Source organism: Mesorhizobium sp. GW821-FHT04C10 (genome assembly GCF_059420305.1).
Map to the genome: position 1 here is coordinate 1,910,110 of NZ_JBWKTL010000001.1, position 56,856 is coordinate 1,966,965.

At 63.8% G+C, this 56,856-nt stretch carries 54 protein-coding genes and 1 tRNA gene (3 of these 55 running past the window's edge); 29 read left to right on the top strand and 26 right to left on the bottom strand.

Annotated elements, in window-relative coordinates:
* The 3 genes from AC07UC_RS09260 to AC07UC_RS09270 all read right to left on the bottom strand — a co-directional run.
* On the bottom strand, nt 1-717 hold the 5' portion of the coding sequence (locus tag AC07UC_RS09260) for an iron ABC transporter substrate-binding protein (protein ID WP_494905294.1). Its footprint begins 291 nt before the window's first position; only the first 717 of its 1,008 coding nucleotides appear in the window; its start codon is at nt 715-717; the stop codon falls past the left edge of the window.
* A gap of 120 nt (nt 718-837) precedes the next feature.
* Nucleotides 838-2,190, bottom strand: coding sequence for a hypothetical protein (locus AC07UC_RS09265; protein WP_494905296.1), 1,353 nt, complete (start codon nt 2,188-2,190; stop codon nt 838-840).
* Between the two features lie 9 nt (nt 2,191-2,199).
* Nucleotides 2,200-3,246, bottom strand: a complete 1,047-nt coding sequence (locus AC07UC_RS09270; protein ID WP_494905298.1) for a hypothetical protein — start codon at nt 3,244-3,246, stop codon at nt 2,200-2,202.
* A 445-nt stretch (nt 3,247-3,691) separates the two neighbouring features.
* Here AC07UC_RS09270 and AC07UC_RS09275 point away from each other — a divergent pair, with 445 nt between their 5' ends.
* The 3 genes from AC07UC_RS09275 to AC07UC_RS09285 all read left to right on the top strand — a co-directional run bounded on the left by AC07UC_RS09275 (nt 3,692) and on the right by AC07UC_RS09285 (nt 7,025).
* Nucleotides 3,692-4,243, top strand: coding sequence for a sigma-70 family RNA polymerase sigma factor (locus AC07UC_RS09275; RefSeq protein WP_140772311.1), 552 nt, complete (start codon nt 3,692-3,694; stop codon nt 4,241-4,243).
* Nucleotide 4,244: 1 nt separating this feature from the next.
* Nucleotides 4,245-4,883 carry an NrsF family protein gene (locus AC07UC_RS09280; RefSeq protein ID WP_140772309.1) on the top strand — a complete coding sequence of 213 codons (639 nt, stop codon included), beginning with the start codon at nt 4,245-4,247 and terminating at the stop codon, nt 4,881-4,883.
* Nucleotides 4,884-5,045: 162 nt separating this feature from the next.
* Nucleotides 5,046-7,025 (top strand): PAS domain S-box protein, encoded by a 1,980-nt coding sequence (locus tag AC07UC_RS09285; protein WP_494905301.1) that lies wholly within the window; start codon nt 5,046-5,048, stop codon nt 7,023-7,025.
* A 143-nt stretch (nt 7,026-7,168) separates the two neighbouring features.
* On the opposite strand, the gene AC07UC_RS09290 is transcribed toward AC07UC_RS09285, so the two are convergent.
* The 7 genes from AC07UC_RS09290 to AC07UC_RS09320 form a co-directional block, all read right to left on the bottom strand.
* Nucleotides 7,169-8,047: a 3-hydroxybutyryl-CoA dehydrogenase gene (locus AC07UC_RS09290; protein ID WP_013892834.1), complete on the bottom strand. Its 879-nt coding sequence runs from the start codon at nt 8,045-8,047 to the stop codon at nt 7,169-7,171.
* 116 nt (nt 8,048-8,163) lie between these two features.
* Complete coding sequence (locus AC07UC_RS09295) at nt 8,164-9,093, bottom strand: electron transfer flavoprotein subunit alpha/FixB family protein (protein ID WP_494905303.1); 930 nt, start codon at nt 9,091-9,093, stop codon at nt 8,164-8,166.
* Between the two features lie 20 nt (nt 9,094-9,113).
* Entirely contained in the window at nt 9,114-9,863 is a 750-nt protein-coding gene (locus tag AC07UC_RS09300) for an electron transfer flavoprotein subunit beta/FixA family protein (protein ID WP_056576157.1), read from the bottom strand.
* Between the two features lie 234 nt (nt 9,864-10,097).
* Nucleotides 10,098-10,898 (bottom strand): rhomboid family intramembrane serine protease, encoded by an 801-nt coding sequence (locus AC07UC_RS09305; RefSeq protein ID WP_140772304.1) that lies wholly within the window; start codon nt 10,896-10,898, stop codon nt 10,098-10,100.
* 31 nt (nt 10,899-10,929) lie between these two features.
* Nucleotides 10,930-11,511, bottom strand: coding sequence for a cob(I)yrinic acid a,c-diamide adenosyltransferase (locus AC07UC_RS09310; protein WP_494905306.1), 582 nt, complete (start codon nt 11,509-11,511; stop codon nt 10,930-10,932).
* A gap of 19 nt (nt 11,512-11,530) precedes the next feature.
* On the bottom strand, nt 11,531-11,722 hold the full coding sequence (locus AC07UC_RS09315; RefSeq protein ID WP_027031242.1) for a twin transmembrane helix small protein: 192 nt from the start codon (nt 11,720-11,722) through the stop codon (nt 11,531-11,533).
* Nucleotides 11,723-11,748: 26 nt separating this feature from the next.
* Nucleotides 11,749-12,615 (bottom strand): SDR family oxidoreductase, encoded by an 867-nt coding sequence (locus AC07UC_RS09320; RefSeq protein ID WP_494905309.1) that lies wholly within the window; start codon nt 12,613-12,615, stop codon nt 11,749-11,751.
* A 59-nt stretch (nt 12,616-12,674) separates the two neighbouring features.
* Between AC07UC_RS09320 and AC07UC_RS09325 the strand changes: the two genes are divergently transcribed.
* Nucleotides 12,675-13,526, top strand: coding sequence for a YihY/virulence factor BrkB family protein (locus tag AC07UC_RS09325; protein ID WP_140772298.1), 852 nt, complete (start codon nt 12,675-12,677; stop codon nt 13,524-13,526).
* A 232-nt stretch (nt 13,527-13,758) separates the two neighbouring features.
* Here the strand turns inward: AC07UC_RS09325 and AC07UC_RS09330 are convergent, their stop codons facing one another.
* Nucleotides 13,759-14,673: a DMT family transporter gene (locus AC07UC_RS09330; protein ID WP_494905311.1), complete on the bottom strand. Its 915-nt coding sequence runs from the start codon at nt 14,671-14,673 to the stop codon at nt 13,759-13,761.
* 150 nt (nt 14,674-14,823) lie between these two features.
* Complete coding sequence (gene gluQRS / locus AC07UC_RS09335; RefSeq protein WP_494905313.1) at nt 14,824-15,699, bottom strand: tRNA glutamyl-Q(34) synthetase GluQRS; 876 nt, start codon at nt 15,697-15,699, stop codon at nt 14,824-14,826.
* A 76-nt stretch (nt 15,700-15,775) separates the two neighbouring features.
* On the opposite strand from gluQRS, the gene AC07UC_RS09340 reads away from it, so the two are divergent.
* Both AC07UC_RS09340 and AC07UC_RS09345 read left to right on the top strand, forming a co-directional pair.
* Nucleotides 15,776-16,417 (top strand): DNA-3-methyladenine glycosylase family protein, encoded by a 642-nt coding sequence (locus AC07UC_RS09340; protein WP_140772292.1) that lies wholly within the window; start codon nt 15,776-15,778, stop codon nt 16,415-16,417.
* 128 nt (nt 16,418-16,545) lie between these two features.
* Nucleotides 16,546-17,103, top strand: coding sequence for an HNH endonuclease (locus AC07UC_RS09345; RefSeq protein WP_008874122.1), 558 nt, complete (start codon nt 16,546-16,548; stop codon nt 17,101-17,103).
* A 373-nt stretch (nt 17,104-17,476) separates the two neighbouring features.
* Here the strand turns inward: AC07UC_RS09345 and AC07UC_RS09350 are convergent, their stop codons facing one another.
* The 3 genes from AC07UC_RS09350 to AC07UC_RS09360 all read right to left on the bottom strand — a co-directional run bounded on the left by AC07UC_RS09350 (nt 17,477) and on the right by AC07UC_RS09360 (nt 18,918).
* On the bottom strand, nt 17,477-17,995 hold the full coding sequence (locus tag AC07UC_RS09350) for a disulfide bond formation protein B (protein WP_202325817.1): 519 nt from the start codon (nt 17,993-17,995) through the stop codon (nt 17,477-17,479).
* 80 nt (nt 17,996-18,075) lie between these two features.
* On the bottom strand, nt 18,076-18,663 hold the full coding sequence (locus tag AC07UC_RS09355) for a YqaA family protein (protein ID WP_494905317.1): 588 nt from the start codon (nt 18,661-18,663) through the stop codon (nt 18,076-18,078).
* 93 nt (nt 18,664-18,756) lie between these two features.
* Nucleotides 18,757-18,918 (bottom strand): hypothetical protein, encoded by a 162-nt coding sequence (locus AC07UC_RS09360; protein WP_181179819.1) that lies wholly within the window; start codon nt 18,916-18,918, stop codon nt 18,757-18,759.
* Between the two features lie 18 nt (nt 18,919-18,936).
* On the opposite strand from AC07UC_RS09360, the gene AC07UC_RS09365 reads away from it, so the two are divergent.
* Nucleotides 18,937-19,021 (top strand) — tRNA-Leu (locus AC07UC_RS09365).
* A gap of 119 nt (nt 19,022-19,140) precedes the next feature.
* Nucleotides 19,141-19,272 carry a hypothetical protein gene (locus AC07UC_RS09370; protein WP_494905319.1) on the top strand — a complete coding sequence of 44 codons (132 nt, stop codon included), beginning with the start codon at nt 19,141-19,143 and terminating at the stop codon, nt 19,270-19,272.
* Nucleotides 19,273-19,724: 452 nt separating this feature from the next.
* Here AC07UC_RS09370 and AC07UC_RS09375 read toward each other — a convergent pair whose 3' ends face one another.
* The 4 genes from AC07UC_RS09375 to secA form a co-directional block, all read right to left on the bottom strand.
* A complete protein-coding gene (locus AC07UC_RS09375; RefSeq protein WP_494905321.1) occupies nt 19,725-20,399 on the bottom strand; it encodes a hypothetical protein in 675 nt (224 codons plus the stop codon).
* 345 nt (nt 20,400-20,744) lie between these two features.
* Nucleotides 20,745-22,025, bottom strand: a complete 1,281-nt coding sequence (locus AC07UC_RS09380) for a GNAT family N-acetyltransferase (protein ID WP_140772286.1) — start codon at nt 22,023-22,025, stop codon at nt 20,745-20,747.
* Entirely contained in the window at nt 22,025-23,425 is a 1,401-nt protein-coding gene (locus tag AC07UC_RS09385) for an oligosaccharide flippase family protein (protein WP_494905323.1), read from the bottom strand. Before AC07UC_RS09385 ends, AC07UC_RS09380 begins: the two co-directional genes overlap by 1 nt.
* Before the next feature lie 403 nt (nt 23,426-23,828).
* Nucleotides 23,829-26,561 (bottom strand): preprotein translocase subunit SecA, encoded by a 2,733-nt coding sequence (secA, locus tag AC07UC_RS09390; protein WP_140772280.1) that lies wholly within the window; start codon nt 26,559-26,561, stop codon nt 23,829-23,831.
* A 262-nt stretch (nt 26,562-26,823) separates the two neighbouring features.
* Here secA and AC07UC_RS09395 point away from each other — a divergent pair, with 262 nt between their 5' ends.
* Nucleotides 26,824-27,744, top strand: a complete 921-nt coding sequence (locus AC07UC_RS09395; RefSeq protein WP_140772278.1) for a peptidylprolyl isomerase — start codon at nt 26,824-26,826, stop codon at nt 27,742-27,744.
* A 75-nt stretch (nt 27,745-27,819) separates the two neighbouring features.
* On the opposite strand, the gene AC07UC_RS09400 is transcribed toward AC07UC_RS09395, so the two are convergent.
* A complete protein-coding gene (locus tag AC07UC_RS09400; RefSeq protein WP_494905326.1) occupies nt 27,820-28,419 on the bottom strand; it encodes a TetR/AcrR family transcriptional regulator in 600 nt (199 codons plus the stop codon).
* Nucleotides 28,420-28,697: 278 nt separating this feature from the next.
* Here AC07UC_RS09400 and AC07UC_RS09405 point away from each other — a divergent pair, with 278 nt between their 5' ends.
* A complete protein-coding gene (locus AC07UC_RS09405) occupies nt 28,698-29,915 on the top strand; it encodes an MFS transporter (protein WP_494905328.1) in 1,218 nt (405 codons plus the stop codon).
* Between the two features lie 19 nt (nt 29,916-29,934).
* Here AC07UC_RS09405 and AC07UC_RS09410 read toward each other — a convergent pair whose 3' ends face one another.
* Nucleotides 29,935-31,164, bottom strand: a complete 1,230-nt coding sequence (locus AC07UC_RS09410) for a caspase family protein (protein WP_494905330.1) — start codon at nt 31,162-31,164, stop codon at nt 29,935-29,937.
* 168 nt (nt 31,165-31,332) lie between these two features.
* Here AC07UC_RS09410 and argJ point away from each other — a divergent pair, with 168 nt between their 5' ends.
* The 5 genes from argJ to AC07UC_RS09435 all read left to right on the top strand — a co-directional run bounded on the left by argJ (nt 31,333) and on the right by AC07UC_RS09435 (nt 34,521).
* Nucleotides 31,333-32,574, top strand: a complete 1,242-nt coding sequence (gene argJ / locus AC07UC_RS09415) for a bifunctional glutamate N-acetyltransferase/amino-acid acetyltransferase ArgJ (protein WP_494905332.1) — start codon at nt 31,333-31,335, stop codon at nt 32,572-32,574.
* Between the two features lie 29 nt (nt 32,575-32,603).
* Complete coding sequence (locus AC07UC_RS09420; protein WP_140772268.1) at nt 32,604-33,356, top strand: GNAT family N-acetyltransferase; 753 nt, start codon at nt 32,604-32,606, stop codon at nt 33,354-33,356.
* Between the two features lie 8 nt (nt 33,357-33,364).
* Entirely contained in the window at nt 33,365-33,787 is a 423-nt protein-coding gene (locus AC07UC_RS09425; protein WP_202325824.1) for a (deoxy)nucleoside triphosphate pyrophosphohydrolase, read from the top strand.
* 126 nt (nt 33,788-33,913) lie between these two features.
* Complete coding sequence (locus AC07UC_RS09430; RefSeq protein WP_140772267.1) at nt 33,914-34,231, top strand: hypothetical protein; 318 nt, start codon at nt 33,914-33,916, stop codon at nt 34,229-34,231.
* A gap of 110 nt (nt 34,232-34,341) precedes the next feature.
* Nucleotides 34,342-34,521 carry a Flp family type IVb pilin gene (locus tag AC07UC_RS09435; RefSeq protein ID WP_140772265.1) on the top strand — a complete coding sequence of 60 codons (180 nt, stop codon included), beginning with the start codon at nt 34,342-34,344 and terminating at the stop codon, nt 34,519-34,521.
* Nucleotides 34,522-34,551: 30 nt separating this feature from the next.
* Here the strand turns inward: AC07UC_RS09435 and AC07UC_RS09440 are convergent, their stop codons facing one another.
* Nucleotides 34,552-35,424 (bottom strand): methyltransferase domain-containing protein, encoded by an 873-nt coding sequence (locus AC07UC_RS09440; RefSeq protein ID WP_494905335.1) that lies wholly within the window; start codon nt 35,422-35,424, stop codon nt 34,552-34,554.
* Between the two features lie 64 nt (nt 35,425-35,488).
* Here AC07UC_RS09440 and AC07UC_RS09445 point away from each other — a divergent pair, with 64 nt between their 5' ends.
* The 4 genes from AC07UC_RS09445 to AC07UC_RS09460 are packed head-to-tail and all read left to right on the top strand — an operon-like array spanning nt 35,489 to nt 37,884.
* Nucleotides 35,489-36,289, top strand: coding sequence for a ComF family protein (locus tag AC07UC_RS09445; RefSeq protein WP_140772261.1), 801 nt, complete (start codon nt 35,489-35,491; stop codon nt 36,287-36,289).
* A 26-nt stretch (nt 36,290-36,315) separates the two neighbouring features.
* On the top strand, nt 36,316-36,585 hold the full coding sequence (gene grxC / locus AC07UC_RS09450) for a glutaredoxin 3 (protein WP_056576221.1): 270 nt from the start codon (nt 36,316-36,318) through the stop codon (nt 36,583-36,585).
* 10 nt (nt 36,586-36,595) lie between these two features.
* Entirely contained in the window at nt 36,596-37,462 is an 867-nt protein-coding gene (locus AC07UC_RS09455) for a carbon-nitrogen hydrolase family protein (RefSeq protein ID WP_140772259.1), read from the top strand.
* The gene (locus AC07UC_RS09460; RefSeq protein WP_056576228.1) at nt 37,459-37,884 is read left to right on the top strand and encodes a DUF1178 family protein; all 426 of its coding nucleotides are present in this window, start codon (nt 37,459-37,461) and stop codon (nt 37,882-37,884) included. The genes AC07UC_RS09455 and AC07UC_RS09460 overlap by 4 nt, the downstream gene beginning before the upstream one ends.
* 4 nt (nt 37,885-37,888) lie before the next feature.
* Here AC07UC_RS09460 and AC07UC_RS09465 read toward each other — a convergent pair whose 3' ends face one another.
* Nucleotides 37,889-38,374, bottom strand: a complete 486-nt coding sequence (locus tag AC07UC_RS09465; RefSeq protein WP_494905338.1) for a MarR family winged helix-turn-helix transcriptional regulator — start codon at nt 38,372-38,374, stop codon at nt 37,889-37,891.
* Between the two features lie 114 nt (nt 38,375-38,488).
* On the opposite strand from AC07UC_RS09465, the gene AC07UC_RS09470 reads away from it, so the two are divergent.
* Nucleotides 38,489-39,379, top strand: a complete 891-nt coding sequence (locus AC07UC_RS09470; protein ID WP_494905340.1) for a DMT family transporter — start codon at nt 38,489-38,491, stop codon at nt 39,377-39,379.
* A gap of 99 nt (nt 39,380-39,478) precedes the next feature.
* Here AC07UC_RS09470 and ubiG read toward each other — a convergent pair whose 3' ends face one another.
* Entirely contained in the window at nt 39,479-40,228 is a 750-nt protein-coding gene (gene ubiG, locus AC07UC_RS09475) for a bifunctional 2-polyprenyl-6-hydroxyphenol methylase/3-demethylubiquinol 3-O-methyltransferase UbiG (RefSeq protein ID WP_140772254.1), read from the bottom strand.
* Nucleotides 40,229-40,571: 343 nt separating this feature from the next.
* On the opposite strand from ubiG, the gene AC07UC_RS09480 reads away from it, so the two are divergent.
* Entirely contained in the window at nt 40,572-42,803 is a 2,232-nt protein-coding gene (locus AC07UC_RS09480) for a diguanylate cyclase (RefSeq protein ID WP_494905343.1), read from the top strand.
* A gap of 211 nt (nt 42,804-43,014) precedes the next feature.
* Here AC07UC_RS09480 and AC07UC_RS09485 read toward each other — a convergent pair whose 3' ends face one another.
* Nucleotides 43,015-44,880, bottom strand: a complete 1,866-nt coding sequence (locus AC07UC_RS09485) for a CHASE3 domain-containing protein (protein WP_202325832.1) — start codon at nt 44,878-44,880, stop codon at nt 43,015-43,017.
* A 238-nt stretch (nt 44,881-45,118) separates the two neighbouring features.
* On the opposite strand from AC07UC_RS09485, the gene AC07UC_RS09490 reads away from it, so the two are divergent.
* The 8 genes from AC07UC_RS09490 to AC07UC_RS09525 form a co-directional block, all read left to right on the top strand.
* Nucleotides 45,119-46,372: an aspartate kinase gene (locus AC07UC_RS09490; protein WP_140772248.1), complete on the top strand. Its 1,254-nt coding sequence runs from the start codon at nt 45,119-45,121 to the stop codon at nt 46,370-46,372.
* Nucleotides 46,373-46,453: 81 nt separating this feature from the next.
* Nucleotides 46,454-48,724: a phosphoenolpyruvate--protein phosphotransferase gene (gene ptsP, locus AC07UC_RS09495; RefSeq protein WP_140772246.1), complete on the top strand. Its 2,271-nt coding sequence runs from the start codon at nt 46,454-46,456 to the stop codon at nt 48,722-48,724.
* Nucleotides 48,725-48,734: 10 nt separating this feature from the next.
* Entirely contained in the window at nt 48,735-49,814 is a 1,080-nt protein-coding gene (gene prfA, locus AC07UC_RS09500; protein ID WP_056576253.1) for a peptide chain release factor 1, read from the top strand.
* Complete coding sequence (gene prmC, locus AC07UC_RS09505) at nt 49,807-50,679, top strand: peptide chain release factor N(5)-glutamine methyltransferase (RefSeq protein WP_494905346.1); 873 nt, start codon at nt 49,807-49,809, stop codon at nt 50,677-50,679. The genes prfA and prmC overlap by 8 nt, the downstream gene beginning before the upstream one ends.
* A gap of 310 nt (nt 50,680-50,989) precedes the next feature.
* On the top strand, nt 50,990-51,964 hold the full coding sequence (locus AC07UC_RS09510) for a DUF4167 domain-containing protein (protein WP_494905348.1): 975 nt from the start codon (nt 50,990-50,992) through the stop codon (nt 51,962-51,964).
* Between the two features lie 220 nt (nt 51,965-52,184).
* Nucleotides 52,185-54,791, top strand: coding sequence for an ATP-dependent chaperone ClpB (gene clpB / locus AC07UC_RS09515; protein ID WP_494905349.1), 2,607 nt, complete (start codon nt 52,185-52,187; stop codon nt 54,789-54,791).
* 59 nt (nt 54,792-54,850) lie between these two features.
* Nucleotides 54,851-55,216, top strand: a complete 366-nt coding sequence (locus tag AC07UC_RS09520) for an MmcQ/YjbR family DNA-binding protein (protein WP_494905350.1) — start codon at nt 54,851-54,853, stop codon at nt 55,214-55,216.
* A 149-nt stretch (nt 55,217-55,365) separates the two neighbouring features.
* Nucleotides 55,366-56,856, top strand: partial view of a L,D-transpeptidase family protein gene (locus AC07UC_RS09525; RefSeq protein ID WP_494905351.1) — the 5' portion only. Its footprint extends 24 nt past the window's final position; the window shows 1,491 of its 1,515 coding nt (coding positions 1-1,491); the start codon lies at nt 55,366-55,368; the stop codon falls past the right edge of the window.
* Nucleotides 56,854-56,856, bottom strand: partial view of a TMEM175 family protein gene (locus tag AC07UC_RS09530; RefSeq protein ID WP_494905353.1) — the final stretch only. Its footprint extends 630 nt past the window's final position; only the last 3 of its 633 coding nucleotides appear in the window; the start codon falls outside the window, past its right edge; the stop codon is at nt 56,854-56,856. The two genes, AC07UC_RS09525 and AC07UC_RS09530, sit on opposite strands and share 27 nt — an antisense overlap.

Here is a 56,856-nt window from a genome sequence, read left to right on the forward strand (position 1 = left end):
CAGCGCGACGTTCTTGCTGTTCTCGCCGGTCTTGGCCTGATCGCCAAAGTAGTAATAGTGGTAGATCACGCCGCCGTCGATCTCGCCGGCGTTGACCGCCTTCATCACGGTGCTGTTACCCTTGTAGGCAGTGAAGTTCTCCTTCATCGCCTTCAGCCAGTCCGCCGTGGCGGCCTCACCCTTGAGCTGCAGCAGCGCACTGACGATGGCCTGGAAATCGGCGCCCGAGGGCGAGGCCGCCCAGCGGCCCTTCCAGCTCGGGTCGGCAAGATCGAGCAGCGACTTGGGCAACTGGTCGGCCTTGAGCTTGGTGGTGTTGTAGGCAAAGACGGTGCTGCGCGCGGCCACGCCCACCCATTTGCCGCTGCTCGCCTGATAGTCCTGCGGCACCTGGCCCAGCGTGTCGGCGTCGACCGGCGCGAACAGGCCGGCGCTCTCCACCAGCGCCATGGCTGGCGAGTTTTCGGTGAGGAACACGTCGGCGGGCGAGGCGGCACCCTCGGCGACGATCTGGTTGGAGAAGTCGCTGTCGCCGCCATTGCGCAACGTGACCTTGATGCCGGTTTCCTTGGTGAAACCTTCGGCCCATTCCTTGGCCAGGCTTTCATGCTGGGCGTTGTAGACGATGATGCCTGTATCCTCGGCCATCGCCGGACCGGCAGTCAGGCTGATTGCAAATGCGGCGACACCGGCAAGGGCAAGAAGGGGGGATTTCATAAGCTACTCCTCGGGTTGTCCGCGCTGCGGATGCGACCGAGTATCAATTCATGAATGCACTAGTCAAGATTGAATTCCGTTCATCACCGTTTTGCGCTTCGCGGCATCGATGACGACATCTCACCCGATATGTGGCCCGGGTGGCCGTGGCTCCGGGATACAGCCGTCGATCATGGGATGAATCGTCCAGCGCTGGTCCAGTCCCTGCTGTGTCCGCCTGGTCTCGGGATCGAACGCGTCATTCAGCATGGCGCACCAGGTTCTGCGCAAATTCTCACAGCGTGTCTTGAACGCCGCGCTGCCGAGTCCGTCGCGCATATCCTGAGCGGTGAGGTCCGTGGCCTCGCCCGGAGGCTTGGGCGGGACCGCGCCCGTGTCGGGAAAGTCCGGATTCCATTGAAGATAGTGCGTTGCGTCGACACCGGCCGCGGCATCGAACTTGACCACCGCCATCAGCGGATGGAATTCATGCCACCCCTTGTGGTAGCCGTCATAGACATGCTCGCCAAGGACGGCGACATGATCGCCCATCCTGATGGGCCCGAGCGCCTTGTCGCCGACATTGGCGTCCTCGACATTGCCGGGGTTCCAGTTGAACAGCCCATCCAGGACCGGTTTGACTGCACCGAAGTAGGATGCCGCTCCGCCGATGGCGCCACCAATGGCCCCTCCGAGCAATCCTCCGAGGAACGAGCCGATGGCGCATCCCAGCGCACCCAGGAAGAACGATCCTATGGCGCAACCGACAGCCGCGCCGACACTTGCGCCGGCGGCGGCCGCGGCCGCGGTCACGACCAGGGCAGCCGTCAGCAGGATAACGATGGCCGGCGCCCATTGGCGCATCTTGATCCAGAAGTCGCCCTCGGCCTCGCAGTGCAGGCCCCAGCGTGCATGGTCGTCGGCGGGCGCATAGCCCAGATCCGTCTTCAGGTCATCGCGTGGGAACAGCAATTCGTGGCCCTGGAAGCCGTCATTGAGAATATCGTTTGCTGGATGGGCAGTGACCTTGGCGGCAAATTCCGGCACGACATTGCCATTGGCATCATAGCGATTGGCGGCGGCAAGAGCCGCCTGGTTGGTTTCGGCGTTGAGGATCTCGGCCGTCGGATGCGGCATGAGGATGACGTCGAAATACTGGTCATTGTCGAAGGCGCCGAGATCGCTGCGGAACGGATTGTAGGACACGATGCCGACGGCGCATTTCGGATTGTCCTTGTCGAGGCAGACCAGGCGATGGTTGAGCCATTCCCCGGCGGCCTTGTCGATCGTTGCCGTGGCCGAAGAGAGGAACGCGATGGCTGCGGCAAGGGCCGCGCCGACCGGCCCGAGCAGCAAGCCGAAGGCGGCCGCCAGCCCGGTGATGACGATGATCTGCAGCGCCTGGCCGGCGAGGAAGGCCAGCCGGTCGTCCTCATTGTAGGGCTTGCCGCCGGCGGGATAGAGAAAGCAGCTCGTATAGTGCTTGTAGGCCATCGGAGCGCCTCAGCCTTTCGTCGCCGTCAGCGTGACGCCGCCGGTCATGGTGCGCGACCCGCTCTCGCCGATCGTGAAGACGTGGACGTTGAAGGTCTTCGTGCCGCGGAAGGCGGCGTCCTTCGGTTCGATCTCGACAGCAACCTCGGCCTCCTGGCGCGGCTGCAGAGAAAGCGCGTCCGGAACGATCCTGACCGACCAGTCGTCCGTGATTGGAAACCGGCCATAGGCCTGTTCTTCCAAGGCTCTCGCCCAGCGCGCCTTGCTCTCGGCCAGGCGTGGCAACGGCGTGTCGCCCCGGTCTTGGCCGTGTGGCGCTTCCGGGACACATGGCCGCAGTTTCGGCAGGCCGTAGCAGTCCGCCTCGATCTGGAAGCGGCGGGCGACCGAAGCTTCGTTGCGGACGGTGAAGGCGAACTTTGCCGGAGACTGGATCTGGGCGATGTTGACGTTCTTCTGGCCAAGATTGTTGTTGGGGTTGGCGTCATCGCCCCAGGAGAGCTGTGCCTGGAGGCAATAATGGCCGCCAATGGCCGGCGTGGTCCAACTGAACTCCGCATAGGCAGGGCAGTCGATCGTGCCCTTGGCGCCGAGATTGACGGCAGTGCTGGCTATCGGATGAGAAACCGTTTGTGCGCCGAAGGAGAGATAGGACAGCGCCACCCCCACTCCGACCGCCGGGGCGTCATAGGACCCGTTCCAGACACGAACGCGGACGCGATATCGATGGGCGGGCTGAAGTGGCCCGGTGACCAGTGCGGCGCCGTCGAAAATGTCGATATCGGGATTGTCCCAGGTAACGGCGAGCCCCTGCGCCATAAGGTAGTATTGGGCGTAGAGAAGCGGATCGGCGCGTTTGTAAATATCGGGCGGCAGCTGGATACAGCAATCGTTCTGTGCCGGCTTCGGCAGCGGCTGACCCTTGACCAGGCGGCAAAGCAGCACGCGTATCGTAGCAAACAGCACCTTAAGTCCGGCCGCGAGACGCTTCCAGAAATCGGCGGCGAACAACAAAAGGACTGCAATTCGAACGTGGTTGACCAGAGATCCTGCCATATCGTGCTTCCCACGCTGAGAGGACGCAAAGGCGATGCTCTTCTGGCGGAGGTATCTCCGCCAGCTGTCTAAAATGCTACTTTTTCGGGGATCTCTGTCTTCTATAGAAGTAGATCGCGGCGATAAGGACTATGACCGCAATGACAATGCTGCCTTCGAAAGTTCCCGAGCCATTGTCGGGAGAAAATCCAAAAATGCGTTCTATGAAATCCATCTTGGCCTCCCTCCGATCTTTTCACGCTATAGTAGGGCTTACGTTGCGTCAACGAAGGGTTTGACCGCGCTGTTTCTCACCCAAGGCGACCGGGAGCCTGGGAATGCCGCATGGAATTTCGCGGGTTGCCGAGCAAACTTTCGTGACTTGCCCGTAGTTTGGCTTGGACATTATTTCGCCGGCCACGTAACAAATCTGCGCCGAGGCGCGAAAATCGGGGAGTGAACTCTTGTGAGCGGCAAGGACGAGGCCGAGCTTTCCCGGCTGTTGCGGGCCGCGATCGCGGGAGATGAAAAGGCCTATGCCGACTTTCTCCACCGGATTGCCGCGCTGGTCCGCGGTTTTGTGAGGCGCAAGATCGTGCAGGGCGGGGTCGATCCCGAGGATGTCGTGCAGGAAACCTTGCTGGCCATTCATGTGAAACGGCATACCTGGCGACAGGACGCACCGGTCCTGCCCTGGGTCTATGCGATCGCCCGCTTCAAGCTGATCGACGCGTTCCGGCGGCGCGGTCGGCGCATCGAGATCGATGTCGACGATATCGCCGAGACCTTCGCCGAGCCGGAAACCGAAACCGTCAGTGAGCGCGATATCAACCGGGCCCTGGATGGGTTGCCCCCGGCACAGCGTTCCGTGGTCTCGGCCGTATCGGTGGAGGGCCGCTCGATCGGCGAGACGGCTACGAAATTCGGCATCAGCGAGACAGCGGTGCGTGTGTCGCTGCATCGCGGGCTTGCCGCCATAGCCAAGCGATTTGGGCAAGGGCGATTTGGGCGGGAATGACATGAGGACCGAGGATCTCATCAAGGCGCTCGACGCCGACGCAAGCAGCAAGGCGATGCCATTGCGCTCGGCCTGGTGGCTGGCTGCCGGTGCGGCCATTGTCATCGCGGCCGTCGTTTTCCTGCTGACGATCGGCCCGCGCCCCGACTTCATGGTGGCCGCACATACGATGCGCTTCCTGTCGAAATTCGTTTTCACCATCGTGCTGGCCGTCAGCGCTTTCGCCCTGATCCGCGCTTTGTCGACGCCGGGTGCCTCGACAGGTCGGGCGATGGCAGGGATGTTGGCCGCGCCGCTGCTGGTGGTCGTGGCGGTGGTTCTGGAGCTCTTCATGGTGCCGGAGGCGTTGTGGGGCACGCGCATGGTCGGTTCCAACATGATGATCTGCATGAGCTTCATTCCGCTGATCGGCATTGGCCCGCTGGCGATCTTCCTGTGGATGCTGCGCTACGGCGCGCCGACGCGGCCGGTGCTTGCCGGCGCTGTCGCGGGGCTGCTTGCCGGCGGACTGGCGGCGACCTTCTACGCAGCGCACTGTTTCGACGATTCGCCGCTTTTCGTCGCCACCTGGTACACGATCGCGATCGCTGTGCTGGCCTTGCTTGGCGCGCTTGGCGGGCGGTTCTTCGTGCGCTGGTAGCAGGATACCTGCGACCTCCCTCGCGCATACCGATCCTTAATCATGCCGGCAATTGTTTGCCGGTTGTCCATGTCGCCAGTGCCCCGGGGCAACCTTTCCTTAAAATCGATCCTTCAGGGTTTTAACGGAAAAAAGCGATTGCCCACGGGGGTGGTACGGATCGTGACTTTGCGAGGAATGATCGGGCCGGGACCCTACAAGTATCCAGCGCTGGCGCTGCTTGTGGCCGGTTTTGGCGTGGTGTCGGTCTCGCTTGTGCTGTCCAGGCTGGACCTTGGCGCGGAAGCGCTCAGACTTTGTCTTCAAGTATCGGTAGCTGTGACAGTCTGCGCGCTTTTCTTCGCCTACCTTTTCATCGGTCGCATCTCTGAAGATCGACGACAGATGGCGGAGGGAGAGCAGCGCTTTCGCCGGGCCATGCAGGATTCGGTGATCGGCATCGCCATTGTCGGGCTTGACGGGCGCATTCTCGAAACCAATCCGGCCTTCGCCACCATGCTTGGCTACAGCCGCGACGAGATCGAGGCGCTGACCTTCTTCCAGATCACGCATCCCGACGATCTGCAGATCGGACGCGAAACGATGGACCGTCTGAAAGCAGGGACTTCCCATGCGTTTCACTTCGAGAAGCGCTATCTGCGCAAGGACGGCACGCCGGTCTGGGCGCATCTTGCCGGCTCCGTCATTCGTGACGAGAAAAGCGGTCGCCCGCTCTATCTCGTCTCGCAGATCGAGGACATCGATGCGCGCAAGCAGGCCGAGGCGCGCATCGCCGAGGCTGAGACGCGCTGGAATTTCGCGCTCGCCGGCGCCGGTCAGGGCGTGTGGGACCTCGACATGCGCAAGGGCGGCGCAACCTATTCCTCGACCTGGGTCAAGATGCTGGGGTTCGATGAGGGTGAGCTTGATGGCGATCCCGACCGCTGGCTGACCATGATCCATCCCGACGACCGCGAGACCGTCGCCGAAGCGGATCGTGCCCACCTTGACGGCAAGACGCCATTCTTCGAAGCCGAGTTCAGGATGCGCCACAAGGACGGCCGCTGGATCTGGATACTCGACCGCGGCAAGGCCATCGAGCGCGACGAGGAAGGGCGTCTGATCAGGGCCATCGGCAGCTTGACCGACATCACCCGGCGCAAGGAGATCGAGGAGCGCCTGACCGTGTCGGCGGCAATGCTGGCCGATGAGAAAGAGCGGCTGCGGGTGACGCTGCAGTCGATCGGCGATGCCGTCATCTGCACCGATGCGGCGAACCGCGTCACCTTCATGAACCCGGTTGCCGAGAAGCTGACCGGCGTTTCCGGCGAGGCGGCTCTCGGCAAGACGCTCGGCCATGTCTATTGGGCGGTCGACGAGGAGACGGGGCACAGGATCGGCGTGACGCGGCCGGCGATCGGCGGGGAGGCTCCCTCCGACCAGAACAGCCGCGCCGTGTTGGTCCGCCGCGACAACACACGCTGCAGCATCCGCCAGGTCGTGTCGCCAATCATGAACGAGCGCAACGAATTCTGCGGGCTGGTCATCGTCTTCCAGGACTTCACCGATGCGCGCGCGCTGCAGCGTCAGCTTGCCCACGCCGCGGCGCATGACGCATTGACCGGCCTTGCCAATCGCTCGAGCTTCATCCGGACGATGGAGGAACTGGTCGAGCAGTCACGCAAGGACGGCACGACGGCTGGGGGCGGCCATCAGTTCATGTTCATCGACCTCGACCATTTCAAGCTGGTCAACGACACGGGCGGTCACGCCGCCGGAGACGCCTTGCTGAAGCGGGTCGCCGAGGCCGTGCGCGGCGTGCTTGGTCCCGAGGACATCGTCGCGCGCCTGGGCGGCGACGAATTCGCCGTCATCCTGAAATCGGGTTCGACCGCCGGTGCCAGGATCGCGGCGCGCTCCATCATCGATGCGATAGCCGGCCTGAACTTCACCTGGGATGGCCGGTCTCACGCGATCGGCGCCAGTATCGGGCTGGCGGCGATCAATCCCGATTGCGGCGAAGCCGATGAGATCATCGCAAGGGCCGACGCCGCCTGCTATGCGGCCAAGGCCGCCGGCCGCGGATGCGTCTGCGTGGCGCCGGATGGCAGTATCACCGACCACGGGTCAGAAGAGCCCAAGCCTCTCGCCGCGGCGTCGTGAGCGGTGGCGGCGGAAACGTTAGAACGCTTCACCGTTTCAAGGAAACGGCGAACCACTCCAACTCCTTGTTTTGACACAATTCCCTAGGGAAAGCGCTACGCGCCTTTCCCGGGAAAACCGCTCACACTTTTCCTGGAATTGCTCTAGCGCGTCGGAACGGGATGCTCGCCGCGATAGTCGTAGAAGCCACGCCCGGTCTTGCGGCCGAGCCAGCCCGCCTCGACATATTTGACCAGCAGCGGGCAGGGGCGGTACTTCGAATCCGACAGGCCGTCATGCAGCACCTGCATGATCGACAGGCAGGTGTCGAGGCCGATGAAATCGGCCAGCTGCAGCGGTCCCATCGGATGGTTGGCGCCGAGCCGCATTGCGGTGTCGATGGCGTCGACCGAGCCGACACCCTCATAGAGCGTGTAGATCGCCTCGTTGATCATCGGCAGCAGGATGCGGTTGACGATGAAGGCCGGGAAGTCCTCCGAGACCGTGATCGTCTTGTCGAGCTGCTTCACATAGGTCTTCGCCGCCTCGAAGGTCTGGTCCTCGGTGGCGATGCCGCGCACCAGCTCGACCAGCTTCATCAGCGGCACCGGGTTCATGAAATGTATGCCGATGAAACGCTCCGGCCGGTCGGTCTGCGCGGCAAGCCGGGTGATCGAGATCGACGAGGTGTTGGTCGCCAGTATGGCTTCGGGATTGAGCTGCGGACAGAGCTGCGCGTAGATCTTGCGCTTGACGGTCTCGTCCTCGGTTGCCGCCTCGATCACCAGATCGGCGCCGGCGAGATCCGCCATCGCCGGTGCCGAGGCAATGCGCGCCATTGCCTGGTTGCGCAGCTTCTCGTCGAGCTTGCCGGAGCCCACCTGGCGGGCCATGTTGCCGCTGATGGTGGCGATGCCCTTCTCGATGCGGTCGGGCGATATATCGTAGATCAGCACCTTGTAGCCCGAAAGCGCGGAGACATGGGCGATACCCCCACCCATCTGGCCCGCGCCGATGATGCCGATCGTCTCGATCTTGCTCATTACACCGATCCCGTCAAAAGGCCTTTGCAGCCTGCTTTTTGTGCGGTGCAAACTAAAAGGGCGGGGCGACTTCGTCTACCCCACCCCAAGCATTTAATACGCTTTGCCAGAGAGCGTCAAAGCGCCTTCTGCAACTCCGGCAGAATGACGAAGAGGTCGCCGACGAGGCCGTAGTCGGCAACCTGGAAGATCGGGGCCTCCTCGTCCTTGTTGATGGCGACGATGACCTTGGAATCCTTCATGCCGGCGAGGTGCTGGATGGCGCCGGAGATGCCGACCGCGATGTAGAGATCGGGAGCGACGACCTTGCCGGTCTGGCCGACCTGCCAGTCGTTCGGCGCATAGCCGGCATCGACGGCGGCGCGGGACGCGCCGACCGCGGCCCCGAGCTTGTCGGCGACCGGCAGGATGACCTCCTGGAACTTCTCCGACGAGCCGAGAGCACGGCCGCCCGAAATGATGATCTTGGCAGAGGTCAGTTCCGGACGATCGGTCTCCGACAGCTTGTTCTCGACGAAGGAGGACAGGCCTGGATTGGCGGCCGCCTTGACGGTCTCGACAGCGGCGGAGCCGCCCTCGGGCGCCGCCTGGAAGGAGGCGGTGCGCACGGTGATGACCTGCTTGGCGTCGGTCGACTGCACCGTCTGGATGGCGTTGCCGGCGTAGATCGGACGCTTGAAGGTGTCGGGCGAGACCACTTCGATGATCTCGGACACCTGCGCGACGTCGAGCAGCGCCGCGACGCGCGGCGCGACGTTCTTGCCCGACGAGGTCGCCGGCGCGATGATGGTGTCGTAGCCGTCAGCCAGCGACACGACGAGGGCCGCCGTCGGTTCGGCGAGGCGCTCGGCGAGTTCGTCGGCTTCGGCGAGCAGCACCTTGCTCACGCCCTTCAATTTGGCGGCAGCGTCGGCAGCGCCCTTGGCGCCCTTGCCGGCCACCAGCACATGCACGTCCGAACCGATCTGCAGGGCCGCCGACAGCGCCTTGGCGGTCTGGTCGGAAAGGGTGGCGTTGTCGTGTTCCGCGATGAGGAGAATTGCCATTTTATCTGTTCCTTCCGATCTCAGAGCACGCCGGCTTCGTTCTTCAGCTTGTCGACCAGTTCGGCGACGCTCTTGACCTTGACGCCTGCCTTGCGGCCGCCCGGCTCCTCGGTTTTGATGACCTTGAGGCGCGGCTTGACGTCGGCGCCGTAGTCGGCCGGCGATTTCTCGTCGAGCTGCTTCTTCTTGGCCTTCATGATGTTGGGCAGCGAGGCGTAGCGCGGCTGGTTGAGGCGAAGGTCGGCGGTGACGATCGCCGGCATCTTCAGTTCCACCGTCTGCAGGCCGCCATCGACTTCGCGCGTCACCTTGGCCTTGTCGCCGTCGAGCACGAGCTTGGAGGCGAAGGTGCCTTGCGCCCAGCCGAGCAGTGCCGCCAGCATCTGGCCGGTCTGGTTGGAATCGTCGTCGATCGCCTGCTTGCCGAGGATGACGAGGCCGGGCTGTTCGGCCTCGACGACGCCCTTCAGCACCTTGGCGACGCCGAGCGGCTCGGTCTGCTCGTCGGTCTTGACCAGGATGGCGCGGTCGGCGCCCATGGCGAGCGCGGTGCGGAGCGTTTCCTGCGCCTGCTGCGGGCCGATCGAGACGACGATGATCTCCTCGGCCTTGCCGGCTTCCTTCAGCCGGATCGCCTCTTCCACCGCGATCTCGTCGAACGGGTTCATCGCCATCTTGACGTTGGCGAGTTCAACCGCCGAACCATCAGCCTTCACGCGAACCTTGACGTTCGCATCCACAACCCGCTTCACGGGCACAAGGATCTTCATTTGCCTGTCACCTCTTCACGCTAGTTGGGCGCGCTATAACAGCCTGCGCCCTTTCTGAGTTGTCGAAAGCCGACATTCCTGACTGAATTCCGGCCAGACGGAATTCCGGCCGGATGGAAATTCTGGTCTTTGCCCGTCTTTGACTGCTCCTTAACAGCCTTGGGCTCGGACGGAGACGTTTCCGTAGTTGGGGCAACCCTTGACGTCAATACGCTGAAAGCGGCTCAAATCGGTTCAGTTCGGGCCAGAAGGGTTTCCCCGGCCCCAGCGTGCCGTGGTGGCGGGCGGTTCGGGCGCCGCTGGCTGAGCCGCGACCGGCGGCTGGTCGGGAGTGGGAGCCACGGTGTCCTCGTCCGCGCCGGCAAAAAGCGGCACGCCGCGGCTGCGCAGGACAAGCACCAGCACCGCGCCTGCAATGATGCCGCCGATGTGGCAGGCCCAGGAAATCTGATCCTCGCCACCAGCGGCGAACATGAAGACCTGGAACAGCACCCACAGGATCAGCGGGATGAAGGCCGGAATGCGCAGCGGTATGCGGGCAAAGGCAAGCACCCAGACCTTCACCCGGGGATAGAGGATCAGGTAGGCGACGACCACGCCGGCGATGGCGCCGGAGGCGCCGATCAGCGGCACCTGCGAGTCCCAGGCGACGAAGCTCTGGAAGGCGGCGCCGGCGACGGCGCACAGGAGATAGAAGATGAGGTAGCGGATGTGGCCGAGGGCATCCTCGACATTGTCGCCGAACACCCACAGGAACAGCATGTTGCCGCCAAGGTGGAAGATGTCGGCATGCAGGAAGGAATAGGTGAGGTAGCTCAGGCTTTCGGGGATGATCACAAAGCGAGGGTCGAGTTCGGCCGTGTCATGGACGACCGAGGGGATGAAGCCGAGGCCAAGCACGGCGGCGTTGGTGAAGTTCTCCCCGCCGAGCGCGGTGGCGCAATAGACCAGCGCGTTGACCACGATCAGGCCGATCGTCACATATTGCAGGCGGATGTGGCGCAGCCTGTTGGTGTCGTAAAGCGGGATGAACATGCGTGTCTGGCCCCTCCCGCTTTCGGTCCGTTCAGCGGTTCTTGCCGGGAACCCATAGCACGTCGGCATTTCCATTGTCATTGACCGCCCGGGCGGCGACAAACAGGAAGTCCGAGACGCGGTTGATGTATTTCAGCCCGTCGCGGTTGACATGCTCGACCGGATCCTGAGCCAGCGCCACCATCAGCCGTTCGGCCCGCCGTGCCACGGTGCGGGCAAGATGCAGGGCAGCGGCGGCCGGCGTGCCGCCGTTGAGCACGAAGGATTTGAGCGGCTGCAGATCCTTGTTGAGGAGGTCGATGTCCTTCTCGACCCTGTCGGTCTGCACGGGCGTGATCCGCAAAGGCTCATAGCCCAGCGGCTTGCCGTCGTCGGGTACGGCAAGGTCGGCACCGAGGTCGAACAGATCGTTCTGGATGCGCGAAAGCATGGCATCGATCGCCGGGTGGTTCGCTGCCGTGTGGACACGGGCAATGCCGATGCAGGCATTGGCCTCGTCGACCGTGCCGTAGGCATCCACCCGCAGGTCGGATTTCAGCCGCCGCTCGCCAGTACCGAGTCCTGTCGTGCCGTCATCGCCGGTGCGGGTGTAGATCTTGTTGAGCTTGACCACATCGCCTCCCGAACGGTCCTCATTTGCGGGTGAAATACACCGCCAGCAGGATCAGCACCAGCGCCACGGCCTGCAGCATCACGCGTGCCTGCATCAGCTTGTTCGAGGTAACGCCGGAACCGCCGCGCATCATGTTGATGAGGCCCCGGATCAGCACGATCACCACGGCGGCCATGACCAGAATGGCGAGGATATTGAAGACGGTTGCCATTGTTGCGTTTCCAGTTGTTTTCGCGTTCAGGCGCGCTTGGCCATCAGGCGGTAGAGCATCGATGCCGGCAGGATGCGCTTGAATGCAGCGCCAATCCTGGCCGGCACTGTTACCACATAGTGCGGGCGCGGGCGCCGCGACAGAAGTGCATGGCGCAGAACCTTGTGGACCACTTCCGGCCCAGGCTTCAGCGCCGATTGGCTGCCGCCGGCCCGCAGCCGTTCCAGCTGCGCGGCATAGTCCGCACTGTGCACGGAATTCTCGATGTCGATGTTTTTCAGGAACCAGGGCAGGCCGTTGCTGGCGATCTTCGATTTCACCGGCCCCGGTTCGATGAGCGAAACATGGATTCCGCTGCCTTCCAGTTCCTGGCGCTGGCAGAGCATCAGCGCCTCGAGCGCATGTTTCGACGCCGAATAGGCGCCGCGAAAGCGCACCGGCACGAGGCCGAGTATCGACGAGCAATGGACAATGCGGCCGTGACCCTGGCGGCGCATCACCGGGACCAGACGGCGGGTCAGATCGTGCCAGCCGAAGAAATTGACCTCGAACTGCTCCTTGAGCGCGGCCACCGACAGGTCCTCGACCGCACCGGCCTGCGCGTAGGCGCCATTGTTGAACAAGGCGTCGAGCCGGCCGCCGGTGCGTTCGAGAACTGAAGTCACCAGGACGGCGATAGAATCCGGTTCGCCGTAGTCGAGGTAAAAAGCCTCGATGCCGTCCGCTTCGAGGGCGGCGATGTCTTGCTGCTTGCGCGCCGTCGCGAACACCCGCCAGCCCTCGGCCTTCAACGCTCGGGCGCAATAGGCGCCTATCCCTGAAGACGCGCCGGTGACGATGACGGTGCGCAACTCCGCCGCTGGAGAATTCGTGGTTTGACGAAGGGTTGCCATTTGCCGCATTCACTTCCCATATTCGCGGCGTCTAGACAATCGAAGGGGAGCGCGCGTTTTTGCTGCGGAATATTGTCGCCCTGCGCCGCGTGCTCTACGACGCTCTCGGCCATTTCAACACCGATGACGGCTGGGCCATGGCCAGCCATCTGGCGATCACTTCGCTGATGGCGCTGTTTCCGTTCCTGATTTTCGCCACGACGCTGGGCAGCTTCCTTGGCGCCGAGGCCTTTGCCGACACGGCCGTGCACCTGGTCTTCGACACCTGGCCCGATCAGATCGCCAAGCCGATCGCGCATGAGGTGCTGAACGTGCTGACCGTCCGGCGCAGCGACCTGTTGACCTATGGCGTGCTGCTCGCCGCCTACTTTGCCTCGAACGGCATCGAGGCGCTGCGCACGTCGCTCAACCGGGCCTATCGCGTCACGGAGACGCGCGGCATCATCTACCGTCGTGTGCAGAGCATCTTCTTCGTGCTGATCGCCACCGCAGGGTTCCTGGCGATCAGCGTGCTGCTGGTGTTCGCGCCGCTGCTGGCGCGGCTGGCGGAAGCCCATTTCCAGTGGATCAAACCCTATACCGGCACGATCACGCTGTGGCGTTACGTCATTGCCTCAGCCGTCATCATCGGCGGGCTGTTTGCCGTGCATTACTGGCTGCCGGCCGGCAAGCGCCGCTTCGTGTCGCTGGTGCCGGGCATCGTCTTCACACTGGCGGCGTGGCTTATCGGCTCGACCATGTTCGCCACTTATCTCGACCATTTCTCGTCCTATGTGACGACCTATGCCGGGCTGGCCTCGATCATGATCGCGGTGGTCTTCCTCTACATCGTCTCGGCGATCTTCATCCTTGGCGGCGAGCTCAATGCCGCGATCAGCCGCTATCTGGAGGCGCGGGCCCGGGTGGGATGAGTCGGTAGCGGTAGGGGAACTGAAGAGCAGGGGAACTGAGGAACTGAAGAACTGGGGAATTGAAGAATTGAAGAATTGAAGAAGCAGTACACAGGCTGCTTTCCTCAGTTCCTCAGTTCCTCAGTTCCTCAGTTCCTCAGTTCCTCAGTTCCTCAGTTCCTCAGTTCCTCAGTTCCTCAGTTCCTCAGTTCCTCAGTTCCTCAGTTCCTCAGTTCCTCAGTTCCTCAGTTCCTCAGTTCCTCAGTTCCTCAATCCTTCCCTTACCTGCGATTCTTCCCCTGGTCTGCCGCGCCGTTGCCAGACCAACGCCGAAAGTCGTTATGGCCATGCCGGCGATCTGCAGCGCGTTGAGCTGTTCGTCGAACAACGCCCAGGCGATGACCGCCGTTACCGCCGGGACGAGGTAGAACAGCGAGGCGACCTTTGACATCTCGCCGTCGCGGATCATCACCATCAACAGGAAGATGGCGCCGAGCGACAGCACCAGTACGAGCCAGGCCATGGCGAAGATCAGTTCGCCGTTGATGACGACGGTGTGTGTCTCGAAGGCAAGCGCGGCAAGGATCATCAGCGAGCCGCCGCCGACATATTGCCACATGGTGGCCGCCACGAGGTCGCCGCCGGAAGCGAAACGCTTCTGCCAGATGGTGCCGGCGCTCATGCCGAGCACCGAGACCAGCGAGGCGGTCAGGGTCGCGGCGGTCACGCCGCCACCCAGCGCCCCGAGTTTTGGCCACAGCACGATGACGATGCCGATCAGGCCGATGCCAAGGCCAAGCCAGTGGCGCGGCAGGATTGCCTCGCCGAGGAACTTGCCGGCAAGCACCGCCGTGATCAGCGGTTGCAGGCCGACGATCAGGGCCGAAAACCCGGCCGGCATGCCCCGGTGGATGGCCCAGAAGACGGCGCCGAGATAGACGCCATGCATGAGCACGCCTGCGCCGGTGGCGTGCAGCGCCTCCTTGCGGGTGGCTCGCTTCGAGCCCAGCACCGGCATCAGGACAGCCAGCAGGATGGCGGCGATGACGAAACGCGCGGCGAGGAAGGTGAACGGCTCCGCCCATGGCATGGCGTAGCGCGCGCCGATGAAGCCGGTCGCCCACAGGACGACGAAGGTGGCGGGGATGAACCGCTTGATGCTGTGCATTTCCGGAGACCGCCGCGTTGGGGAGAGTTGACCGTGGCGATGCTCTAGTCCCGTTCAACCCGGCGCGCAAAACGAAACGATTGATCCATGCATCACGGGAATTCAACGGAGCGGTGGGTCCGGCGTCCGGTTCTCCCGACCTCGCAGAGGTCAAAGTCCAATCATCCGCCTGATGTCGTCAGGTGTCGCGCCGGCCCCGCGCAGCTTGGCAAGGCCGGTGTCGCCAAGGCTCTTCGACAGTTTTCGCCCGTCCGGCCCGAGGATGAGCCGATGGTGGAAGTAGGCGGGTTGCGGCAGCCCAAGCAATTCCTGCAGCAGCCGCTGCACACCGGTGGCGGAAAACAGGTCCTGGCCGCGCACGACATGGCTGATGCCTTGCAGGGCGTCGTCGACAATGACGGCGAGGTGGTAGCTGGTCGGGATGTCTCGCCGTGCCACGATCACGTCGCCCCAATCCTGCGGACGGGCCCCGACCGGGCGCGTCGCGGATAGTGTCTCATCGGTGAATTCGGTCCAGGCGAGGTCCTTGCCGACACGCGCCATGGCGGCGCCGACATCCAGCCGCCAGGCAAAAGGCTCGTTGTCGGCGATGCGCCGTTTGCGTTCTTTCACCGGTAGCGCCTTGTCGGCGGGGGGATAGAGCGGCACGCCGTCGGGATCGTGCGGCCAGTCACGTCCGCGCTTTTCGCTGTCGGCGATGAAGGCCCTGATGTCGCCTCGGCTCATGAAGGCGGGATAGACGAGTTCTTCGCGGATCAGCCGGTCAAGCACCGCCTGATACTCCGCGAAATGCTCGGACTGGCGGCGCACTGGTTCTTCCCAGCCAAGCCCCAGCCATTCCAGATCGGCAAGCACGCCCGCCTCGAATTGCGGCGTGCAGCGCGTGGTGTCGATATCCTCGATGCGCAGCAGCAGGCGGCCGCCAGTGACCTTTGCCAGCTTCTGGTTGAGCAGCGCCGAATAGGCATGGCCGAGATGCAGTTCGCCGTTGGGGCTGGGCGCGAAGCGGAATGTCAGGAGCGTCATGTCTCTGGCGGCAAATCGGGTTGTGCTGCTGTTTCGGCGGTTGCTACCTTGCGGCACATTCCAGGACAAGGAAACCATGCAACGTATCGCGACACTGGACGACATTGCCCGCGGCCTGGATGCGCTCTGCATCATCGACCCGCGCCTGGAAAAGGTGCGCGGCATGGCCGGCGAGGTGCCGCTCAGGCTGTCCGAGCCGGGCTTCAGGAGCCTGGCCTCGATCATCGTCTCGCAACAGGTCTCCCGGGCGAGCGCCGATGCGATCTTCGGCCGGCTGACCAGGCTGGTCGATCCGCTGACGCCGCAGGCGATCCTGGCCGCCGGCGAGGACATGTTTCGCGAGGCCGGCCTGTCGCGGCCCAAGCAGCGCGGACTGATCGCGGTTGCCCAGGCCGTGGCCGGCGGGCTCGACCTCAATCACCTCTGTTCGCTCGACGCGACCGATGCGATCACGGCGATGACCGCGGTGCCCGGCATCGGTCCCTGGACGGCGGAAGTGTACCTTCTGTTTGCCGCCGGGCACCCCGACATCTTTCCCGCGCGCGATGTCGCGCTGCAAACGGCGGTCGGCCATGCACTTGGCATCGACCCGCGTCCGCCGGAGAAAACGCTGATCGCATTGGCCGAATCATGGAGCCCGTGGCGAGGTGTCGCATCGCGGCTTTTCTGGTCCTATTATCGCGAAACCAGAGGCAGGGACGCCGCGCCGCCGTCCTGAATCCGCAAAAAAGCATAAAAATCGAGGGTTTTTGACGCCTTGGGCAAGCGACAATCCGCTTCACATCCCTGTCATGTCGGGCTTACAGTATCCGCGCCGTTCGGGTCTAGAACCAAGGAGGTAAACACGTGACGGTTGCCGTATCTCCGGATGGGCTTCCAGCACTGGTGCTGAATGCGGATTACCGTCCGCTCAGCTATTACCCCCTGTCGCTCTGGTCCTGGCAGGATGCCATCAAGGCGGTGTTCCTCGACCGGGTGAACATCGTCGCCGAATACGAGCATGCGGTGTCCTCGCCGACCTTCTCCATGAAGCTGCCGAGCGTGGTCAGCCTGAAGGCCTATGTGAAGCCGTCCAGGCATCCGGCCTTCACCCGCTTCAACGTGTTCCTGCGCGATCGCTTCCAATGCCAGTATTGCGGCACGCCCGAGGATCTGACCTTCGACCATGTCATCCCGCGCCATCGCGGCGGCGCGACGACCTGGGAGAATGTCGTCGCCGCCTGTTCGCCCTGCAACCTCAGGAAGGGCGGCATGATGCCGGCGCACGCCAAGATGTGGCCGCTGCAGAAGCCTTATCAGCCGACGGTGCATGATCTGCACAACAACGGCCGCCTGTTCCCGCCGAACCATCTGCATGAAAGCTGGATGGATTATCTTTACTGGGATGTCGAACTCGAACCATAGGATCGTTCGAGAATTCGGGAGGCTGGCCGTCTGGAGCGATTGTCTGCGCTTCCGGTGCTCACATGCCCGATACCGGACCAGCTTGGTCGTGGTCACTTATCAACGGCGTCGCGTTTAAGGACCGGCTTCCCCCACTCCGTCGCTGCTTCGCAGCGCCACCTCTCCCCCCTCCGGAGGGAGAGGAAGGGAGCGTGTCGGAGGAGTGCCGGCTGCAATAGGCTCGCGCCCTTCCTCTACCCCGTCGATCGGGGGAGAGGTGGCTCGGCGAAGCCGAGACGGAGTGGGGGTCGACCTGGTTCGAACGCCGCGCGACGCGACTCAACCTGCCGGATTTTTGCTCGAACCCTGCGCCGCGGGACTCAATCGAATTTGATCAATCGCGGGCCAGCGCACCCCGGAACGCGACGGCGGCCAGGATGAGGCTGGCGATGGCGTTCCAGCCGGCCAGCGACAGGCCCAGGATGCGCAGTGCCGCCTTGTCGCAGGAGGGCGGCACGAATTTGTCGAGCGCGTCGAGCACGCCCTTGCCGCCGGTGTCCACCGGGCCGGCGCCCGCCGTGCAGTCGGTCGGGCCGGCCCACCACTGCCATTCGACGCCGGAATGGTAGACGCCGAGATAAAGGCCGTAGAGCATCAAGAGGCCGCCAATGCCCAGCAGGCCGCGCGTCAGCCATGCGGGCGCGCGCAGCATCGATGCGATCACCGCCAGCACCATCAGCGGTATGCCGATATAGTAGGGGGTGCGCTGTTCCAGGCAGAGATGGCAGGGGATGTAGCCGCCAATGTACTGGAAGCCGAGCGCCGAGCCGACGGTCGCGGCCATGGCGACGGCGAGAAACAGGGCAGTCCGCGTCCGCTGGCGTCCGGTATCGACATTCATGGTCGCTGTCATGGGTCTTTCGTCCGTTGTGTTCGCCGCCCGCCGGGTCCGCTTGCCCCTCAAAACCGTCACCCGGTTTTGAGACCTGGGCCTCAGAGGGCGTATTTGATCAGGATATAGAGCAAAATCAGGGCAGCCGCGGCAGCGCCGACGATCAGGCCAAGGCGCTTTTCGATGAACTCGCGGATCGACTCGCCATAGCGGCGCAACAACCAGGCCAAGAGCAGGAAACGGGCGCCGCGCGCCACGATGGCCAGCCCGATGAACAGCAACAAAGGCGTGCCGATGACGCCGGACAGGATCGTCACCACCTTGATCGGCGGCAGATGGGCGACACCCGAGGTGATCAGCATCAGGATGACGAAGCCGGTCCCTGCTCCCGCACGCAGCTTCTCGAACTCGTCGTACTTGCCGTAGAATTCGAGGATGGGCCGTGCCACCGCCTCATAAGCGTAGTGGCCGATGAACCAGCCGGCAATGCCGCCCAGCACCGAGGCGGCGGTGGCGATCAGCGCATAGCGATAGGCACGATCCGGCCGCGACAGCGCCATCGGCAGATAGAGCACATCGGCCGGCACGAGGAACACAGAGCTCTCGACGAAAGCGATGAAGGCCAGCCACCATTCGGCGGATTTGCGGGCCGCCAGCGACAAGGTCCAGTCGTACAGTCCGCGAAGCATCGGCTCTCCTAATGCATGTGGTCCAAAATGCGCAGCCGCCCGGGGACAATGGGAGGGATGAAAACAGGAGCCCAGGCTTGCGCGTCGGTGCCTTCAGACCCGCCACGCATCATGCGCCGCCTGTCTAGAAAGATTTTCCGCGCCGCACAATGGCAGCGCCGCCACGAAATCGAAAGGCGCAGTTGGTCGCATCCGGGGATTGCTGAGAATTGGCCAGTTGACGAACAGGCCTCCGACCGTATAGTCCGCGCCCATCCAGGCTGTCCGGCCTGAGCCCCTATGGCGGAATTGGTAGACGCGCTCGACTCAAAATCGAGTTCCGCAAGGAGTGCTGGTTCGATCCCGGCTAGGGGCACCATTGACCGCTGGAGCAGGTCACTCTTAGTACTTCGGTGGCCCACTGTAGAGACACCAGAGCGGATACGCCACAAGACCGAGCAGGACTGCGATCAATCCACCCCAATAGAGGAGCGGGTGTTGGATCCGATCTATGAGATAGATGCCACTGCCATGGATCAGTGCGATGCCTTTCCCAGTCCAAAGGGAGGCGGCCACGGCTATCCCGCCAACCAGCATCTCTGCGATGAGAATGCCCTTGATGATTGGTGAGTGCCTACTGCTTGCGGTCAAATAGGTGTCTCCCTGTGTAAGCGCCTACCCATTCCATTCACCACAACTAACACGCCTTGGTTGTATCAGAGTTAAGGGGGGCAGCTTGACGCTGAGATGCAGCGCTTGATACCTACTGAGGTACATCGAGACTATCGGATCTTAGGGAGCTAAGAGCCAATAAGGTCTTGTTATTACTTATGGATTGTTCAGTCCAAGCGCTGGTTCGATCCAGCTCAGTGGCTAGGGGCACCATTGCTTTTTCAGCGCTGGTTACACTTTGTCGGCGCGGGGTCCAGGCCAAGCCGCGACAAGATAGGCGCTGCCTGGCGACAGCAGGCGCAAGGCGGTTCCGGCTCGTTCCGGATGACCGATTTCACTGCACCGGATGCAGCCAAAACGAATAGGGCGCAGGTCGGCTACAGCGCCAGCCTGCGCCCTTTCCAATCCGCTCAGAGCGAATGCTTATAGCCGATCGCGATATTCCATTTGTCACCCGCGAGATCGTTGTAGGGGGCCGAAGTGGTGTCGGTCTTCTTCCAGGAATAGCCAACGCTGGCATAGACCGCGTTGGTGGAGTCGATGCTGTAGGTCAAGCCGGTGGCCAGCTTCGGCGTTTCCCAGGTGGTGTTGAAAGCGTTGCGGTAGCGGAAGTTGAAGACGTTCCAGGTCCATTGCTTGGAGACCTTCCAATCGCCCGCGATATACAGGGCGTAGTAAGGAACATTCGCATTGGCATCCGCATCCTTGATGATGCCTGTATCGTGCCAGGTGTAGCCGAGCCCCAGGCTGGGGGTCAGGGTGAAGGCATCCGTGACCTTGATTTTGTAGCCGAGGCTGGCTTCGGCGTAGTACTGGGATTTTCCACCGGTCTTGAAGGTGGGCTGGATAAAGATGCCACCGACGAAATTATTGTCGAAACTGTGCGACACGCTGAGCTTGAAATAGGTGTCGGCAAGCGACCGGGCGGTGTTGCTGCCATTGTTGATGGCGTAGAATTCCGGGCTTCCCTCTATTCCAATCGTCCAGGTCGGCGCTGCCGGTGGCGGGGCTTCGACCAGATCGGCCGCAAAGGCTGATGTGGCCATGGACAAGCAAACGCCCAATGGGGCGATGATGGTGCGCAAAAGCATGGTCTTTCCTCGATATGTAGCGGCGCATCGGAATGGAGCGGCGCGTTGGGATGTGGCGGCGATTTAGCTAGGCGCGCGTCATTACAGTTATGTGACGGTGTGCCATTCGTGTGGACGACTTTGCCCACACGGCTCTCGATGGGGTCTCGGCGGTGCAGATTGGCCACACCGGCGAGGCGGCGGAGGCACGCTCACACCGGCCGGTTGCGCGGCAGCCGGCTAGCCATCGAGCCGATGGCTAGAAGGGGATCCAGTCCCGGAATACATGTCCAAACAGGATCAAGAGGCCGATCAACAAGGCTATCCAAAGGCCGGTTGTCGCAAACTGGAGGCCGGCATTCAGCGCCGTCTCAGCAGGCTCTTCATCCGGTTGCGCAGCAGGCGCGCCATGTTGCGGGTCTCTCGGTAGAGATGCAGTTGCGAGGCGGCCTGGCGGGCGAGGCGGTCGGCGTCCGTGGTCAGCCCGATCACCAGCGTGCCGATCGGCTTGCGCTCGCTCCACAGCCTGCTCATCACCGGATGGTCGGGCACCGCGCAGGAATCGGTCATCATGATGTTGGGATCGTCGAGATGCTGCCGAGTGACCTCGATCATAAGCAGCGTGCCCGGCGAATAGGCGGCCAGCGTCTCGTCATAGGCCGTCTTCCAGGTATAGGCGACGCCGGCTTCGACGAAGACGATCAGGCAGGCGATGGTGCGGCCGTCGAGCGTCAGCGAATGGATGCGGCACATGTCCTGTTCGGCGAGCCGGTGCACGGCCTCGCGGGCGAAGGCGGCCCGGAAGCGGTCGATCGCCATGGCGGTGCGCTCGCGGCCCTTCCAGCCGGACGCTTCCAGCGTCAGGAAGCTCTCTATGGCGTGGCGGATTTCCTCGGGGCCGCGCGCCACCACATGCTCCAGCCTGCCGAGGTCGGCAAGGCGCCGCTTCAGGCGGCGGAACTCGCGATAATGGTGCGAGCGCAGCGATGCCTTCAGATAGTCGTCGCCGTCGAGTTCGCTCTCCAGCACCGGGCGCAGGGTCTGGCCGGTGGTGACCAGCGTCAGGCCGCGCGTTTCGGCCACCGTGCCGAGCAGGCTCGCCACCGGGCCGTCGAGCCTGATGTCGGGGAGCACGAAGACTTTCGGCAGTTTGAGATGCGGGCGCGACAGCATCGAGAAGAAGTCCTCGACGACGCCGACCGGATCGTCGCGGTCGATCAGCGGCGTGCCGAGCGGGCCGAAGGGGCTCGACCAGGTACGCATCACCGGAACGCCGAGCGGGACAACCGGGCGCTCCACCGAGATCGGCACCAGGAGGCGCAGCCGGTTGCGGTATTCGTCGCCGTCGCGGATCACGGCCAGCCGCACTTCGCGATCCTCCAGCCGGGGCATGGCGGGCGCCAGGAAGCGCGGGTTGAAGAAGACGTTCGGCTCGATCGTGCGGGCGCAGAGATAGTCCAGCTCCTCGACCAGGTCGAAACCGGCCGATGCCGGATAGATGGCAAGCTTGCGCTCGGGCCGGTTGTTGGCGAAGATTTCGATATGGGCGGGGTCGGGATCGCGCGCCAGTCCGGCAAGGCCGGACACCATGGCGCCGGCGGTGCCGCCGCTGGTTTCCTCGAGCAACGGGATGGCGGCCATCAGGCGGCTCCTTTGGCTGGCACGAAGATCGCCATGACGATGCCGAGCTTGCGCCACACCGTGAAGGATAGTGCGCTGGCCTCGAAGATCATGGCAAAGGCGGTGGCCATGGCCGCGCCCCACAGGCCGAAATGCGGGATCAGCACCACGTTGAGGCCGATGTTGAAGGCCAGTGTCATGGCATAGACGGCGGCGCAGATGTTCTGGTTGCCGCTCATGGTGAGCAGGCTCTCGCAGGGGCCGACGGCGGCGCGCGCCACGACGCCGAAGACGAGCAGGAACAGAAGCGGATAGCCCGACGTGAATTCGGGGCCGAACAGCACCAGCATGGGTTTGCCCAGCGCCAGCACCAGCAGCGCCATCAGCAGCGAGGGCCAGAAGGTCCACGACACCGTCTCGCGGGCGAAGGCGGCGAGCTTTTCCGGCTCGCCATGGGTGAATTGCGCGTAGCGCTGGGCAACGCCGGCCTTGACGGCGAAATAGACGAAATGCACCAGCGCCAGCGTCTTGACCGTGGCGAAATAGACGGCGACGTCGTTGGGATCCATATAGGCGCCGACCATCAGCACGTCGGCATTGGTGAGCAGGAAGAAGAAGCTCTCGACCAGGAAGATCGGCAGCGAGACGACGAACCATTGCGCGAAATGCACCTTCATCGGCCCGGCCGGGATCTGCCTTTCCATACGGTGGGTGACGCCGATCAACTGAGCGAGCGTGGTGACGTAGGTGGCGGCGATCGAGGCGAAAATCGCCGTCCTGGCATCGGCGGCGTAGCCGGCGAAAAGCATCAGCGCCATGAACAGCAGGATCAGCACCGGCCGTATCAGATAGGTCGGCGACAGGGCGAAAAGCGCCCAGCTGTTCGCCCTGGCCTGGCCCTGCAACAGATCCGACACCGCGATCATCGGCAGGCAGATGGCGCCGAGGATGAACGGTATCACGTAGTAGTTTTCGATCCAGGGCGCCGCCAGCCAGACGGCGAGCGCGCCGAGCCCGGCGATGATGGTCGAGGCGATCAGCACGAACAGGCGGCTGGCCACGACGATGCCGCGCAGTTCGTCCATCATGCCGCGCTCGCGGTATTCGGGGATGAAGCGGATGACCGAGGTGTGGAAGCCGAGGCAGGCGAGGTTGCCGACGATGACCATCGTCACCCAGACAAGCACGAAGATGCCGTATTCGAACGAGCCCATCCAGCGCGCCATCAGCACCTGGCTGATGAAGGCGATGACGGCGCTGACGATGCGGATGGAGAAGGCGATGACCGACATGCGGCCGGCTTCGCCGCGTTCATCGGCGGTGAACAGCACGGCGTCGATGCGGCCGAGCAACGGCTCCACGCGTAGCGCCAAACGCTGCGGCAAGAACCGCCCGGCAGTCGTGGCCGCGGAAAAGCGCACCCCGATCTCTCTCCGTTTTCCGCCTCTTTTTCAGGCTTTGGTGTAGCGGAGACACATTAAGAAACGGTTGGGTGGGTTCTCCCTTCGCCCCATTTACGGGGAGAAGGTGCCGGCAGGCGGATGAGGGGCAGCGCCGGCTTTCGGCGGTTTGCGCCAATACGGGAAGAGGAAGAAAAGCTATCTATGGATGAAGCGGCTTTGTAGAGGCGGGCGTATCATCGCTTCTGGTCGCAGACATGCGCCAATCGCAACCGCCAGCGCTGCCCCTCATCCGCCCTTCGGGCACCCGGCCCTTCGTTATCGCTCCGGGCGTTCGTCGTTCGAAAAGCCAGGCAATTGGCTTTTCGTCCGCTACGTGGACCACGCCTCACCCCCGTGAACGGCGAGAACGAAAAGGCCGTCCTTACGCAAACGCCCCGTGGCAGTGCTTGTACTTCTTCCCCGAACCGCAGGGGCAGGCTTCGTTGCGGCCGACCTTGCCCCAGGTCGCCTGGTTGTTCGGATCGCGATCCTCCGGGGCGACGACGGCGTTCTGCTCCTGGCGCACCAGGAGGGCGGTCTCGCCGTCGCCAAAATCGTTCTCGCCGGTGGTGCCGTCGATATGCGAGCCGAACATGTCGGGCGCTTCCGGCGGCGGGGCTTCGGCGGCCTGGCGGACCAGTTCGACGCGCATCAGCTGCGCGGTGACGGCCTGGCGCAAATTGCCAAGCATTGCCTGGAACAGCTCGAATGCCTCGCCCTTGTACTCCTGCAGCGGGTCGCGCTGGGCGTAGCCGCGGAAGCCGACGACCGAACGCAGATGGTCGAGATTGACGATGTGCTCGCGCCACAGATGGTCGAGTGACTGCAGCACCACCGAACGCTCGACATAGGTCATCACCTCGGGGCCGAAACGCTCGGCGCGCTCCTTGGCGGCGGCGTCGGCGGCCTGCGTGATGCGCTCGCGGATGTCGTCCTCGGCGATGCCTTCTTCCTTGGCCCACTCCTCGATCGGCAGGTCGAGATTGAGGAATTCGGCGACCTCGGCCTTCAGGCCCGCGACATCCCACTGTTCGGCGTAGGCGTTTTCGGGAATCGCCTTGGCGACGATCTCGTCGATGACGCCCTCGCGCATCTCGGCAATGGTTTCCGAGAGGCCTTCGCCGTCCATCAGTTCGATGCGCTGCTCGAACACCACCTTGCGCTGGTCGTTCGAGACGTCGTCATATTTCAAAAGGTTCTTGCGGATGTCGAAGTTGCGAGCCTCGACCTTCTTCTGCGCCTTTTCCAGCGCCTTGTTGATCCAGGGATGGATGATCGCCTCGTCTTCCTTAAGGCCGAGCTTCTGCAGCATGCCGTCCATGCGCTCGGAACCGAAGATGCGCATCAGGTCGTCCTGCAGCGACAGGAAGAATTTCGAACGGCCGGGGTCGCCCTGACGGCCGGAGCGGCCGCGCAACTGGTTGTCGATGCGGCGCGATTCATGGCGCTCGGTGGCGAGCACATAGAGGCCGCCGGCGGCCAGCGCCTTTTCCTTCAGGCGCTCGATGTCGGCGTGGATTTCCTTTTCCCGCGCCTCGCGCTCGGGACCTGCAGGCATGTCGCCCAGTTCGTCCTCGATGCGCATCTCGGCGTTGCCGCCGAGCTTGATGTCGGTGCCGCGGCCGGCCATGTTGGTGGCGATGGTGATGGCGCCGGGCTTGCCGGCCTGGGCGACGATCGCCGCCTCGCGCTCGTGATGGCGGGCGTTCAGCACCTCGAAATCCTTGAAGCCTTCCTTGCGCAGGCGGTCGGCCAGCTGCTCGGACTTCTCGATCGAGGTCGTGCCGACCAGCGTCGGCTGGCCCTTGGCGCTGGCTTCGCGGATCTCCTTGACGATCGCCTTGTACTTCTCCTCGACCGTCCGGTAGACCTCGTCGTCCTCGTCCTTGCGGATGACCGGCAGGTTGGTCGGGATCTCGGTGACTTCGAGACCGTAGATGTTGCCGAATTCCTCGGCCTCGGTCAGCGCCGTGCCGGTCATGCCGGAAAGCTTCTTGTAGAGGCGGAAGTAGTTCTGGAAGGTGACGGAGGCGAGCGTCTGGTTTTCCGGCTGGATCGCCACATGCTCCTTGGCTTCCAGCGCCTGATGCAGGCCTTCCGAATAGCGGCGGCCCGGCATCATGCGGCCGGTGAATTCGTCGATGATGACGATCTCGCCGTTGCGCACGATATAGTCCTTGTCGCGCTGGAACAGCCGGTGCGCCTTCAGCGCGTTGTTGACGTGGTGGACGATGGCGACGTTCTCGACGTCGTAGAGCGACTCGCCCTTCAACAGTCCGGCATCGCGCAGCAGGTTCTCCAGCTTCTCGGTGCCTTCCTCGGTGAAGATCGAGGTCTTCTGCTTTTCGTCGATCTCATAGTCCTGCGGCTGCAGCTGGATGATGAAGGTGTCGATCGTGTTGTACATTTCCGAACGGTCCTCGAGCGGACCGGAAATGATCAGCGGCGTACGTGCCTCGTCGACCAGGATGGAATCGACCTCGTCGACGATCGCGTAATTGTGACCGCGCTGCACCATCTGGGCGCGCTCATACTTCATGTTGTCGCGCAGATAGTCGAAGCCGAGTTCGTTGTTGGTGGCGTAGGTGACGTCGGCAGCGTAGGCGGTGCTGCGTTCCTCGTCGGACAGGCCATGGACGATGACGCCGACCGAGAGGCCGAGGAATTTGTAGACGCGGCCCATCCATTCGGAGTCGCGCGTGGCGAGATAGTCGTTGACGGTGACGACGTGGACGCCCTTGCCGGCGAGCGCGTTGAGATAGACCGGCAGCGTCGCGACCAGGGTCTTGCCCTCGCCGGTGCGCATCTCGGCGATGCCGCCATTGTGGAGCACCATACCGCCGATCAGCTGGACGTCGAAGGGGCGCATGCCGAGCACGCGGCGCGCCGCCTCACGTGCGGTTGCGAAGGCCGGGATCAGCAGATCGTCAAGACTGGCGCCATTGGCGATATCCTGGCGGAATTTCTCCGTGCGGCCGGCAAGCTCGGCATCGGAGAGTGCCCGCATCTCGTTTTCCATGGCGTTGATCGCCTCGACGCGGGGCCGGGTTGATTTGACCCGACGGTCGTTGGAGGAACCGAAAACCTTACGGGCGAGACCGCCGAGACTGACCATCCAATGGTCCTTTCGATAGAATTCTCAATCTTGAGACAGGCGCCGGGCGGCCCCATCAAATCCGCGTGAACGCACCGCCTGAACGCGGGCAAACACAAAAAGCGCCCGGAAAACGGTTCTGGACGCCAAGTCGTTGGACAGATAAGAGGGGGCTCAACTGATGTCAACGCCGCGCTGGCCATGCAGGCCGCGCCAAATTCCGCCACAATCTGGCTGATCTGGAAGCCATCCCTCTTAGCAATCCTTCACCGGAGTCATCCTTATGTCCTTGTTGTTCCGCCGTGCGTCGCTCGCCAGCCTTGGCTTGGCCTTCGGCCTGTCGGCTCTTTGCCTGTCGCCGCTGATGGCGCAGGAGACCGCTCCTGCTGCTCCGGCCGATGCGGCGGCACCCGCGGCGGCGCCGGTCGATCCGAACGCCGTGGTCGCCACGGTCAACGGCCAGCCCCTGACTGAAGCCGATCTGGTGCTTGCCGAAGGCGAGCTGTCGCAGCAATTCGCGCAGCTGCCGCCCGAACAGCGCCGCGCCGCGGCCCTCTCGGCGGCCATCGAGATCCGCGTCATGGCTGCCAAGGCCGTCACCGACGGTCTCGACAAGGATCCCGATTTCCAGCGCCGCATGGCCTTCCTGCAGCAGCGCGCGCTGCATGGCGAGATGGTCGAGAAGGGCGTCGTCGACAAGGTCACCGACGCCGAGATTCGCGCCCGCTACGACCAGGAGATCGCCAATACGCCGCCGGTCAACGAGGTGCATGCCCGTCACATCCTCGTGAAGACGAAAGAAGAGGCAGAGGCGATCATCAAGCAGCTCGACGGCGGCGCCGACTTCCAGAAGCTCGCCAACGAGCACACCAGCGATCCCTCGGGCAAGTCCAATGGCGGCGACCTCGGCTGGTTCGGGCCAGGCCAGATGGTGCCGGAATTCGACAAGGCGGCCTTCGCGCTTGAGGTCGGCAAATACACCGAGCAGCCGGTGCAGTCGCAGTTCGGCTGGCATGTCATCAAGCTCGAGGACAAGCGTGCCAAGCAGCCGCCGGCCTTCGACGAGGTGAAGGACCAGGCCAAGCAGGCGGTCATCCGCGACAAGTATTTCGCGCTGGTCAAGTCGCTGCGCGCCGATGCCAAGGTCGAGATCCCCGATGCCAAGCTGAAGCAGGCTGTCGATACGATGGAAGCCGGCAAGTAAGCCTGGACGGTTTTTTCAAAAAGGGCGCGGCAGCCAAGGATTGCCGCGCCCTTTTTGCTGGTGTCGCCGATGCCGTTATCTAGCGGGCGCCGCTATGCCTTGCAGGAGATAGCGGACCATCTTGCGTATCGCCGCCTCAGGCTCGTCGAGCCGGTTGGTCAAGAGATGCCGCCAGGCATAGGACGCGACGAGGTCCGCTACCACGCCAGGGTCGATGTCGCTGGTGATCTCGCCCCTTGCCTTGGCGCGCTCGATGATCAGGCCGGTGTGGGTGCGGCGCCCTCCGGCATAACCGGCAAGGGCCGCGGCCGCGGTTTCATCCGACTGCGCCTCGGCGATCAGCGATCTGAACACGTTGCCCGACGATGTCTCGCGCCAGTGCGCGAACAGATTGACCAGGAAGCCGACGAGATCCTCTTCCAGGCTTCTCGTATCGGGGACGTCGACGCGCTTCTGGCGCTGGTAGACTTCGAGCAGCAGGGCCGCCTTGCTCGGCCACCAGCGATAGATGGTCGGCTTGCCGGCACGGGCGCGCCGCGCCACCGCCTCGATCGAGAACCCGGCATAACCGGCCTCGACCAGCACGGCCTCGGCGGCCTCCAGAATCGCTTCGGCGCTGTCGGGGTTGCGCCTGGCGCCAATCGATCTGCGTGCCGGATCGGCGATTTCGTTCATTGGCCGTTCCTCCTGAAGCGGGTTCTCGTCTCTGCTGGACCAACAACCCGCCAGCAACTCCTTGCCTCACCACATTCTTGCTCGGACAGGAACCATCCGGAGCAAAAGCGCTCGTTTTCCTGACAGCATTCGTGCGGACGCCAAATGAAGCCATTTGGCCGCAAAAAGCGCCGATGCCAAGATATGCTCACACATTCGAGATATTCATACATCATCGCTTGACGAAACGGAACGGTTCGTTCTATTCAACGGAACGTTCCGTTCCGATCGGTATCGCCATGACGACCATTATCGCATCCGGCTCCGCGCCCGCCGAGACGACGATTTCGAGTTGGATGACCTTTCTGTTGGCCGCGGCCTGTGGGCTGATCGTTGCCAATATCTATTATGCACAACCACTGATCGGCCCGATCGGCGCCGAACTTGGCCTGCCGCCCCATGCGGCGGGCCTGATCGTTACGATGGCCCAGATCGGCTACGGAGTGGGCCTGCTGTTCATCGTGCCGCTAGGCGACCTCGTGGAAAACCGCAGGCTCGTGCTTGGCATACTCGCCGTTGCAACGCTCGCCTTGCTGGGCGCGGCGATTTCGACGCAGCCAATGGCTTTTCTGGCCGCGATGCTGTTTGTCGGTCTCGGCTCGGTCGCGGTGCAGATGCTTATCCCCTATGCGGCGCACCTGGCGCCGGAAGCAAGGCGTGGCCGCGTGGTCGGCAATGTCTCGGTGGGATTGTTGCTGGGTATCATGCTGTCACGCCCGTTTTCCAGCTTCATCACCGCGCTGTCGTCCTGGCATGTGGTCTACTTCAGTTCTTGCACCGCCATGATCCTGCTGGCCGTGGTGCTGCGGTTTGCGCTGCCCAGGCGCGTGCCGACGGCGCGTCTGAGCTATGGCGCGCTTTTGGCATCCATGGTCCATATTGCGCGCACGACGCCCGTCCTGCGCCGGCGGGCTCTCTACCAGGCATTCCTTTTCGCGGCGTTCAGCCTGTTCTGGACGACGACGCCGCTGCTGCTGGCCGGTCCAGAGTTCAGCTTGACGCAGCGCGGCATCGGCTTGTTCGCGTTGGCCGGCGTCGCCGGCGCAATCGCCGCGCCGCTCGCCGGAAGAGCCGCCGACCGCGGATGGGGCCGGCCGGCAACCGCCTTTGCCATGCTGTGCGTCGCCGTCGCGTTTCTCGTAACCCACATCGCCCATACCGGCTCGACGCTTTCGTTGGCGCTGTTGGTCGCCGCCGCCATCGTGCTCGACTTCGGCGTGCAGACCAACCTTGTCCTAGGCTATCGGGATCTGTTCTCGCTCGGCGCCGCACATCGCAGCCGTCTCAACGGACTCTACATGGCGACGTTCTTCATCGCCGGCGCGATCGGCTCGGGCGTCGGCGGCTGGGCGTATGCGCAAGGCGGCTGGCCACTGGTGTCCTGGATCGGCCTGGCGCTGCCGATTGCCGGACTGCTCTGTTTCGCCACTGAATTCATATCGCGCGAAAACGCGTGAATGCGCCGCGGATCACCTCTCATTGCATGGCTTGCGAGGTTTCGGATTCGATGCGCCATCCCCCCACGGCCTTGACCAGCCCGAGCGTGACGCGCGCCTTGCCGGTCAGCCTTGCCGCCGACTTGTCCTTCGGCACATAGTCGTAGCGCATGGCAAAGGCTGCATCGGCGCGGTCCTGCCCATGCGGGGTGATCTCCAGGCTGCCGGGTTCCAGCCCGAGCGACCACGAGGCCCATTGCGCGAACCAGTCGGTCTTCACCTTGACGAGGGCATCGTTGTCGTAGCGCGTGCCGAAGATGGTAGCGGACGGGCCGTAGATCCGCTTGACCATGTCAGCCATCGTCCTGGTGTCGGGCGTCAGATAATCCCGGCGCAGGAATTTTTCGATCGAAGCCTTGTCGTCGCCGACGGAGCGCTCCAGTGCCGCGACCTGCGAGGCCGGCGCGGGCTCGGCAGCCGGCCTGGGCTCCGGCGCAGGCCCTGCACCCGGGACGAATTCGAAGCGTTCGAGCAGCGAGCCCTGTTCCCAGGGGCGCTGGCCTTCGCGAGTTTGCGAAACCACGTCGCGGCGCACCGCGATCATCATGTCGTTGATGCTTTGGCCGGGTTCGGCGATGTGCCGCAAGAGGGCTGATGCAAAGGGCGAGTTGCGCCCGCTGCCGTCCATGGCGACCGCGCCCGGCGCCGTCGAGAAGGCGATGAAAGAGCCGCGCGTCGAATCGAACTGCGCCAGCCCGGCGAGCGCCGTCGCCGAGCGCGTGGTGGCGGTGCGGCTGAGGCTGCGGGCAAACGGGTTGTTGCGGCAGGCATCGAGAAACACCAGGCTGACCTTGGTCTGCTGTTCCATGATGTCGAGGACTTCGTCGATCGGCACCGCTTCGAGCTGCAGTTTCACCGGCATGTCGAGCCTGGCGTCGACCGGCACGATGTAATTGCGCCCGTCGACCTGCAGGCCGTGGCCGGCATAGTAGAAAAGCCCGACGCCGGCGCCTTCGAGCGCATCGGAGAACTCGCCGATGCTGCGTTCGAGCTCGCGCTTGCCGAGATCATTGCCTTCGATGACCTCGAAGCCGATGGAGCGCAGCTTGTCGGCGATGTCGAGAGCGTCGTTGACCGGATTGGCCAGCGTCCCGGCCTCTGCATAGGTGCCGTTGCCGATGACGAGCGCCACGCGCCGCGCCGGCTCAGCGTCGGCGCTCAGCAGCAAAAACCCCAGAAATGCCCATGCGAGGATCGCAAGCCTGCCCATGGGGCGCGATCATAGCGCCACAGGCGCCGGCGATGCCAACAGATTTGAAATGCAGGCTTAATCCGGCATGGTTGGCCGCCCCGGCAGGCGCGGCGAAAACGCCCTTGCGCCCGCGCGCCGTATCGGGCAAACCGGCCTTCCCTTGCGATTTTCCCGCCCGAGGTCCCCATGTCCACGACGATTTCGCCGCTCGCGCCGAAGAAATACCCCAAGATGCCGGTCATCGAAGGGGTGCGCATCGCCACCGCCGAAGCGGGGATAAAGTACAAGAACCGCACCGATCTCCTGGCCATGGTGTTCGACGCCGGCACCACGGTCGCCGGCGTGTTCACCAAGTCGAAATGCCCCTCGGCGCCGGTCGATTTCTGCCGCCAGAACCTTGGCGCCGGGAAGGCACGGGTGCTGGTGGTCAATTCCGGCAACGCCAACGCGTTCACCGGCAAGAAGGGCCGCGACTCCACCGCGCTGACCGGCGAGGCGGCGGCCAAGGCCGCCGGCTGCACGGCCGGTGAGGTTTTCCTGGCCTCGACCGGTGTCATCGGCGAGCCGCTCGACACAACCAAGTTCAGCCATCTGCTCGCCGGGCTGGTCAGCGATGGCAAGCCCGACCTGTGGACCGAGGCGGCAAAGGCCATCATGACCACGGACACCTATCCGAAGGTGGCGACGCAGACGATCAAGCTCGGTGACACCGAAGTCACCATCAACGGCATCTCCAAGGGCGCCGGCATGATCGCCCCCGACATGGCGACGATGCTCTCCTTCATCGCCACCGACGCGCCGATCGCGGCCCCGGTGCTGCAGGACCTGTTGTCGCGCGGCACGGCCAAGACCTTCAACGCGGTCACCGTCGACAGCGACACCTCGACCAGCGACACGCTGCTGATCTTCGCCACCGGCAAGGCCGCGAAGCGCGGCGCGCCTGAGATCACCGACCCGAAAGATGCGCGCCTGGGCCAGTTCCGCCGGGCGCTCGGCAAGGTGCTGAAGTCGCTGGCGCTGCAAGTGGTGCGTGACGGCGAGGGCGCCCGCAAGCAGGTCGAAGTGACCGTCACCGGCGCGAAATCGGCCCGCTCGGCCAAGCGCATCGCGCTGTCGATCGCCAATTCGCCGCTGGTCAAGACGGCGGTCGCCGGCCAGGACGCCAATTGGGGCCGCGTCGTCATGGCCGTCGGCAAGGCCGGCGAACCCGCAGACCGCGACCGGCTGTCGATCTGGTTCGGCGACAACCGGCTGGCGCATGAGGGCGAGCGTGATCCGGCCTATTCGGAAGAAAAGACCTCCGCCTACATGAAGCGCGACGATATTCGTATCCGCGCCGATATCGGCATCGGCCGCGGCAAGGCAACGGTGTGGACCTGCGATCTCACCAAGGAATACGTTGCCATCAATGGCGATTATCGGAGCTGACGGTTTTGGCTTCCAGGCATCCGGCAAGCATGCTCGCGATCGTGCGTCGCTACGAGGCGGCCGGTTTTCGCGCCTGGCCGGCGGCCGCCGTCCATTATGACGGCACCTGGGTGGTGCGGCTCACAGCCGGCCATCCGGCCAAGCGGCTGAATTCGGTCAATCCGCTCGATCCCGGCGACATCCAGCACATCGCCGACCGTATCGGCCGGGCCAGCCGCCGTTTCGATGCCTATGGAAGGCCGCTGACGTTCCGCATGTCGCCGCTCTCGGGTCCCGATCTGGCCAATCATCTCGACAAGGAGGGTTGGAGCCGGTTCGACGAATCGCTGGTCATGCGGCTGCCGCTGGCCGATGCCCAGCTCGACGCCGCCATGGATCAGATTCCGCTCAAGGACATCAGCCGCTTCATCGGCGCGTCGCTCAAGGTCAGCGGCTCGGACGTTTCGCTGCGGCCCGGCCTGTCGGAGATCATAGGCGCCATCCAGCCCGAGGCTGGGCTGTTCGCGCTCGAGGATGGAGCAGAGGCGCTGGCGACGCTGATCTGCGTGCATGACGGCGATCTTGCCGGCCTGTTCGAGGTCGCCACCGACAAGTCGGCGCGCAACAAGGGTCACGGCCGCAACCTGATCCTGTCGGCGCTCAAGTGGGCGAGGCTGCGCGGCGCACGCGAAGCCTGGTTGCAGGTCGAGGCCGGCAATGCGCCGGCGCTTGCGCTCTACCGTTCACTCGGCTTCGAGGAAGTCTACCGATACCACTACCGCCGGCCGCCCGGTCATGAGTGAAGTTGGGCATGAATGATCTGGTGAATACCGGCAAGCGCCTGCTCCTGGTCGCGGCCTGCGCGCTGGTCGACGCCGACGGCCGCGTGCTCCTGGCGCAGCGGCCGCCAGGCAAGCAACTTGCCGGCCTGTGGGAATTTCCGGGCGGCAAGGTCGAGCCCGGCGAGACGCCGGAACAATGCATCATCCGTGAACTGCATGAGGAGATCGGCATCGAGACCGAGATCCCGTGCCTCGCGCCGCTCACCTTCGCCAGCCATTCCTATGACGACTTCCATCTCCTGATGCCGCTGTTTGTGTGCCGCCGCTTCCGGGGCATTGCGCAGCCCAGGGAAGGGCAGGCGCTGAAATGGGTGCGGCCAAAGCAGATGCGCGACTATCCGATGCCGCCGGCCGACGCGCCGCTGATTCCGTTCCTCATCGACCTGCTCTGAGGATCGCGACTGATCGGACCACGATCCATATCAGCCAGCGTTAATGGAAGATTTATCTCATCATGAAAAATTGATGCATGGCCGTGTCGTCGCGGCCGCACGGCCGATTTGCCCGGGAGCGACAGCATGAGCCTAGACAGGGATTGGGACTCGATCCGGCCTGACCGGAGCTTTCGTGCCGCCGATGCCGGCATGGGCATCCTGCGCGTCACGCTGCTGTTCGGGTCGGCCGCGGTGGCGCTGGCGCTGATCGCAACCCCTTTCCTCGACAGCCAGACGCGCTCGCAATCCGTGCGAGACGACTTTCCCGGTGGCCTCGACATGACAACCACCGGCTCGATTGGCCATCGCGGCACCTATACGGTGCGTCGCAGTGTGCTGCAGCCACAGCCCGGTTCGGTCTGCATCATCGGGTCCGATGGCAGGACCAGCGGTGACTGCTGACATGGTTAAGAATTTTCCGAGAAGGCGGCGGCTTCACCGCCTGTTAAGGCTTTGCCGTTAACCTTTCTTAACAGATCGGCGGTAAGGTCCTGGCAACGGGGATCAAGGTGATGAAAACAGTGCTGCTGCGTTTTCTGAAGGACGACAATGGCGCCACGGCCGTCGAATACGGCCTGATCATCATGGTGCTGTCGTTGACGATCATCGGCGGCATCGGCCAGGTCTTCAACTCAATTACCTGGTTGTTCAGCGACAACGGCAGCAGGCTCGCGAACGCTTTCGCACACTGACTTGCGACCCTGTCCGCACCCGCGGGCCGGTCAATGTCCTTCCGGACCCTCCAATACAGTCTTCAACGAGACCTTGGCTGAGCCAGGCTTCAGTGGCTTCTGCTGCGATGCATCCGGTGCCCAGCCGGACATCCAGACCATCGAGAAGCTCGCCCGGATCCGACCGTCCGGGTCGGAAAACCGCTCGGCGTAAATCTCGGCGGCGCGGGCAAACAGCCGGCGCGAGCCCGGCCGCCGGCTGCGGTCCGCGAGGGCGCTGGTTTCGCCCATGGCGCGCAGATCGGCCATCAGGGCAAACAAATTGGCATAGCGCACCGTCACCGTCTCGACGTCGGCAACCGGCAAAGCGAGGCCGGCGCGCTGCAGCAGCGCACCGGCGTCGCGCACGTCGGTGAAGGGGATGACGCGCGGGCTGACGCCGCCATAGAGCTCGGTCTCGGCCGCAAGCAGGCTTTCGCGCAGCTCGCTGAGCGTGCCGGCACCGGCGAAGGCACCGAGAAAGAGCCCGTCCGGACGCAGGGCGCGACGGATCTGGATCAGCATGCCGGGAATGTCGTTCATCGCCTGCAGCGACAGAAGCGATACCGCCAGATCGAGGCTTTGCGGCTCGAAGGGCACTGTTTCCAGCGGCGCGACCAAGCCGGCCGCACCATCCAGGAAAACCGCGTCCGTCTCGACGCGGGCGATTTCCGCCACCTTGCCGCTGGCGGCGAGCACGTCGGCCGCGGCCGGCGTCTGGCAAAACAGCACCGCCGCCTTGCCGAACCTGCGCTCGACGGCACCCAGCCGGTCGGCAAGGTCCTCGGCAGCGCGGTTCATGAGGAAATCGGCACCGTCGACCGGGTGGGTGAGCGCACGCCGCTTGTGCGCCAGCCACAGTGAGGTATCGATAATAGGCTGCAACGGGCGGATCCTTGTTTGTCCACGCCCTGATATAGTTGGTATGATGGCACGGAGAACCAACCACGTGGCCGATCCGATGCCAGAGATCAAGTCCATCGGGATCAGGAACCTCACCCGATCGGCCCTCGGCTGGCCGGCGCGTATCCTGTTTCCCCCGGTCTGCGCCGGCTGCCGCCGTCATGTCTCGCAACCCGGGGTGCTCTGCGGCGCCTGCTGGCCGAAGCTGCGGCTCCTGGAGCGGCCGTGGTGCCCGGTGATGGGCACGCCGTTCACCCACCATATGGGCGAGGGCTTTCTGTCGGCCGAGGCGATCGCCGATCCACCGCCCTTCGAACGGGCGCGGGCAGCCGTCGCCTATTCCGGCGTTGCCCGCCAGATGGTGCAAGGCCTGAAATATCAGGATCGCACCGATCTAGCGCCCTGGATGGCGCGCTGGATGGTGCGGGCGGGCGCCGATCTCATCGCCGAAGCCGATGTGGTTGTACCGGTGCCGCTGCACTGGCGGCGTTTTTTCCGGCGACGGTTCAACCAGTCGGCGGAATTGGCGCGTGCGGTCTGCGACCTCAGCGGGCTGCCTTTCGCACCCGCCGCCATGCGGCGCGTGAAACTCACCCGCCAGCAGGTCGGGCTGGAGCGGCAGGAGCGCGAGGAGAATGTGCGGGCCGCCTTTCGCGTGCCGGTCGAGGCGGAAATCGAGATCGCCGGCCGCAGGGTACTCCTGATCGATGATGTCTACACGACCGGCGCCACCGTGCGTGCCGCCACCAAGGCGCTGAAAAAAGGAGGCGCCGGGGCCGTCGATGTTCTGACCTTTGCCCGCGTGTTGCCGGGGGACTTTCGGGCGGACGAGTCCGCGACTATATAAGTCGGCAACGAAAGTGGAAATTCGTCATGGTGGATGTCACGATCTATACGCGCATGATGTGCGGCTACTGCACGGCGGCCAAACGGCTGCTGGAGCGCAAGGGCGTCGCCTATACCGAGCACGACGCTTCGTTTTCGCCGGAGCTGCGTCAGGAGATGATCTCGCGCGCTCACGGCCGCACGACCTTTCCGCAGATTTTCATCGGCGAGACGCATGTCGGCGGCAGCGACGACCTCCACGAGCTGGAGGCCGAAGGCCGGCTCGACAAACTGCTCGCCAACGGCGCGACGATTTGAGGATTTGATGATGGGTGTTTTCAAGGCTGCCGCCGTCCAGATGCGTTCAGGCGAAAGTCCCGAGCGCAATGCGGTCGATCTCGAAAGGCTGGTGCGTGAAGCGGCAGGCCAGGGCGCAACCTACATCCAGACGCCGGAAATGACCGGGGCGCTGATCCGCGACAAGCAAGCGCGTGCAGCCTCCTTCACCTCCGAAGACAAGGACATCATCGTGGCGACCGCGCGCAGGTTGGCGCGCGAACTCGGAGTCTTCCTGCATATCGGCTCGACAGCCATCCTGCGCGCCGACGGCAAGCTCGCCAACCGGGCGCTGTTGTTTGGCCCGGATGGCGCCACGCTCGCCACCTATGACAAGATCCACATGTTCGACGTCGACCTCGACAATGGCGAGAGTTGGCGCGAATCCTCAGCCTATGAACCAGGCACCGAGGCCGTCGTGACCGGGGTTGCCGGCGCTAGGTTGGGCTTTGCGGTCTGCTACGATCTGAGGTTCCCGCAATTGTTCCGCGCCGAGGCGCTGGCCGGCGCCGATATTCTGACCGTGCCCGCCGCCTTCACCCGCCAGACCGGCGAGGCGCACTGGCATGTGCTGCTGAGGGCGCGCGCCATCGAGAACGGTGCCTTTGTGGTCGCGGCCGCGCAAGGCGGCCTGCATGAGGATGGCCGCGAGACCTATGGCCATTCGCTGATCGTCGATCCCTGGGGCCGCATCATCGCCGAAGCCGCGCATGACGAGCCGGCGGTGATCGTTGCCGAGATCGACCCGGCGCAGTCGCTTGCGGCACGCAAGAAGATCCCCAATTTGAAGAATGCGCGGGATTTCGACATCAATGCCGGCGAGGTCGACGCGCCGCGTCTCAGGGGTGCCGCCTCTTGATCCGCTTTTCCCTGATCTGCGAAAACGAGCACGAGTTCGAGGGCTGGTTTCGCAGCAATGACGATTTCGACACCCAGAAGAAGCGCGGCTTTGTCGATTGCCCCAGCTGCGGCTCGCACAAGGTGGAGAAGGCCCTGATGGCGCCCGCCGTTTCGACGGCCCGCAAGCAGGAGACCATCGCGCTCGCCATGGGCGAGGCGCAGAAACAGGCGCTGGCGCAACTCAAGGCGATGGCGGAGAAGGTGCGGGAGAATGCCGACTATGTCGGCGACAAGTTCGCCGAGGAAGCGCGAAAAATCCATTTCGGCGAAACAGATCCGCGCGGCATCTATGGCGAGGCGACGCTCGAAGAGGCCAAGAGCCTTGCCGAGGACGGCGTCGAGTTCATGCCGATCCCGGTGTTTCCGGACGACCGCAACTGAGCGGTTAGCTCAAGCTTGCGATTAATTTGCCAAGCAGTCGGGCCAGCATCTCCCGTTCGGCGTCGCTTAGACCGGCGAGAATTTCATGCTCGTTGGCGACGTGGGCGGTCAAGGCCTCGTCGATCAAGGACAGACCTTTCCCGGTAAGCTGCACGACAATGCCGCGCCGGTCATTGGGGTGGGGGCCGCGCACGATCAATCCGGCTTTCTCCAGCCGGTCGAGCCGGTTGGTCATGGCGCCCGATGTCACCATCGTCGCTTCATAGAGAGTGGTCGGCGTCAGCGCGTAAGGGGCTCCGGAGCGGCGCAGCGTCGCCAGCACGTCGAATTCACCGGCCTGCAGTCCGAAACGGGCAAACAGCGGGGCGAGGCGATCCCGCGCGATCAGCGACGAGGCTTCGTTCAATCGCCCGAGCACCGCCATCGGCGAGACGTCCAGATCCGGCCGCTCCCGTTTCCACTGCTCGACCGCCTTTGCCGCGCGATCCATTTGTCTCACCGTTAAATATCTTGACGCCAAGAATCTTTGCGTTATCTTACCTCAAGATACAGAACCGGCCAAGCCGCAAGTGCCGAATTCGCGATTGAGTGACGGGACCATCCGATGAAATTTCTCTGGGATTCGGCGCTCGGCCTGCTGGTCGTCACGGGCGGCCTGCTCGGGCTGACGCTGCCCTTCGGCAAGCTCGCCACGGCAGCCGGCGTGCCGGCCATGGTCTGGGCCTTCGTCATCTCGTTCGGTGCCGGCGGCGTGCTTTTGTGCGTACTTCTGTTGCGCGGGGAGCGTATCCGGCTCACCGCGCACAAATTGCGCTATTTCTTCGTCACGGCCGCCGTGTCCTATGCCGTCCCCAATCTCCTGATGTTCTCGGCCATTCCGCATCTTGGTGCCGGCTACACCGGCATCATGTTCACGCTGTCGCCTGTCATCACGCTGGTGTTCTCGATCCTGCTGCGTGTGCGGCGCCCGAACATCCTGGGCATAGCCGGCATTGCTGTCGGCTTCGTCGGCGCCGTCATGGTGGCGGTGACGCGCGGCGAGGCCGGCCAGCCGGCCGACCTTTTCTGGGTGGTCATGGGCCTGCTCATCCCGGTCAGCCTTGCCGTTGGCAACATCTACCGCACGGTGGATTGGCCTGAAGGCACCGGACCGATCGAACTCGCTGTCGGCAGTCATCTGGCGTCGGCGGCGCTGCTGCTCGCCGGTATTCTCACCCTGTTCGGCACCAAGGCCTTCGCGCCGCTCGGCGGCGTGCCGCTGGTCGTCGTCGCGCAAGTCGCGTCCGCGTCGGCGATGTTCGCCTTCTTCTTCCGGCTGCAGGCGGTCGGCGGCCCGGTCTATCTCAGCCAGATCGGTTATGTTGCGGCCGCGGTCGGCCTGTTTGCCGGCACGATCTTCCTTGGCGAGCACTATCGGCTGCTGACCTGGGCCGGCGCCGTCATCATTACCGCCGGCGTGTTCATCACCACCAGGGCACAAAACCAGAAGGCCTGACGGTCTCAGTTTGTGCCGTCGTCGGCATCGCCACCGGGCTCTGGCCGAGGATGCCGGCTGCGCGCGCTGCCTGCGGTACGATTCCGGAACGCTAGTCGGTCAGACCGATCCTTTTTCCGCCAGCACCATGTAGTTGACGTCCATGTCCTTCGATCGCGCCCAGCGATCGGCGAGCGGATTGTAGGTGACGCCGGTGCGGTCGATGATCGTCAGGCCGGCGCCGCCAAGCGCCTTTTCCAGCTCTTCGGGCCGCACCAGCTTGCCGAACTGGTGGGTGCCGCGCGGCAGCCAGCGCAGCACGTATTCGGCGCCGATGATGGCCAGGCCCAGCGCCTTCAGCGTGCGGTTGATGGTGGCCACGAACATGATGCCGCCGGGCCGGACCATCTGTCCGCATTTGGCGACGAACAGCTCGATGTCTGCGACATGCTCTACCACTTCCATGTTGAGGATGACGTCGAATGTCTCGCCGGCGTCGGCAAGGTCCTCGGCCGTCGTGGCGCGATAGTCGACGCTCACATTGCCTTCGGCGGCATGCAGTTTCGCCACTTCGATGTTTGTTTCGGAGGCATCCGCTCCCACGACTTCGGCGCCAAGCCGCGCCATCGGCTCGCACAAGAGGCCACCGCCGCAGCCGATATCGAGGATGCGCAGGCCCTCGAAGGGCCGCGCGGCGCGTGGGTCACGGCCGAAGCGCGCCGCTATCTGGTCGCGGATATAGGAAAGCCGGACCGGATTGAATTTATGCAGCGGACGAAACTTGCCGTTCGGGTTCCACCATTCGGCGGCAAGGGCGGAAAAGCGTTCCACTTCTCCGGCATCGATCGTCGATCGTCGGGGCTCTGGCATTGGTTGTCTCCTCGACTACAGCGCCGCGCATCCTTGGACGCGCAAAGGACGCTGTAGCACTTTGATTCTGCGCATGACCCCGAAATCGACTTCGATTTCGGGGTCATGCGCTACGAAGTCGGGCGCGGGCGCGGGAAAGTCAAGGCAACAATTTTGCCGTGCCGACAGGGCGGAGCGTTCTGCCAAGGCATGAGCGCCGCACTGAATCCCTCGGCGCCGGGTGTCTGCTGGAGATGGTGGCCGATCGGGTTTCCTTAACATCAAATTTACGAGGTTGGCGGTTTCCTGAAGCACAACCGGGATTCGGCATATACATTGCCCTCCCATTGATTGAGATGGCTTGGTGCGGATCAAGACCCAGATTATTGCCACCTTGTTGAGCGCAGCGGCCCTGATCGGCCTGGTGGGCGGCATTGCCATCGTCTCCCAGATATCGCTTACAAGATCCGGTGCGCTCGCCGAAGCGACGAGCGTCGGACGGCAATTGGCCGAAACGATTGCCTTCAGGGCTTCCGATGCACCGCATTCCTTGTTCGAAAGGCCAGACGCGCTGCGCGAATTCGTGAGATCGCAGCACAGCGACTCGAAACGCGATCTCGTTGTCGTCGATCACGACAAGGTCATCCTTGCCGATGTCCCGGGCGAAGAAAAAAATGTCGGCACACCGTACGGCCACGATCCCGACAATGAAGTCGGCCGCACGATCGAGGATGGCACACCGCGGGACTTCGTCGAAACCAGTGCCGACATATCGGAAGCGATCAACCTGGTCACAGTGCCAATCAAGGATGCCCCCGGCAAGACGGTCGGCGCTGTCCTGTTCGAGTATACGCCGCTGCTGCACGCTGCCCAAAAGCGCACCAACACCATCCTTTGGCTTGTCGGTCTGTGCACCGCTGCCGCCGTGCTGATCTCCGCCTTCTCGGCTTTCCTGTTGCTACGCGGCTTTGGCGCCGGTCTTTCAGGCCTCAACCGCGGCATCGAATCGCTGGCGCGCGGCGACGCCGGGGCGCGCATCGGCCATGTCTCCAATAACGAGTTTGGCCAATTGGCGCGAGGCTTCGATAGCATGGCAGCCGAGCTCGAATCCTCGCGTGGGCAACTCGTCGAGCAGAAAGCCTATATTGAGGATATCGTCCGCACCGTCGCCGAGGGCATTGTCGTCATCGACGGCAATGGCAAGGTCGTCTCGGCCAATCCGGCAGCCGCCGAGATCGTCGGGCGGCGCAACGACAAGATCGAGGGGCAGGATTGGCCTGAGGTTCTCGACATAAGGGGACCGTCGGCAGACAGGCTGGCGCAGGCAACATCGCCGATCGAACTGGCGCTGACCACGGGTCGCCGGCATCAGGCCGAGGTACGGCTGGCAAAGCCTGATGGATCGTACCTGCCGGTGATTGCAAGCTGCAACCCGCTCAATCGCTCCGATGGCGGCATCGTGCTGACGTTGAACGACATCAGCGAGTTGCGCAGCGCCGAGCGGGCGGTCAGCGATCGCGCCGAGGAACTGGCGACACTGAACCGCGAACTGAAGGAGACGTCCCAGGCAACGACCCGCCTGGTCAAGCTCGGCGAGCTGCTTCAGGCGTGCGTCACCTTCCAGGAGGCGTTCTCCGTCGTCGGCTCGGCCATGCCGGATTTCTTCGGCGGATTGAGCGGAACCGTGCATCTGACCAGTGCCTCGCGCAACCTGGTCGAGGAAATGGCGCATTGGGGCACTGTGCGTTCGAGCGTTGGCCAGTTTGCGCCGGAAGATTGCTGGGCGCTGCGGCGCGGCCAGGAGCATATTGCCGGCCCCGGCATGCTGACGCCGCGCTGCAACCACATCACCGAGAATGGCGGTCGCGGCTATGTCTGTATGCCGCTGGCGGCGCAGGGGGAGACGCTTGGCATCGTGCATCTGTGCGAACCGGACGCCGCCGGCAAGCCGGGCTGGCTGGCCGAGCGACAACAGATCCTGCGCGGCGTCGTCGATACACTGGCCCTGGCATTGGCCAATCTGCGCCTGCGCGAAACATTGCGGCAGCAATCGATCCGTGATCCGAACACCGGGCTCTACAACCGCCGCTATCTCGAGGAAACAAGCAGTCGCGAACTGAGGCGCATGGAGCGTTCCCAGCAGCCGCTGGCGATGATCATGCTCGATGTCGATCATTTCAAGCAGTTCAACGACACGTTCGGCCACGAAGCGGGCGATCTCGTGCTCAAGCAGGTTGCCGGCACGCTGCTCGACCATGCCAGGGACAGTGACGTGGTGTCCCGCTACGGAGGGGAAGAATTCGCCCTGATGATGCCGGGAACGTCGCTCGCCGATGCCGCCGAGCGCGCCGAAGCGCTGCGCAAGGCGATCAAGCAGCTGCATCTGGCGCATCGCGGCCGCACGCTTGGAACCATCACGGCCTCGTTCGGCGTGTCCGCCTTCCCGGAACTCGGCGCGTCATGGGTCGAAATCGTCAACGCCGCGGATCGTTCGCTCTATCAGGCAAAAGCGGACGGCCGCGACCGCGTTGTTGCCGGATTGGGCAAGGCCGATCCCGACTGGGACCTTTCCACTGCCAACCAAAGCGTGGGTTAACGCGACAGAACGAGCTCGTCACGTCGACGCTGGCGTGATCGATGGCGTGCATGGCCTCGCAATTGCCGATCTCGGACATGATCCGCCCGGCTGCGGCGAGAGCCTGCTCGCAGCTCCGCCAGCGCACCACATCGACCGAGCTGGTCGCGATGGTGCCGGCGAACCAGCGAGCTGGCTGCCTGGACGGGGAACGTCCAGCAGAAAGCGCCGGCTATCCTTTAGCGTCCAGCACTTCGCGCAGCTTGGCGCCGAGCTGCTCGATGGTGAACGGCTTGGCCAGGAAGTGCACGTCATGGTCGAGCACGCCATTATGGACGACCGCATTCCTGGTGAAGCCGGTGGTGAAGATGACTTTCAGTCCGGGCTGGCGCGCGACCGCCTCCTCCGCGAGCTTGCGGCCGTTCATCACCGGCATGACGATATCCGTGAACAGCAGGGCGACGCCTGAGGTCGCGGCGAGCTTCTCAAGGGCCTCCGGGCCGCTTGCGGCATGGATGACGGTGTAGCCGAGTTCGCGCATGACGTCGGTCGTGGCGGCCCGCACGCGGGCATCGTCCTCGACGACGAGGATTGTCTCGGTGACCTTGACGGAGCTCTTGCCACGCTCGGCGGGTGTTGCTGCCTCCTCCGGGCCGAAAAACCGCGGCAGATAGATCTTGATCGTCGTGCCTTCACCCGGTTCGGAGTAGATCTTGACGTGCCCGCCCGACTGTTTGACGAAGCCGAACACCTGGCTCAACCCAAGTCCCGTGCCCTTGTTGACCGGCTTGGTCGTGAAGAAGGGTTCGAAGGCCTTGGCGATGACCTCCGGTGGCATGCCGGCGCCGGTGTCGGTCACCGCCACCATCACATATTGGCCAGGCGTGACTTCGGCGTGTATCGAGGCATAGGCTTCGTCGAGATAGCTGTTGGCGGTCTCGATGGTCAATTTTCCGTCATTGTCCATGGCATCACGGGCATTGACGGCCAGGTTGAGGATCGCGTTCTCGATCTGGCTCGGATCGGCGTGGGTTTTCCACAGGCCGCCTGCCAAAACCGTTTCGATACGGATGCCTTCGCCGAGCGCTCGGTGCAGAAGGTCGGACATGCCGGTGACCAGCCGGTTGGTGTCGACGACCTGCGGCGCCAGCGGCTGCAGACGGGAGAAGGCAAGCAACCGCGAGGTCAGATTGGCGGCGCGGCTGGCAGCATCCGTCGCGGCCTCGATGAATTTCTCGATGTCGTTCTCGCCGCGCTTCAGCTTGCGCTGGGCAAGGTTCATGGCGCTGAGGATCACCGCCAGCATGTTGTTGAAATCGTGGGCGATGCCGCCGGTCAGTTGGCCGACCGCTTCCATCTTCTGCATCTGGCGGATCTGGGATTCGGCCTTCTCGCGGGTGTCGATCTCGTTGCCGAGTTCGATGTTCTTGCCCATCAGCTCTGCCTGGGCTGTGGCGACCTCGCGGAAGCGGCGGCGGGATTCGCGAATCGTATAGGTGGCGAGCAGGAAGATCGCGAAGAGGGCGGCCAGCGAGCCGATGCGCAGCCAGGTCTCGACCTGGTCGGTATGCGCGTCGCGCTCGGCAACCGCGGCGCCTCCCATGCGCCGGATCGTGTCCATGCTGGCGCGGACCTCGTCCATGGCGGCTTTGCCCTGGCCGCTGCGGACCAGTCGCAAGGCCCCGGCCACGTCGCCCTTGTCGTAAAGGGCGATCGTCACGGCCAGTTCTGCCTGTTTCTGCGCCAGCGCGTCCTTGATGTGATTGATCTGCTGGACCAGCTGGTCGTCGGAAGCCGTCATGGCATTGATGCGGGAGAGCTGTCCCGGGATTGCCTCGACGGCCTTCCGATACGGTTCGAGATAGGATTTTTCCCCGGTCAGCAGGTAGCCGCGCTGACCACTTTCGGCATCCTGCGCCATTGAAAGGAGCCCGGAAAGCAGATCCTGGTACTCGATCGTCTCGCGCGCGGCGGCACGATTGGCCCTCTGGCCCTCGACGAGCAGGGCACGCGTGCCGACGATCAATGCCAGCACGGCGAAGCCGGCGACAAGCGGGAGCGATTGCAATCGCGTGGCGCGTCGAAGACGAGCAATCATCTGTTATGCCGAACCAAAAGGAATTCCCCGCGGGCAGCATTTGGTAAGCGGCACGGGCCTGGAAGGCAATATGCCGTCTTGTTGACGTCGGCATTCCGCCGCCAGCCTTGCGAAACCTTCGTCATTTGGCTAAGGAGGCCGCGCATTCAGCGGCCGGCGCCAGCCGGGCGCTTTCCTCCGCTTTCGGCTCCTAGTTTTTTGGCAAGGGGCCGGCTTCAGTCAAAGGCATTTCGCTTCCATGGCGCGTATCGTGATGAAATTCGGCGGAACCTCCGTCGCCGACATCGCCCGCATCCGCAATGTGGCGCGTCACGTCAAACGCGAGGTCGACGCCGGCCATGAAGTGGCGGTGGTGGTTTCGGCAATGGCCGGCAAGACCAACGAGCTGGTCGGCTGGACGCGCGAAGCCTCGCCGATGCACGACGCACGCGAATATGACGCCGTCGTCGCCTCCGGCGAACAGGTCACCGCCGGCCTGCTGGCGATCACCTTGCAGAACATGGGCGTGCACGCCCGCTCCTGGCAGGGCTGGCAGATCCCGATCAAGACCGACAACGCGCATGGCGCGGCGCGCATTCTCGACATCGACGGCGCCTTCCTGATCAAGCGCTTCGGCGAGGGGCAGGTGGCCGTCATCGCCGGCTTCCAGGGCATCGGACCTGACAATCGCATCGCAACGCTCGGTCGCGGCGGTTCCGACACAAGTGCCGTCGCCATCGCCGCGGCGGTCAAGGCGGACCGTTGCGACATCTATACCGACGTCGACGGGGTCTACACCACCGATCCGCGCATCGAGCCCAAGGCGCGGCGGCTGGCCAAGATCTCCTTCGAGGAAATGCTTGAAATGGCCTCGCTCGGCGCCAAGGTTCTGCAGGTGCGTTCGGTCGAGCTTGCCATGGTGCACAGGGTGCGTACCTTCGTGCGGTCGTCCTTCGACGATCCCGACGCGCCCGGAATGGGGGATTTGCTCAATCCTCCGGGAACGCTCATTTGCGACGAGGAAGAGATCGTGGAACAGCAGGTCGTCACCGGAATTGCCTACGCCAAGGACGAGGCCCAGATTTCGCTGCGCCGCGTCGGCGACCGTCCAGGCGTCGCCGCCGGCATTTTCGGGCCGCTGGCCGAGGCCAACATCAATGTCGACATGATCGTCCAGAACATCTCCGAGGACGGCAAGTTCACCGACATGACCTTCACGGTGCCATCGGGCGACGTCGACAAGGCGCTGGCCGTGCTTGAGCGGCTGAAAGCCGAGGTCGGCTACGATGTCGTGCAGTCCGAAGCCGGCATGTCGAAGGTCTCGGTCATCGGCATCGGCATGAGGAGCCACGCCGGTGTCGCCGCCACAGCCTTCAAGGCACTGGCGGACAAGGCGATCAACATTCGCGCCATCACCACCTCCGAGATCAAGATTTCGATACTGATCGACGGTCCGTACACCGAACTTGCGGTTCGCACTTTGCATTCCGTCTACGGTCTGGATAAGCAGTAGCAAGACTGAATCAGTTGTTGCGCGCGTGCCGGCAGCGGCGGAAACTGCGCCGGCAAGTGTTTCATTGGAGAAGAAGCCGCGATGCGTGACCAGGCCAGTGGCCCGCGCGTTTTGCTGAAACGGCTCCGCGAGCTCATGCAGGAGCCGCTGGAGCCGCAGGAGCGGCTTGACCGGATCGTGCGCGACATCGCCTCCAACATGGTCGCGGAAGTGTGCTCGCTCTATGTGCTGCGCGCCGATTCGGTGCTCGAGCTCTACGCCACCGAGGGTCTGAACCCGAACGCCGTCCACCTGGCGCAACTGCGGCTGGGACAAGGCCTGGTCGGAACCATCGCCGCCAGCGCGCGGCCGCTCAACCTTTCCAATGCTCAGGAACACCCGGCCTTTGCCTACCTGCCGGAGACCGGGGAAGAAATCTACAATTCCTTCCTTGGCGTCCCGGTGCTCAGGGCAGGGCGCACGCTGGGCGTCCTCGTCGTCCAGAACAAGACCATGCGGCACTATCGCGACGACGAGGTCGAGGCGCTGGAAACCACCGCCATGGTCATCGCCGAGATGATCGCCACCGGCGACCTGGCGCGGCTGACCCGCCCCGGCCTCGAACTCGACTTGCGCCGGCCTGTCAGCTTCACTGGCCTGTCCTTCAATGATGGCGTCGGGCTTGGGCATGTCGTGCTCCACGAGCCGCGCATCGTCGTCACCAATCTGTTCAACGAGGACAGCGAGGAAGAGGTCCGGCGGCTGGAAAGCTCGCTCGGGTCGCTGCGGCTCTCCATCGACGACATGCTGGAGCGCCGCGATGTCGCTTTCGAGGGCGAGCACCGCCAGGTGCTGGAAGCCTATCGCATGTTCGCCAATGACCGCGGCTGGGTGCGGCGCCTGGAAGAGGCGATCCGCAACGGCCTGACGGCAGAGGCCGCGGTGGAAAAGGTGCAGAGCGACATGCGCGCCCGCATGCTGCACATGACCGATCCTTATCTGCGCGAGCGGATGAGCGATTTCGACGACCTCGCCAACCGGCTCCTGCGCCAGCTGATGGGACGCGGGCCGGAAGATGTCGCGGCTTCGTTGCCGAAGGACGCCATCATCGTCGCCCGCTCGATGGGTGCGGCCGAACTGCTCGACTACCCTCGCGACAAGCTGCGCGGGCTGGTGCTGGAGGATGGCGCGGCCACAAGCCATGTCGTCATCGTCGCCCGCGCCATGGGCATTCCGGTCGCCGGCCAAATGAAGGGCGCCGTTTCGATGGCGGAAAACGGCGATGCCATCATCGTCGATGGCGAGGAAGGCACGATCCATCTGCGGCCGCAGTCCGATCTCGAGGCCGCCTATGCCGAAAAAGTGCGTTTCAGGGCGCGCCGGCAAGAGGTCTACCGCGAACTGCGCAAGAAGCCGTCGATGACCAGGGACGGCGTCCAGGTCGACCTCTTGATGAATGCCGGGCTTGCCGTCGACCTGCCGCAGCTGGCCGAGGCGGGTGCTGCCGGCATCGGCCTGTTCCGCACCGAGCTGCAGTTCATGGTCGCCTCGACCTTTCCGCGTGCCGAGGCACAGGAAAAACTCTATCGCGACGTGCTGGAGGCCGCACGCGGCAAGCCGGTCACCTTCCGCACCATCGACATTGGCGGCGACAAGGTTCTGCCCTATTTCAAGGGCGCCATCCAGGAAGAGAACCCGGCGCTCGGCTGGCGGGCGATCCGCCTGACGCTCGACCGGCCGGGGCTGCTGCGCACCCAGATCCGCGCCCTGCTGAAGGCCAGCGGCGGGCGCGAGCTCAAGCTGATGCTGCCGATGGTGACCGAGCTCGGCGAGATTGCCCAGGCGCGCGAGATCATCGACCGCGAAGTGCGGCATCTGTCGCGCTTCGCCCACCATCTGCCGACCAGCCTCAAGCTGGGCGCGATGCTGGAAGTGCCGTCGCTTCTGTTCCAGCTCGACGAATTGATGAAGGCGGTCGACTTCGTCTCGGTCGGTTCGAACGACCTGTTCCAGTTCGTCATGGCGGTAGATCGCGGCAACACGCAACTGGCCAACCGCTTCGACACGCTGTCGGCGCCGTTCCTGCGTGTCTTGAAGCAGATCGCCGATGCCGGCATCCGCAACCACACGCCGGTGACGCTGTGCGGTGAACTCGCCGGCAAGCCGATTTCGGCGATGGCCCTGATCGGTCTCGGCTTCCGCTCGATCTCGATGTCACCGGCCTCGATCGGCCCGGTCAAGGCGATGCTGACGGAATTGCCGCTGGATGAGCTGACGGCGTTCTTCGACGACAATCTGATGGCGCCGGCACAGGGGCTGCCGATGCGGGCGCTGCTGCAGGCCTTCGCCGACGACCGCTCGATCCCGTTGTAGCGCCGCCATCATGGTCAATTTGCCCCGCGATCGCATGGATCAAGTCGTCAAGCGTTTCGAGATGCTCGAAGCGCAGATGTCGGCCGGCCCAGCGCCGGATGCCTATGTGAAGATGGCGTCCGAATATGCCGAACTGCAGGACATGGTGGCCAAGGTCAGGGAATTGCGAGCGGCCGAACACGAGCAGGCCGACCTCGAAGCAATGCTCGCCGACAAGGGCACCGATGCCGAGATGCGGGCGCTTGCCGAGGCGGATCTGCCGGGGGTGGAGGAACGCATCGAGGCACTGCAGAAGGATATCCAGATCCTGCTCCTGCCCAAGGATGCCGCCGACGACAAGAACGCCATCCTCGAAATCCGCGCCGGAACCGGCGGCGACGAGGCCGCGCTTTTCGCCGGTGACCTGTTTCGCATGTATGAGCGCTATGCCGCCGAGCGTGGCTGGCGGTTCGAGACGGTGTCGGCCAGCGACGGCGATGCCGGCGGGTTCAAGGAAATCATCGCCACGGTTTCCGGCAAGGGCGTTTTCGCCCATCTGAAATTCGAGTCCGGCGTGCATCGCGTGCAGCGCGTGCCGGCGACCGAGGCGAGCGGGCGCATTCATACCTCGGCGGCGACGGTGGCGGTACTGCCGGAAGCCGAAGAGGTCGACATCGAGATCCGTGCCGAAGACATCCGCATCGATACGATGCGCGCCTCGGGTTCCGGCGGCCAGCATGTGAACACCACCGATTCGGCTGTCCGCATCACCCACCTGCCGACCGGCATCATGGTGGTGCAGGCGGAGAAGTCGCAACACCAGAACCGGGCAAAGGCCATGCAGATCCTGCGCGCCCGGCTCTATGACCTGGAGCGCGGCAAGGCCGACGAGGAGCGTTCCGAATCGCGCAAATCGCAGGTCGGGTCCGGCGATCGCTCGGAACGCATCCGAACCTATAATTTCCCGCAAGGCCGCGTCACCGACCACCGGATCAACCTGACGCTCTACAAGCTCGACAGGGTGATGATGGGCGAACTCGACGAAGTCATCGACGCGCTGATCGCCGACCACCAGTCGAAGCTGCTGGCCGATATCGGCCTCGATGGCTGACCCTCTGCCCAACGCGCTGGGGCCGCTGTTGCGGGAAGCGCGGGCCAGGCTTGTGGCGGCCGGGGTGGATGATCCCCCGCTCGACGCACGGCTGATCGTCGAACATTTTTCCGGCACGACCCGTACGCAGGCCATTGCCGACCCTGAACATGAGATCGACAGCAACGCCATCGCCGCGATCGACGCCGCCCTGTGGCGTCGATCCGCCGGCGAACCCGTGCATCGCATCCTGGGCTACCGTGAATTCTACGGTTTGCGCCTGGCGCTGTCGCCGGAAACGCTGGAACCCAGGCCGGATACCGAAACTCTGGTCGAGGCGGTGCTGCCTTTCGTCAAGACAATTGCCGCGCGGGAGGGTTCGTGCCGCATCCTCGATCTCGGCACCGGGACGGGCGCCATCGCCCTGGCGCTGCTGAGTGCGGTGCCGACCGCGACCGCCACTGGCGTCGACATCGCAGCTGGAGCGCTGGCGACGGCGGCCCGCAATGCCGGGCAAATCGGGGTTGGCGACCGGTTCGCGACGGTTCGATCGGACTGGTTCGAAAAAGTTTCCGGCCGATACCATGTAATTGCCGCAAACCCTCCCTATATACTTTCACGAGACATTGGAAATCTGCAGGACGAGGTCCGCGATTTCGACCCACGCCTGGCCCTGGATGGTGGCGTGGATGGGCTGACCCCCTACAGGATCATCGCCGCCGAAGCGGCACCATTTCTGGAAGCAGAAAGCAGGATTGCGGTCGAGATCGGCCACACGCAACGTAACGAGGTCAACGACATATTCCGTGCAGCCGGCTACGCTGCGGGTGAGTTGTTTCGTGATCTTGGCGGAAACGACAGGGTTCTTGTCTTTCAATGGGGATAAGCCTTGACGCACTGCGAAAAAACCGCTTGGCAATACCGGGGAATGCGGCTAGGGTCGCCTCAACCGGATGAGACGAAGCAGGCAGTGCTCTTAGCGATTCGGTCCTCCTTGGAAATAGCTGCCTTCTTGCGCAAACGACGCCCAAGCTTCGTGCGGGAATCGTCCGGCAAGTGATGTAACCGGAACAGGATGGCACGTGGCGCCAACGCAATTGATGCGGGCGAACGCCGGTGAAGAAACGAAACGGCTGGCTGCATGAGCGCCTCCGTTCGTGACGAGTTTTCGAAAATTTCAAGATGAAGAGAGTCGAATGAGGCCACAACAGCAGAACAGGCGCATGCGCGGTCGCAATAACAATGGCGGCGGCGGTGGCAACAACAATAACAACAACAACCGCAAGGGCCCGAATCCCCTGACGCGCAACTACGAGAGCAACGGCCCGGACGTGAAGATCCGTGGATCGGCTCAGCAGATCGCCGAAAAATACGCCACCTTGGCCCGTGACGCGCAAAGCTCCGGCGACAGGGTCATGGCGGAGAACTATCTCCAGCACGCCGAACACTATAATCGCATCATTGCCGCCGCGCAGGCGCAGATGCCGATCCAGAACGTCCAGCAGAACCGCGACGATTTCGACGATGACGGTGATGAGGATCGCGACGAGTTCGACAATGCCGGGAACAATGGGGCCGGTAACAGCGGCAACACCGTTTCCGAACCGCAAGTACCTGTAATCAACCATGGCGCCGGTCCGCAGCCGGTGATCGAAGGCATGCCGGCGGAGGTCGCGCTGAACCGGGACGGCCGCGACAATCGTGACAATGCCGGGCGCGATAATGGCGGACGTGACAATAACGGACGCAACAATAACCGCGACAACAATGGCGGGCGCCACCGCGATCGCCGTCCCAATGGCGGCTACGGCCAGAATGGCCAGCGCGATTATGCTTCGTCCGCCGAGCAAGGCGGTCAGCAGCAGCGCAACGAATTCCCGGGGCAGGCGGAAGTACAGGCAGAGCCCGGTTCGCCGGTCGAGACCGCTGCGGTAGCCGAGCCGGCTCCGCTGTTCGAGAGTTTTTCGCCAGCGGCTCTTGCCGCCCAGGCCGAGCTCAACGAGGCGGCCACCGAGAGCGGTGCTGCCCGCCGTCCGCGCCGTCCGCGCCGTCCGCGCGCCAGCGCCGACCAGGTCGACGCCGGCAGCGGCAATGCGGATGCCGGCGAGGTGGCCGCGGCTCCGGCAGACAACGCCAGTTCCGAGCCGGTGATTGCCGACATCGACAACTGATCGAACACCATTTCAAGACATGGAGCGGCGGGGAGAAATCTCCGCCGTTTCCGTTTGGGCTGACGTGGAATATTATGCATTGACCGATATCAAGGCGTCTTGAGACGGCATGGTCCATGCACCATATCTCGGCTGAACAGGATCCGGCTCGAATGGGCGGGTCCGTCACCGCAATCTGATCCGGTGCCGCGAAGCGGGCCGGTGATGGAAGGAGACAGATATGAACCTTGAGAAGTACTCCGAGCGCGTGCGCGGCTTTATCCAGTCCGCGCAGACCATGGCGCTCTCCCGCAATCACCAGCAATTCACTCCCGAACACATTTTGAAGGTCCTCGTCGACGATGATGAGGGCCTGGCCGCGTCGCTGATTGAACGCGCCGGCGGCAACGTCCGCGACGTCAAGCTCGGCGTCGAGACCGCGCTCGAGGCGATGCCGAAGGTGGAAGGCGGCAACGGCCAGCTTTATCTGGCGCAGCCGCTGGCCAAGGTGTTCTCGACCGCCGAGGAACTGGCCAAGAAGGCCGGGGACAGCTTCGTCACCGTCGAGCGGCTGTTGCAGGCGCTCACCATGGAGAAGTCGGCAAAGACCGCCGATATCTTGGCCAAGGCCGGAGTCACCGCGCAGGCGCTGAACCAGGTCATCAATGACGTCCGCAAGGGCCGCACCGCCGATTCGGCGAGTGCCGAGCAGGGCTATGACGCGCTGAAGAAATATGCGCGCGACCTGACCGCGGATGCCCGTGCCGGGAAGCTGGACCCCGTGATTGGCCGCGACGACGAGATCCGCCGCACCATCCAGGTGCTGTCGCGGCGCACCAAGAACAATCCGGTGCTGATCGGTGAACCGGGCGTCGGCAAGACGGCGATCGCCGAAGGCCTGGCGCTGCGCATCGTCAATGGCGACGTGCCGGAATCGCTGAAGGACAAGCAGTTGATGGCGCTCGACATGGGCGCGCTGATCGCCGGTGCCAAGTATCGCGGCGAGTTCGAGGAGCGGCTGAAGGCAGTGCTCTCGGAAGTCACCTCGGCCAATGGCAACATCATCCTGTTCATCGACGAAATGCACACTCTGGTCGGTGCCGGCAAGGCGGACGGCGCGATGGATGCGTCGAACCTGTTGAAGCCGGCGCTCGCGCGCGGCGAATTGCACTGCGTCGGCGCCACCACGCTCGATGAATACCGCAAGCATGTCGAGAAGGATCCGGCACTTGCCCGCCGCTTCCAGCCGGTCTTCGTCGATGAGCCGACGGTGGAGGACACGGTCTCGATCCTGCGCGGCCTGAAGGAGAAATACGAGCAGCACCACAAGGTGCGCATCTCCGACTCGGCGCTGGTGGCGGCGGCGACGCTGTCCAATCGCTATATCGCCGACCGCTTCCTGCCGGACAAGGCGATCGACCTGGTCGATGAGGCCGCCTCGCGGCTTCGCATGCAGGTCGATTCAAAGCCCGAGGCGCTGGACGAGATCGACCGCCGCATCATGCAGCTCAAGATCGAGCGCGAGGCGCTGAAGGTCGAGACGGATGACGCCTCGAAAGACCGTCTCGCCCGCCTGGAAAAGGAACTTGTCGGGCTCGAGGAAGAATCCACCGAGATCACCGCCAAATGGCAGGCGGAGAAGCAGAAGCTCGGGCTCGCCGCCGACTTGAAGAAGCAGCTCGACGAGGCGCGCAACGAACTGGCCATTGCCCAGCGCAAGGGTGAATTCCAGCGCGCCGGCGAGCTTGCCTATGGCAAGATCCCCGAACTGGAAAAGAAGCTCAAGGATGCCGAAGCCCAGGACGGCAAGGCCGGCATGGTCGAGGAGGTGGTCACCCCCGACCACGTCGCCCATATCGTCTCGCGCTGGACCGGCATTCCGGTCGACAAGATGCTGCAGGGCGAACGCGACAAGCTGCTGCGCATGGAAGACGAGATCGGCAAGCGGGTCGTCGGCCAGGGCGAGGCGGTGCAAGCCGTTTCCAAGGCAGTGCGGCGCGCCCGTGCCGGTCTGCAGGATCCGAACCGGCCGATCGGCTCGTTCATCTTCCTCGGGCCGACGGGTGTCGGCAAGACCGAACTGACCAAGGCGCTGGCAAGCTTCCTGTTCGACGACGACAGCGCCATGGTGCGCATCGACATGTCGGAGTTCATGGAGAAGCACTCGGTCGCCCGGCTGATCGGCGCGCCTCCCGGCTATGTCGGCTATGAGGAAGGCGGCGCGCTCACCGAAGCGGTGCGGCGCCGGCCCTATCAGGTCGTGCTCTTCGACGAGATCGAGAAGGCGCATCCCGATGTCTTCAACGTGCTCTTGCAGGTACTCGATGACGGCCGGCTCACCGACGGGCAGGGCCGCACGGTCGATTTCCGCAACACGCTGATCATCATGACGTCGAACCTCGGTGCCGAATATCTGGTCAATCTCGGCGAGGACCAGGATGTCGACGCGGTGCGCGACGAGGTGATGGGCGTGGTGAGGGCATCGTTCCGGCCGGAGTTCCTCAACCGCGTCGACGAGGTGATCCTGTTCCACCGGCTGCGCCGCAAGGACATGGACCGCATCGTCGAAATCCAGCTCAAGCGACTGGAAAGCCTGCTTGTCGATCGCAAGATCACGCTGTCGCTGGATCACGAGGCGATCGAGTGGCTGGCGGCCAAGGGCTATGACCCGGCCTATGGCGCGCGGCCGCTGAAGCGGGTGATGCAGAAGGAGTTGCAGGACCCGCTGGCGGAGAAGATCCTGCTCGGCGAGATCCTCGACGGCTCGACCGTCAAGGTGACGGCCGGCTCCGACCGGCTGAACTTCCGTTCCAAGCCGACGGTCGTGGCGACCGAAGCGGCGGCTTGATCCCACGCCGCGCGTCCACCCTGGGCGCGCGGCGTTTTCACACTGATGATGGGGCGTGGATGACGCTGGACGACTACAACAGCTTCTGCGCCTCGCTGCCCGCGACAAACCATGTCGTCCAGTGGGGTGGCGCCCATGTCTGGAAGGTCGGGACCAAGGTGTTTGCGATCGGCGGCTGGGATCAGAGCCAGCAGCTCTTCGTCACCTTCAAATGTTCCGACATCGCCTATGACGTGCTCAAGGAGCAGCCGGGCTTGCTGCCCGCGCCCTATCTTGCTTCACGCGGCATGAAATGGATCCAGCGTCGGACAAGCCAGAGCATGGATGATGGTGCGCTGAAGGACTATTTGCGCGAAAGCCATCGCCTTGTCGCCCTGAAGCTGACCAAGCAGGCGCGCAAGGAACTGGGCCTTGCCGCAAGCTAGCTGATATTCGTCTATACGCCGGAAAACCGCCATCTTCATGCCCGGTTCATGTTGGAACCATATGGTGGGGTAACTGGTTTGCTGGCGAAGGGGTTCGCCGAAGAACAACGCCGGGCGGCGGCAATTACGGACCGGAGAGTTTGGCCACAATGTTCCGCACGATCTTTGCCCTTTCGGCGCTCGCCGCCGGGCTTGTGTCTTTTGGTGCGCTTGCTGCGCCGACACAGGACAATGCACCACGGCTTGTCCGCGCTGCCGATGACGGCGGCATTCTCGTCGCCCAGGATGGGAATCTGGATATCTACTATGATGCCCGCGGCAACCGCGTCATCGTTGATGCCGATACCGGCAAGGTCATCGCCATCCAGCCGCCGCAGACACGGCTTGACCGGCGCGCGCTGCGCCGCGAGACAAGGCTGCGCGAGTTGGGCCGGGCTCCCGCCGATGACGACCGTTACTATCTCGACAATCCGGAAGACATGGCGCGGTTCCGCCGCAAGCAGTTGGAAGAGGAAGGCCGGGTCATCCCGCCGCCGGCCGACGAATATGACCCCTATGGCGACAATTCGGTGGAAGCCTATCCGCCGGCGCCGCAGGACGACGGCAATTACGACAACAACTATCCCGATGCGCCGCAGCCGGCAAAGCCGGGCACCATCAAGCGCCAGCCGCTGAACGAGGCCTCGATAGACCCTGTGCAGCCGACGGAACAGGCACCGCCCGCCGACCAATCGGCATTGCCGCCGAAGATTGACGGCAAGACCACGGTTGACCCATCGCTGTCGCTGGGCGCCCGCCAGGATGTAGCGGCGCTGCAGGTGCTGCTCGACCGGGGTGGCGCTTCGCCTGGTGTCATTGACGGGCGCTTCGGCTCGAATGTCGACAAGGCGATCGCCGCCTATAATGAGATCACGGGCAGCAATCTCAAGTCGACCGATGCTGTCGGTATCCAGACGGCCCTTGCGCAGTCCGGTGGCGACGCGTTTGCCAACTATACGATCACCGCGGAGGATGCGGCCGGCCCCTATGTCGCCTCGGTCCCGGAAGACTACAGCCAGAAGGCGCAGCTCAACTGCATGTGCTACACCTCTGTCACCGAGGCGCTGGCGGAGCGCTTCCACATGGACGAAAACTATCTGAAGTCGATCAACAAGGGCCTCGACTTCAACCGCCCCGGCACGATCATCAAGGTCGCCAATTTCGGCAAGCTGGTGTCAACGCCCGTCGCGCGCATCGTTGCCGACAAGACCAAGAAAGAAGTGTACGCCTACGATGCGGGTGGCAAGCTGGTCGCGGCCTATCCCGCCACCATCGGCTCGGCAGATACGCCGTCGCCCACCGGCATCCACGCCGTGTCGCGCATCGCGCTCGATCCGAACTATACCTACAACCCGAACATCAATTTCAAGCAGGGCCAGAACGACAAGATCCTGACCATTCCGCCCGGCCCCAACGGACCTGTCGGGTCGGTCTGGATTGCCTTGGACAAGCCGACCTATGGCATCCACGGAACGCCCGAACCGTCGAAGATCGGCAAGACCGAAAGCCACGGCTGCGTGCGCCTGACCAACTGGGACGCGCGCGAACTCGCCAAGCTGGTGTCGCCGGGCGTTACCGTGGAGTTTGTCGGCGGACCTTCA

Coding starts and splice junctions, on each gene's coding strand:
- AC07UC_RS09265 (WP_494905296.1), bottom strand. CDS start 2,190: ATGGCCTACAAGCACTATACGAGCTGCTTTCTCTATCCCGCCGGCGGC.
- AC07UC_RS09270 (WP_494905298.1), bottom strand. CDS start 3,246: ATGGCAGGATCTCTGGTCAACCACGTTCGAATTGCAGTCCTTTTGTTG.
- AC07UC_RS09280 (WP_140772309.1), top strand. CDS start 4,245: ATGAGGACCGAGGATCTCATCAAGGCGCTCGACGCCGACGCAAGCAGC.
- AC07UC_RS09290 (WP_013892834.1), bottom strand. CDS start 8,047: ATGAGCAAGATCGAGACGATCGGCATCATCGGCGCGGGCCAGATGGGT.
- AC07UC_RS09295 (WP_494905303.1), bottom strand. CDS start 9,093: ATGGCAATTCTCCTCATCGCGGAACACGACAACGCCACCCTTTCCGAC.
- AC07UC_RS09300 (WP_056576157.1), bottom strand. CDS start 9,863: ATGAAGATCCTTGTGCCCGTGAAGCGGGTTGTGGATGCGAACGTCAAG.
- AC07UC_RS09305 (WP_140772304.1), bottom strand. CDS start 10,898: ATGTTCATCCCGCTTTACGACACCAACAGGCTGCGCCACATCCGCCTG.
- AC07UC_RS09315 (WP_027031242.1), bottom strand. CDS start 11,722: ATGGCAACCGTCTTCAATATCCTCGCCATTCTGGTCATGGCCGCCGTG.
- AC07UC_RS09320 (WP_494905309.1), bottom strand. CDS start 12,615: ATGGCAACCCTTCGTCAAACCACGAATTCTCCAGCGGCGGAGTTGCGC.
- AC07UC_RS09330 (WP_494905311.1), bottom strand. CDS start 14,673: ATGCACAGCATCAAGCGGTTCATCCCCGCCACCTTCGTCGTCCTGTGG.
- gluQRS (WP_494905313.1), bottom strand. CDS start 15,699: ATGACGCTCCTGACATTCCGCTTCGCGCCCAGCCCCAACGGCGAACTG.
- AC07UC_RS09340 (WP_140772292.1), top strand. CDS start 15,776: ATGCAACGTATCGCGACACTGGACGACATTGCCCGCGGCCTGGATGCG.
- AC07UC_RS09350 (WP_202325817.1), bottom strand. CDS start 17,995: ATGACAGCGACCATGAATGTCGATACCGGACGCCAGCGGACGCGGACT.
- AC07UC_RS09355 (WP_494905317.1), bottom strand. CDS start 18,663: ATGCTTCGCGGACTGTACGACTGGACCTTGTCGCTGGCGGCCCGCAAA.
- AC07UC_RS09360 (WP_181179819.1), bottom strand. CDS start 18,918: ATGGGCGCGGACTATACGGTCGGAGGCCTGTTCGTCAACTGGCCAATT.
- AC07UC_RS09380 (WP_140772286.1), bottom strand. CDS start 22,025: ATGGCCGCCATCCCGTTGCTCGAGGAAACCAGCGGCGGCACCGCCGGC.
- secA (WP_140772280.1), bottom strand. CDS start 26,561: ATGGTCAGTCTCGGCGGTCTCGCCCGTAAGGTTTTCGGTTCCTCCAAC.
- AC07UC_RS09395 (WP_140772278.1), top strand. CDS start 26,824: ATGTCCTTGTTGTTCCGCCGTGCGTCGCTCGCCAGCCTTGGCTTGGCC.
- AC07UC_RS09400 (WP_494905326.1), bottom strand. CDS start 28,419: ATGAACGAAATCGCCGATCCGGCACGCAGATCGATTGGCGCCAGGCGC.
- AC07UC_RS09405 (WP_494905328.1), top strand. CDS start 28,698: ATGACGACCATTATCGCATCCGGCTCCGCGCCCGCCGAGACGACGATT.
- AC07UC_RS09410 (WP_494905330.1), bottom strand. CDS start 31,164: ATGGGCAGGCTTGCGATCCTCGCATGGGCATTTCTGGGGTTTTTGCTG.
- argJ (WP_494905332.1), top strand. CDS start 31,333: ATGTCCACGACGATTTCGCCGCTCGCGCCGAAGAAATACCCCAAGATG.
- AC07UC_RS09420 (WP_140772268.1), top strand. CDS start 32,604: ATGCTCGCGATCGTGCGTCGCTACGAGGCGGCCGGTTTTCGCGCCTGG.
- AC07UC_RS09425 (WP_202325824.1), top strand. CDS start 33,365: ATGAATGATCTGGTGAATACCGGCAAGCGCCTGCTCCTGGTCGCGGCC.
- AC07UC_RS09430 (WP_140772267.1), top strand. CDS start 33,914: ATGAGCCTAGACAGGGATTGGGACTCGATCCGGCCTGACCGGAGCTTT.
- AC07UC_RS09435 (WP_140772265.1), top strand. CDS start 34,342: ATGAAAACAGTGCTGCTGCGTTTTCTGAAGGACGACAATGGCGCCACG.
- grxC (WP_056576221.1), top strand. CDS start 36,316: ATGGTGGATGTCACGATCTATACGCGCATGATGTGCGGCTACTGCACG.
- AC07UC_RS09455 (WP_140772259.1), top strand. CDS start 36,596: ATGGGTGTTTTCAAGGCTGCCGCCGTCCAGATGCGTTCAGGCGAAAGT.
- AC07UC_RS09465 (WP_494905338.1), bottom strand. CDS start 38,374: ATGGATCGCGCGGCAAAGGCGGTCGAGCAGTGGAAACGGGAGCGGCCG.
- AC07UC_RS09470 (WP_494905340.1), top strand. CDS start 38,489: ATGAAATTTCTCTGGGATTCGGCGCTCGGCCTGCTGGTCGTCACGGGC.
- ubiG (WP_140772254.1), bottom strand. CDS start 40,228: ATGCCAGAGCCCCGACGATCGACGATCGATGCCGGAGAAGTGGAACGC.
- AC07UC_RS09485 (WP_202325832.1), bottom strand. CDS start 44,880: ATGATTGCTCGTCTTCGACGCGCCACGCGATTGCAATCGCTCCCGCTT.
- AC07UC_RS09490 (WP_140772248.1), top strand. CDS start 45,119: ATGGCGCGTATCGTGATGAAATTCGGCGGAACCTCCGTCGCCGACATC.
- ptsP (WP_140772246.1), top strand. CDS start 46,454: ATGCGTGACCAGGCCAGTGGCCCGCGCGTTTTGCTGAAACGGCTCCGC.
- prfA (WP_056576253.1), top strand. CDS start 48,735: ATGGTCAATTTGCCCCGCGATCGCATGGATCAAGTCGTCAAGCGTTTC.
- prmC (WP_494905346.1), top strand. CDS start 49,807: ATGGCTGACCCTCTGCCCAACGCGCTGGGGCCGCTGTTGCGGGAAGCG.
- AC07UC_RS09510 (WP_494905348.1), top strand. CDS start 50,990: ATGAGGCCACAACAGCAGAACAGGCGCATGCGCGGTCGCAATAACAAT.
- clpB (WP_494905349.1), top strand. CDS start 52,185: ATGAACCTTGAGAAGTACTCCGAGCGCGTGCGCGGCTTTATCCAGTCC.
- AC07UC_RS09520 (WP_494905350.1), top strand. CDS start 54,851: ATGACGCTGGACGACTACAACAGCTTCTGCGCCTCGCTGCCCGCGACA.